The sequence below is a fragment of the Leptospira idonii genome, from assembly GCF_004770995.1.
GTDB classification, from domain to species: Bacteria; Spirochaetota; Leptospiria; order Leptospirales; family Leptospiraceae; genus Leptospira_A; species Leptospira_A idonii.
Genome location: NZ_RQHW01000026.1, coordinates 1 through 49476 on the forward strand (window position 1 = coordinate 1; position 49476 = coordinate 49476).

At 41.1% G+C, this 49476-nt stretch carries 48 protein-coding genes and 1 pseudogene; 23 read left to right on the forward strand and 26 right to left on the reverse strand.

Features of this window, described 5'->3' with window-relative positions; genetic code table 11:
* Positions 1-427: 427 nt before the first annotated feature.
* The 6 genes from ccrA to EHS15_RS19215 form a co-directional block, all read right to left on the reverse strand.
* Entirely contained in the window at positions 428-1675 is a 1248-nt protein-coding gene (gene ccrA / locus EHS15_RS06765) for a crotonyl-CoA carboxylase/reductase (RefSeq protein WP_135759802.1), read from the reverse strand.
* A gap of 70 nt (positions 1676-1745) precedes the next feature.
* Positions 1746-2708, reverse strand: a complete 963-nt coding sequence (locus EHS15_RS06770) for an LIC11086 family outer membrane transporter (RefSeq protein ID WP_246051923.1) — start codon at positions 2706-2708, stop codon at positions 1746-1748.
* Positions 2705-3637: a hypothetical protein gene (locus EHS15_RS06775; RefSeq protein ID WP_135759803.1), complete on the reverse strand. Its 933-nt coding sequence runs from the start codon at positions 3635-3637 to the stop codon at positions 2705-2707. Before EHS15_RS06775 ends, EHS15_RS06770 begins: the two co-directional genes overlap by 4 nt.
* Positions 3637-4878, reverse strand: coding sequence for an MbnH family di-heme enzyme (locus EHS15_RS06780; protein WP_425460631.1), 1242 nt, complete (start codon positions 4876-4878; stop codon positions 3637-3639). Before EHS15_RS06780 ends, EHS15_RS06775 begins: the two co-directional genes overlap by 1 nt.
* A gap of 51 nt (positions 4879-4929) precedes the next feature.
* Positions 4930-5832, reverse strand: coding sequence for an MbnP family copper-binding protein (locus tag EHS15_RS06785; protein ID WP_135759805.1), 903 nt, complete (start codon positions 5830-5832; stop codon positions 4930-4932).
* A 75-nt stretch (positions 5833-5907) separates the two neighbouring features.
* Positions 5908-6378 carry an LIC_11090 family protein gene (locus EHS15_RS19215; RefSeq protein ID WP_210416311.1) on the reverse strand — a complete coding sequence of 157 codons (471 nt, stop codon included), beginning with the start codon at positions 6376-6378 and terminating at the stop codon, positions 5908-5910.
* 136 nt (positions 6379-6514) lie between these two features.
* On the opposite strand from EHS15_RS19215, the gene EHS15_RS06795 reads away from it, so the two are divergent.
* The 4 genes from EHS15_RS06795 to EHS15_RS06810 all read left to right on the forward strand — a co-directional run bounded on the left by EHS15_RS06795 (position 6515) and on the right by EHS15_RS06810 (position 10502).
* Positions 6515-6841, forward strand: coding sequence for an LB_289 family protein (locus tag EHS15_RS06795; protein WP_135759806.1), 327 nt, complete (start codon positions 6515-6517; stop codon positions 6839-6841).
* Positions 6842-6921: 80 nt separating this feature from the next.
* A complete protein-coding gene (locus tag EHS15_RS06800; RefSeq protein WP_135759807.1) occupies positions 6922-8982 on the forward strand; it encodes a 7TM diverse intracellular signaling domain-containing protein in 2061 nt (686 codons plus the stop codon).
* A gap of 87 nt (positions 8983-9069) precedes the next feature.
* The gene (locus tag EHS15_RS19485; protein ID WP_210416313.1) at positions 9070-9153 is read left to right on the forward strand and encodes an ApaLI family restriction endonuclease; all 84 of its coding nucleotides are present in this window, start codon (positions 9070-9072) and stop codon (positions 9151-9153) included.
* 149 nt (positions 9154-9302) lie between these two features.
* The gene (locus EHS15_RS06810) at positions 9303-10502 is read left to right on the forward strand and encodes a DNA-methyltransferase (protein WP_135759808.1); all 1200 of its coding nucleotides are present in this window, start codon (positions 9303-9305) and stop codon (positions 10500-10502) included.
* A 145-nt stretch (positions 10503-10647) separates the two neighbouring features.
* On the opposite strand, the gene EHS15_RS06815 is transcribed toward EHS15_RS06810, so the two are convergent.
* Positions 10648-11523: an alpha/beta fold hydrolase gene (locus tag EHS15_RS06815; RefSeq protein ID WP_135759809.1), complete on the reverse strand. Its 876-nt coding sequence runs from the start codon at positions 11521-11523 to the stop codon at positions 10648-10650.
* A 97-nt stretch (positions 11524-11620) separates the two neighbouring features.
* Positions 11621-13297, reverse strand: coding sequence for a Na/Pi cotransporter family protein (locus tag EHS15_RS06820; RefSeq protein ID WP_135759810.1), 1677 nt, complete (start codon positions 13295-13297; stop codon positions 11621-11623).
* A gap of 100 nt (positions 13298-13397) precedes the next feature.
* Here EHS15_RS06820 and EHS15_RS06825 point away from each other — a divergent pair, with 100 nt between their 5' ends.
* Both EHS15_RS06825 and EHS15_RS06830 read left to right on the forward strand, forming a co-directional pair.
* Positions 13398-13883 carry an FKBP-type peptidyl-prolyl cis-trans isomerase gene (locus tag EHS15_RS06825; RefSeq protein WP_210416312.1) on the forward strand — a complete coding sequence of 162 codons (486 nt, stop codon included), beginning with the start codon at positions 13398-13400 and terminating at the stop codon, positions 13881-13883.
* 268 nt (positions 13884-14151) lie between these two features.
* Complete coding sequence (locus EHS15_RS06830; protein WP_135759812.1) at positions 14152-14415, forward strand: RNA recognition motif domain-containing protein; 264 nt, start codon at positions 14152-14154, stop codon at positions 14413-14415.
* Between the two features lie 102 nt (positions 14416-14517).
* Here the strand turns inward: EHS15_RS06830 and EHS15_RS06835 are convergent, their stop codons facing one another.
* Positions 14518-14955 (reverse strand): AAA family ATPase, encoded by a 438-nt coding sequence (locus EHS15_RS06835; protein WP_135759813.1) that lies wholly within the window; start codon positions 14953-14955, stop codon positions 14518-14520.
* A gap of 127 nt (positions 14956-15082) precedes the next feature.
* On the opposite strand from EHS15_RS06835, the gene EHS15_RS06840 reads away from it, so the two are divergent.
* On the forward strand, positions 15083-15454 hold the full coding sequence (locus tag EHS15_RS06840) for a hypothetical protein (RefSeq protein WP_135759814.1): 372 nt from the start codon (positions 15083-15085) through the stop codon (positions 15452-15454).
* Positions 15455-15532: 78 nt separating this feature from the next.
* On the opposite strand, the gene EHS15_RS06845 is transcribed toward EHS15_RS06840, so the two are convergent.
* Complete coding sequence (locus EHS15_RS06845; RefSeq protein ID WP_135759815.1) at positions 15533-16009, reverse strand: hypothetical protein; 477 nt, start codon at positions 16007-16009, stop codon at positions 15533-15535.
* A 183-nt stretch (positions 16010-16192) separates the two neighbouring features.
* Here EHS15_RS06845 and fumC point away from each other — a divergent pair, with 183 nt between their 5' ends.
* A complete protein-coding gene (gene fumC / locus EHS15_RS06850; protein ID WP_135759816.1) occupies positions 16193-17584 on the forward strand; it encodes a class II fumarate hydratase in 1392 nt (463 codons plus the stop codon).
* Positions 17585-17752: 168 nt separating this feature from the next.
* On the opposite strand, the gene EHS15_RS06855 is transcribed toward fumC, so the two are convergent.
* Entirely contained in the window at positions 17753-18349 is a 597-nt protein-coding gene (locus tag EHS15_RS06855) for a DUF4136 domain-containing protein (RefSeq protein ID WP_135759817.1), read from the reverse strand.
* Positions 18350-18730: 381 nt separating this feature from the next.
* Between EHS15_RS06855 and EHS15_RS06860 the strand changes: the two genes are divergently transcribed.
* Together EHS15_RS06860 and EHS15_RS06865 are read left to right on the forward strand one after the other, a co-directional pair.
* A complete protein-coding gene (locus EHS15_RS06860) occupies positions 18731-19879 on the forward strand; it encodes a thioredoxin family protein (RefSeq protein ID WP_135759818.1) in 1149 nt (382 codons plus the stop codon).
* 131 nt (positions 19880-20010) lie between these two features.
* Positions 20011-20931, forward strand: coding sequence for an SH3 domain-containing protein (locus EHS15_RS06865; RefSeq protein ID WP_167884177.1), 921 nt, complete (start codon positions 20011-20013; stop codon positions 20929-20931).
* Positions 20932-20952: 21 nt separating this feature from the next.
* On the opposite strand, the gene EHS15_RS06870 is transcribed toward EHS15_RS06865, so the two are convergent.
* The 9 genes and pseudogenes from EHS15_RS06870 to loa22 all read right to left on the reverse strand — a co-directional run bounded on the left by EHS15_RS06870 (position 20953) and on the right by loa22 (position 27093).
* Entirely contained in the window at positions 20953-21576 is a 624-nt protein-coding gene (locus EHS15_RS06870; protein ID WP_135759820.1) for a methyltransferase domain-containing protein, read from the reverse strand.
* A gap of 55 nt (positions 21577-21631) precedes the next feature.
* A complete protein-coding gene (locus EHS15_RS06875; RefSeq protein ID WP_135759821.1) occupies positions 21632-22228 on the reverse strand; it encodes a TetR/AcrR family transcriptional regulator in 597 nt (198 codons plus the stop codon).
* A 3-nt stretch (positions 22229-22231) separates the two neighbouring features.
* Positions 22232-23230 (reverse strand): aldo/keto reductase, encoded by a 999-nt coding sequence (locus EHS15_RS06880; protein ID WP_135759822.1) that lies wholly within the window; start codon positions 23228-23230, stop codon positions 22232-22234.
* A gap of 180 nt (positions 23231-23410) precedes the next feature.
* Positions 23411-23950 (reverse strand): dihydrofolate reductase family protein, encoded by a 540-nt coding sequence (locus EHS15_RS06885; protein WP_135759823.1) that lies wholly within the window; start codon positions 23948-23950, stop codon positions 23411-23413.
* Between the two features lie 48 nt (positions 23951-23998).
* Entirely contained in the window at positions 23999-24709 is a 711-nt protein-coding gene (locus EHS15_RS06890; RefSeq protein ID WP_135759824.1) for a YwaF family protein, read from the reverse strand.
* A 12-nt stretch (positions 24710-24721) separates the two neighbouring features.
* The gene (locus tag EHS15_RS06895) at positions 24722-25657 is read right to left on the reverse strand and encodes a Fic family protein (protein WP_135759825.1); all 936 of its coding nucleotides are present in this window, start codon (positions 25655-25657) and stop codon (positions 24722-24724) included.
* A gap of 165 nt (positions 25658-25822) precedes the next feature.
* Positions 25823-26146, reverse strand: coding sequence for a HigA family addiction module antitoxin (locus EHS15_RS06900; RefSeq protein ID WP_135759826.1), 324 nt, complete (start codon positions 26144-26146; stop codon positions 25823-25825).
* 15 nt (positions 26147-26161) lie between these two features.
* Positions 26162-26321, reverse strand: a pseudogene (locus EHS15_RS19330) (type II toxin-antitoxin system RelE/ParE family toxin); the annotation flags it as partial.
* A gap of 202 nt (positions 26322-26523) precedes the next feature.
* On the reverse strand, positions 26524-27093 hold the full coding sequence (gene loa22 / locus EHS15_RS06905; protein WP_135759827.1) for an OmpA family outer membrane lipoprotein Loa22: 570 nt from the start codon (positions 27091-27093) through the stop codon (positions 26524-26526).
* A 59-nt stretch (positions 27094-27152) separates the two neighbouring features.
* On the opposite strand from loa22, the gene EHS15_RS06910 reads away from it, so the two are divergent.
* The 4 genes from EHS15_RS06910 to EHS15_RS06925 are packed head-to-tail and all read left to right on the forward strand — an operon-like array spanning position 27153 to position 30939.
* Positions 27153-28091, forward strand: a complete 939-nt coding sequence (locus tag EHS15_RS06910; protein WP_135759828.1) for an RluA family pseudouridine synthase — start codon at positions 27153-27155, stop codon at positions 28089-28091.
* A 7-nt stretch (positions 28092-28098) separates the two neighbouring features.
* Entirely contained in the window at positions 28099-29580 is a 1482-nt protein-coding gene (locus tag EHS15_RS06915) for a hypothetical protein (RefSeq protein ID WP_135759829.1), read from the forward strand.
* Positions 29581-29629: 49 nt separating this feature from the next.
* Positions 29630-30376 (forward strand): TerC family protein, encoded by a 747-nt coding sequence (locus EHS15_RS06920; protein ID WP_135759830.1) that lies wholly within the window; start codon positions 29630-29632, stop codon positions 30374-30376.
* Positions 30376-30939, forward strand: a complete 564-nt coding sequence (locus tag EHS15_RS06925; protein ID WP_135759831.1) for a DUF1569 domain-containing protein — start codon at positions 30376-30378, stop codon at positions 30937-30939. The genes EHS15_RS06920 and EHS15_RS06925 overlap by 1 nt, the downstream gene beginning before the upstream one ends.
* A gap of 6 nt (positions 30940-30945) precedes the next feature.
* On the opposite strand, the gene EHS15_RS06930 is transcribed toward EHS15_RS06925, so the two are convergent.
* Entirely contained in the window at positions 30946-33210 is a 2265-nt protein-coding gene (locus tag EHS15_RS06930) for a hybrid sensor histidine kinase/response regulator (RefSeq protein ID WP_167884178.1), read from the reverse strand.
* A 156-nt stretch (positions 33211-33366) separates the two neighbouring features.
* On the opposite strand from EHS15_RS06930, the gene EHS15_RS06935 reads away from it, so the two are divergent.
* From EHS15_RS06935 to EHS15_RS06950, 4 genes are read left to right on the forward strand one after another with little or no spacing between them, the layout of a single operon-like run.
* Positions 33367-33963, forward strand: coding sequence for a response regulator (locus tag EHS15_RS06935; RefSeq protein ID WP_135759833.1), 597 nt, complete (start codon positions 33367-33369; stop codon positions 33961-33963).
* Positions 33964-34008: 45 nt separating this feature from the next.
* On the forward strand, positions 34009-34521 hold the full coding sequence (locus tag EHS15_RS06940) for a SixA phosphatase family protein (RefSeq protein WP_135759834.1): 513 nt from the start codon (positions 34009-34011) through the stop codon (positions 34519-34521).
* Positions 34518-35036 (forward strand): hypoxanthine phosphoribosyltransferase, encoded by a 519-nt coding sequence (gene hpt, locus EHS15_RS06945; RefSeq protein ID WP_135759835.1) that lies wholly within the window; start codon positions 34518-34520, stop codon positions 35034-35036. Before EHS15_RS06940 ends, hpt begins: the two co-directional genes overlap by 4 nt.
* 11 nt (positions 35037-35047) lie before the next feature.
* The gene (locus EHS15_RS06950; protein ID WP_135759836.1) at positions 35048-36508 is read left to right on the forward strand and encodes an adenylate/guanylate cyclase domain-containing protein; all 1461 of its coding nucleotides are present in this window, start codon (positions 35048-35050) and stop codon (positions 36506-36508) included.
* Here EHS15_RS06950 and EHS15_RS06955 read toward each other — a convergent pair.
* Positions 36495-37439 carry a phosphate ABC transporter substrate-binding protein gene (locus EHS15_RS06955; RefSeq protein ID WP_246051925.1) on the reverse strand — a complete coding sequence of 315 codons (945 nt, stop codon included), beginning with the start codon at positions 37437-37439 and terminating at the stop codon, positions 36495-36497. The genes EHS15_RS06950 and EHS15_RS06955 overlap by 14 nt on opposite strands.
* Positions 37440-37516: 77 nt before the next feature.
* Between EHS15_RS06955 and EHS15_RS06960 the strand changes: the two genes are divergently transcribed.
* Positions 37517-38773, forward strand: coding sequence for an OmpA family protein (locus EHS15_RS06960; protein ID WP_246051924.1), 1257 nt, complete (start codon positions 37517-37519; stop codon positions 38771-38773).
* Between the two features lie 5 nt (positions 38774-38778).
* Here EHS15_RS06960 and EHS15_RS06965 read toward each other — a convergent pair whose 3' ends face one another.
* From EHS15_RS06965 to EHS15_RS06975, 3 genes are all read right to left on the reverse strand, one after another.
* Positions 38779-40047 (reverse strand): lysophospholipid acyltransferase family protein, encoded by a 1269-nt coding sequence (locus tag EHS15_RS06965; RefSeq protein ID WP_135759838.1) that lies wholly within the window; start codon positions 40045-40047, stop codon positions 38779-38781.
* Between the two features lie 49 nt (positions 40048-40096).
* The gene (locus EHS15_RS06970; protein WP_342775506.1) at positions 40097-42343 is read right to left on the reverse strand and encodes a sulfatase family protein; all 2247 of its coding nucleotides are present in this window, start codon (positions 42341-42343) and stop codon (positions 40097-40099) included.
* Between the two features lie 127 nt (positions 42344-42470).
* Entirely contained in the window at positions 42471-45629 is a 3159-nt protein-coding gene (locus tag EHS15_RS06975) for a hypothetical protein (protein ID WP_135759840.1), read from the reverse strand.
* 133 nt (positions 45630-45762) lie between these two features.
* Here EHS15_RS06975 and EHS15_RS06980 point away from each other — a divergent pair, with 133 nt between their 5' ends.
* The 4 genes from EHS15_RS06980 to EHS15_RS06995 all read left to right on the forward strand — a co-directional run bounded on the left by EHS15_RS06980 (position 45763) and on the right by EHS15_RS06995 (position 48258).
* A complete protein-coding gene (locus EHS15_RS06980) occupies positions 45763-46629 on the forward strand; it encodes an alpha/beta hydrolase (RefSeq protein ID WP_135759841.1) in 867 nt (288 codons plus the stop codon).
* Between the two features lie 14 nt (positions 46630-46643).
* Positions 46644-47081: an FAS1-like dehydratase domain-containing protein gene (locus EHS15_RS06985; RefSeq protein ID WP_135759842.1), complete on the forward strand. Its 438-nt coding sequence runs from the start codon at positions 46644-46646 to the stop codon at positions 47079-47081.
* Between the two features lie 18 nt (positions 47082-47099).
* Complete coding sequence (locus tag EHS15_RS06990) at positions 47100-47519, forward strand: MaoC/PaaZ C-terminal domain-containing protein (protein ID WP_135759843.1); 420 nt, start codon at positions 47100-47102, stop codon at positions 47517-47519.
* 139 nt (positions 47520-47658) lie between these two features.
* A complete protein-coding gene (locus tag EHS15_RS06995; protein ID WP_135759844.1) occupies positions 47659-48258 on the forward strand; it encodes a DUF4269 domain-containing protein in 600 nt (199 codons plus the stop codon).
* 98 nt (positions 48259-48356) lie between these two features.
* Here the strand turns inward: EHS15_RS06995 and EHS15_RS07000 are convergent, their stop codons facing one another.
* A complete protein-coding gene (locus EHS15_RS07000) occupies positions 48357-49199 on the reverse strand; it encodes a bifunctional helix-turn-helix domain-containing protein/methylated-DNA--[protein]-cysteine S-methyltransferase (RefSeq protein ID WP_135759845.1) in 843 nt (280 codons plus the stop codon).
* Positions 49200-49476 lie beyond the last annotated feature (277 nt).

Below are 49476 nucleotides of genomic sequence, written 5' to 3' on the forward strand. Positions count from 1 at the left end.
ATTCTACTTTGGACTTTACAAGTCCTATGGAATTTCGTAAGATATATGATCAAAGGATTGCTTGATTTTTCTGTCCGTTTTTTGGTAGGAACTCCACTAGTTCCCCACCCTCAGATCGGGCGGGGAAAGTATACTCTCACAACCACCTAACAAAAATTGAGTTTTATTTACAAGGATTGATTTTGGTCCAGAACGCGCCAGGGATCGCAGCGAAAATTGGTAAGTGATTTTTTCTTAAACAACGAAAATTATTTCTAGCGGTGACGGAGGCAGGGATGCCGGAGTTCGGGAGTCGGAACAGGAAGTTCCGCGACCGAGAGCGGGGAATAATTTTCGTTTGATTGGAGCGGAGAGCCCGGCTCCCGCCTTACTTCGATTCATTGAAAAACCGAATGAAGACGGCGGGAGGGCGCCCAGCTAATTGGAATTAGTTTGCGCCTAATCCTGTTGTTTTTGCTCCTACGAGGATAGACATGTTTCCTGCAGGGTGTTTGTTTTCACGCATCAATTGATGGCATTCTGCCGTTCCATTGAAGTCGAAAGTTCGTGCCAAAACAGGATCCACTTTCTTTTGGATCACTAGATTGTTCAGATCGCGGCAATTATCGTCGTTCGCGAAGTGAGAACCTTGCAGACGTTTTTGTCTCATCCACAAATAACGAAGATCGGATGTCGCATTGAAACCTGTAGTTCCCGCACAAATCACTACCATACCGCCCGTCTCACAAACGAATGTGGAAGTTGGCAAAGTGGTTTCACCCGGATGTTCGAAAACGATTTGAGGATTGTTTCCTTTTCCTGCAATATCCCAGATTGCTTTTCCGAATTCACGAGCATCTTTCGTCCATTGGGCGAATACTTCTTGTTTGTTGATGTCGCTTGTGATAGCTCCCCAGTGTTTGAAATTGTTTCTGTTGATCACTCCGGCAGCGCCTAAGTTTTTACAGAAGTCGATTTTATCGTCGGAAGATACTACTGCGATAGGAACTCCTCCTGCCGCTTTAACGATTTGGATGGCCATAGCACCTAGTCCGCCTGCACCTCCCCAAATCAACACCACATCGCCCGGTTTTACATCATTCGGTTTCCAGTGGTGTAACATACGATATGCGGTTGCAGCAACAAGCATGTATGCCGCAGAGGCTTCCCATGTTAAGTGTTTTGGACGAGGAAGGCATTGGTGGTCTTGCACTTTACAGAACTGTGCGAAAGATCCCCAGTTGGATTCGTAACCCCAAATGATTTGGCTGGGTGCGAACATAGGATCTTTTCCTGCAACGACCCAAGGGTCTTTCGGATCCCACATAGCGCAGTGAACGACTACTTCGTCCCCTACTTTTACGTTTTTTACTTCGGCACCGACCTTATAAACGATTCCGGAAGCATCGGAACCGCCGATATGGAATTTTTCAGGTTCCCCTTTTTTGTTTCTGGCTGCGATCACATCTACCGGATAACCGAGTGCGGCCCATACGTTATTATAATTCACTCCGGCCGCCATTACGGCAACCAATACTTCGTTAGGTGCAATTTCAGGAACATCAATAACTTCAGCTTGAAAGGACTTGGTCGGCTCTCCGTAACGCTCAGGTCGGATTACCTGTGCGTGCATTTTTTTCGGAACGACTCCGAGTGGAGGAAGTTCTCCAACTGGTACGATTTCAACATTGCTCATTTGATTACCTTTTCGTGGATTCTCTTATTTTGAATGATTCCATTGCAGGGTAGAAATGGCGCTCATCCTGTCAATCGCTTCCCCACTCCATGGAAAAGGCGAAAGTCCACGCAGAATGATACAATCGGTAGTCCCGATCCCTTTGCAGAGGGTATCTGTACGCCACGCTCAGATTGTATTTCTCCGAAAAATTCCAGGAAAAACCGCCGGATCCCTCGGTAAAATGAGAAGGGTTCGCCTTATCTTTGCTTTGTGAGTAATCGACTCCGTTGTAGGGATTTCGATACAACATTCCTGCAAATAAGGAGACTTCAGGGATCAGATAATAAGTGACATAGCCGGAAAGAACGGTCGTATTTTTAAACTCGTATGTAGGAGAAGGCGCCTGCCCGGATGCCAGTCGAAACCAATAAGGAATTCCATCGTTGTCCTGAAGATTGTTCGGCTGCGGTCGGGACAAAGGGCGGATTCCTCCCAGCTTGGTGACGAAGGCCCATTTTTCGTAAAGATAACCTAACTTTAAATAACCGGCGCCTGCATAATAATCCCCTCCCGTAAATTTATCCGTATCCGGACCGGAAGGAAATCCCACAGAACCTTCGATCACAAGAAAGTAAGGTTTGCTTAGGTCGAAGAAAGGTTGGTATTTAAATCCTAAATATGTTTTGCCGATCCTGGCCGCATCGCTTCTTTCTCTTTGCTGGTAATAGTTCCAAGGAACGGATGCATTTAGTGCAAATCGTCCGTCGAAAAAATTCATCTCGGCAAAGAGTGTGGTGGTGTAGAGATTGCTGTTTTCTCTTGTCGACTTATAATAATCCTGAGTTATCACCAAATAATTGGACGGTTTTTCCCTTTTTCCGGTAAACGGATCCACAAACCTTGCTGTCGCATTCGGACTGTCAGACGAACCAGTATGATGGGCTGAAAGAAAATCAAGACCGGAGACGAAAAAATAAATGAAGACGATTAGAAAAATCGAAGTCGTTTTTTGAAGAAATGGAATGGATAAAAAATTCATTTTTGATTTCATCGTTCCACTCCAGGAATGCATCCAGGAAAACTTAAGACCAAGTCTTCCGTATTCAAGTTTTTGATCAAAGGAGTGTATAGGTTCGTATTGGAAACGCTAGTGACTACGATGGTGGAGGCGGTGCTCAAAGAAGCCAATCTCTGCAAAAAGCTTATGGTGCTTCCGCTTTCTATATAGTCTCGGAATAGATTCGAATATTGAAGCCCGATGGATACTGGTTTTGTTCTTCCCTCCGTCTTCAATTTACATTTAGGACGCAAAGAAAGATTTCCTTGTCCTGTTAGGATCTGCACTGTCCAAGTATTCGCTCCTTGTGTGATCGTCGCAGAAAGATACATCTCTTCCCAAGAGATTCCTGCTAGAGAAACAACTCCTCCAGGAGCATCAGGTATTTGTTTGGTGGAAGTAAACGAGTAAGCGGCACCCGTTTCATTGACGGAATTGTTTTGCAAAAAATTGACATTCTTCCCCGGATTGAGAAAGGAATAGGACTTTCCATACAAATCATCACTTGGCAAATCCAAAGGAACCGTATAAGGGGTATGAGTTTTGCCTGTGAAAGTTTGAGATGAATCGACTGCATCTGTCGAACGCTCGGAAAGAATCCCGAACAATCTATCAGGAGGATTGATTCGATAGATCCCTGTCTCCCATTGAACATAGGATTCCGCCTTCAAAGAAATCCCGTATGTATTTCCTCCGGTCGTATAACTAAAGGAAGTTAAATCATCATCCGCTTGATCGTCATATCCCTGCAAATTTGTGTTAAACGAATACTTCATTCCATTTCTCAAACTCAATAGGTTTTGCAGAAGTATAAGTTTCTCTGAATTGCTGTCCCCCACGGACCCGAAGGTGCAGTGGGAAACCAAAAGAAGGAATAATAGTAGGATGCTTACTTGAAATCGTTTTTGAATCTTTCGTATCATCAGAATGGACTCGAAAAGGACGGATTGGAAAGAAATTCTGAATCCGTAAGCGAAAGTAAAAACTCAACTAGATCCGTTTTTTCCTGAGCGGTGAGAGTAAAAGGGCGAATGAGTGTGGTGTCTATACTGGGATGTTTCGGGTCAGAATTTCCCAGACAGCCAGCACCTACGCCACCGCAGCTATATTGTTCTACCACTTTTGTCAATGCATTGCGAGCGCATGTTAAATTGGTAGCTCCTGCAGCGATTCCAGAAGCATGATTTGGGTTTGCGTTATTATCACACATAATACTTCCATCATGCATATAAGGAAAAGTAACTCCTACGTTTCTAAGGCTCGGAGCCCTGAATTTTCCTTGATCCGATTCTACCAAAGTGATTTCTCTTAATCCTTGTTTTTCGATGGAAAGAGCATCGTAATAAACTTTGGTATGAGTTCCATTATTGTGATAGAACACTTCCTGAGTTGTATTCTGACTATGGAAGCTAGTATCCGTAAAATTGAATCCTCCATGACAATGGAAACATTCAGCTACTTCCCCGTTGAAAACACGAAGCCCTCTGATTTGGGAAGCGGTCAATGCAGAAGTATTGCCTCGAAAATTATAATGATCAAAAGGGGATCCACCGGAAATCATAGTTCTTTGAAAACTAGCCAAAGCAAAACGAACGTTTTGTTCGGTCACTGAATCCGCTCCTCCTCCGAAGGCGGCACTGAAAAGAGGAATGTATCTGGAATCTGCCTTAAGTCTGCTTAAATATTCATCATTGGATAAACCCAACTCGATGGGAGTCGTTCCGAACATAGGAGTCCTAGATTGGCTCTCCAAAGTTCTCTGTTGCGGGTTGCTCCAGGTAAGTCTAGGATGATAGGCAGCATTTGCCAATCCCTGCGCATTTCTAGGATGGGCTTCACCGGTAATTCCGATTCCAAACTGACGTCCGTCCGAAAAAGCTAACGACTGTTTATGGCAACCTCCGCAAGACAAACTTCTATCTTGGGAAAGGTTCGAATCGAAAAAAAGAAACCTTCCTAAGTCCACCTTTTCTTGAGACATAGGATTTTCGGCAGGTACCACAGGAATGGGAAATCCGGGAGGAAGATTCCATTGGTATCCCCTTGGGATCAAAGCAAGGAGCAACAGTAAATCTTCGTTTTTAGATCCAGAATCTTTTTTAAGAAGATTGCATCCAAAGGTAAGACTAATAAGTAAGAGCCAGGAATTTAATTTCATATTTATCCTACAGTTCTTAGAGGGAGGCTGACCTTAACCTCCCTCTAAGTTTAAATTTTACGGCTTAATATAGAAAGTACTTTGGCTTCCCAAAGAAGTACCGTCTGTTTCTTTTACGCCCACATTATTGAGCAATGGTTTACAAGCAGCATTTGCATTTCCCGCCATACAAGTAAGTGCAGCCCCCCCGGAAGACGGGTTCGTGTTCGTAGTGTTCACTAGAGCTTTCGCATCAAAATAAACCGGATTCGAAGTTGGATTCCATGCCACACTTCCCGATGTTTTCACGGTAATCGTAGGAACGTTGATGATGGAACAAGTCGAACTGGATCCCGTTCCGGAGCAAGTACCGCTTCCTAAGTGGAAAGTTCCGTTCGTCGCCGCTCCGTCTCTAGTCACCCACTCAAACTTCATAAATTTGTAACCGGATACCCAAGACCAATACATCGCACTACTGTTCAACGGTGCATCCGCAGTCGTATTCAGCATATGGTTTAATTCCACAGGCACTCCTACTTTAAATTCCACACCCACATAACTTCCTAGAGGTGCAGATCCCTTTAAGGATTTATTCGTTTCTGTCGTTCCGGAAGAACAATCACCTGTTCCGTCTTCGAAATCGAGAAGAGCCACTTTGGAAGTCTGCCATTTGTTATCCGAAGTTAACGTAAAATCGACGGTGCTTCCGTCCGCTTTCACAAGTTTCACATCATGGACATAAAACCTGGCATCCTTCAGATAAAAATTCGTACTTGTAGAGACCTGCTGACTCGTAACGAGTTTATTGCATCCGAAACTTGTATCCGTTCCTACGGACAATTGAAAAGGAATTTCGGAAATACCTCCGGATAATGCGACCAACGCCAATAGTCCTAGATTTTGGTCTTCGTTATTGTCCTTTTCTTTGCACGAAACAATTGTTAGGATCAATAAAACGATCCCAATCGATAATTTTTTCATATAATATAACACCACTTATAGTTAAATTCATAAGAGTAGATTCACTACTCATTGTAAGATTTTGATTTGAGAAACTTAAATGGTGGAAAAGCGGGGCGGTTTGATGAGTTTCCCATTCCATCCGTCCGCCAAAGAACCTGCGGCAAATGGGGAAACTTTTTCCCAATCGGAAATGTCTAAAGAGAGATGGGAATTAAAACAAGAAATCCAAACTTGATGATGAATGGAGAGTCTGGCCAAAGAGTCTTTTTTCTTTTTGCAAGAACAGGTATGTTGCTCCCCTGCCTTGGCAGTATGACAATTCGCTGAAATTTCTTCTTCATAAGAAGAATTGGAGGCGGATTTCGTCGGAATTCGTTTCTGTTTCGCAGAAAAAAGAGAATCGTCTTTGTGAGAGGAATGCACTTCCTTACGGGAACCGTGGTTACACTTGCAGATCTTAGATTGATTTTCTAGGCAAACTCCTAAAAGGCCGCTCCCCAGAAACAGAGACTGAGACAAAAGAATCAGAAGCAAAAACGCTGATAATCCTTTAGAAAGCCTCATTTCCTTTCATCAAATGGGTTAGGCTTCAAAAAATCGAGACAATTTTTTAGGCTTTTTTCTGTCCAGAGGGCTTAGTCTGCCAAATCATGGCAGATAGAACCAAAAAGTGAACTAGTTCACAAAGAGGTCATAGACAATGAAACGTACAGAACTAGAACGCAGAGAAAGAGATCTGCGAAAAATGGAAAAAAAGAAAATCGTTGCGGGTGAAAAAGACAGCATGAGTGTAGGTGACTACATTGATGGCCTATTTGGGCTATTTCGCTACGATTCGGAAGAGATTTTTAACGCTTCTGACGATGAGAATGTTCTCGAAATATTGGAGAACATGAAAGCAGAACATCCTGAAAAACAATGGGATGTGATCATTCGCAAAGCGGTAAACAAAACCAAGGTTGCCCAAAAAGAAAAAGCTTACGATTCTCTTCGCATTCTTGCGGGAATTCAACCAGTAGCTACATAATCGGAAAATAATATCCGATTCGTATTCGCAAACGGATTTACAAAGGAAAGCTTCTTATATAGATTTGGAGCTTTCCAGCTATGGTTCGCACAAATTCAAATCTAAAAAATTTCTGCAAACGCTATAGATTCAAAACCTCCGCCTCACTCCTATTTTTCGCCCTCTTCCTTTTCCCTAATTTCTTATTTTCCAAAGAAGCGAATGAATTCTGCCCGGGAGCAGGAACCATCGAGGTCAGCGAACTTGTAGGAAAGTTCGAACTCTCCAGGGATTTAAGATATTTCAGCACAAACAACGAAACCCTTTCCATAGAATCGATACTGCATACGGGACCTTCTCTAAAATTGATCGATCCCCAAGGCAAAATTCCCAACTTCGGAAACTCTCCTCTAGATTATTGGTTTTGTTTTCATCTTCGCAATTCGTCCGAATTCGTCACGAACACCATCGTCTTCGTCAAATATCCTTTGTTAGATGAATTAAATTTCTACGATGTGTATTCGGACGGATCTTACGCCAAAAGAATACAAGGTAGATTGTTTCCTTTCTCTTCCAGAGAAATCAAATACAGAGGGTTCGGGCATTTGCTGAGTTTGTCTCCCGGAGAAACGAGAACTCTTTTCCTGAGAGTAGAAACTCAAAGTTCCATGTCCGTTCCTTTGTACGTCGCCAAAGAGAAAGATTTTTACGAATTTGCAATGGAAGATTTTATCCTCCAAGGGATTTACTTCGGAATCGTAGGAGTGATGACCCTGTACAATTTGTTCGTTTTCTTTTTGGTAAAGGACAAAGCGTACATCTTCTACGTAATCTATCTTATCTTTTCCGCCATTTTATTTCAGCTTTCTCTCAACGGCCACATTCCGATTTTCTTTCTTCCCAATTCTCCCGAAATCGTTTGGAATGCACACAACCTTCTTTATTTTATATTCCTATTCACGACTTTCCCGATGAGCATCACCTTTATGAACTTAAAAGAAAGTTCACGAACGGGATATAAGGCATTGAAAACGATGATGTTCATTCCGTTAGTTTGTATACTGCTTCTTCCTCTTCTCCCTTATCGATTGATGAACCAGGTAGGAGATTATTTCTCCATGATTCTGGCTTTAGGGGCTTCGGTTGTTTCCTATTATGTGGCGTTTATAAAAAGATTTAGACCGGCTCGTTTTTTCTTTTATGCATTTTTGGTCGTGATCATAGGCGGGATTGCAAGCCTTCTGAAGTATATGGGAGTCCTTCCCGTGAATTCTTTTACGGAGAATGCGTTTCAAATCTCCATGGCGATAGAAGTGATTCTTATGGCTTTCGGTTTGGGAGACCGCATATCAATTGTTAGAAAAGAAAAAGAGAAAATACAATTAAAAGCGGAAATCGATAAACAGAAAATCATGGCGTTCCAAAAGGAACTCATTCTGGCGCAAAAACTGCAAGAGTCCACTCTTCCCCAAGTCATTCCCGAATCGGAAGGACTTAGAACCAAAGCCGGTTATATTCCCGCCTCTCTCGTAGGAGGGGATTTTTACGATATCACCAAAGCGGGAATGGTGCATATCAGCTGTTTGATTGCAGACGTAACGGGACACGGTGTTCCTGCGGCCATCGAAGCCGCCATGTTGAAAATCGCTTATACGCAATCGATTCATTATGCAAGCAGCCCGGGCCGCATGCTCGAAAGAATCAATCAATCGTTAGTTGGAAATTATAAAAACCAATTCCTTACCGCGGCCGCAGTCTTCATAGACCTCAATCAAAAGACACTGAAGGTGGCGAATGCGGGACACCCTGCTCTCTATTGGCTGAAAAGAAAAGAAAGAGAAATCCAAGCAATTCGCCCGAAAGGAAAACTCATCGGTTTTTCCAAAGAATTGGTGTATCCGGAAGAGGAGTATCCTCTCGCCATAGGAGACAAAATTTTACTCTTTACGGACGGGCTTTGGGAAGCTTGGGAAAGAAACGAAGCAGGTGACAAAGCTTATACGGACGGCTCGGGAGAGAAAGAACTTCTCAAATGGCTGGATCGCCGCTGGGGAGATTCCATCGACGAACTTTTCGCAAGTATGGAAGACTACATCCGTAAAAGAAACAAAACCACCTCTCCGGAAGACGATATTACTTTTATCTTATTCGAGATGGTTTGAAAACGAATGAACTTAAATAACAATTCATTTCCCATTTAATTCAAAAAAACAAGTTAGTTGTTATTCGAAAATCAAAAGTAATACAAAATCAAAAGTGATAAAAATCATGGTTACAAACCGATTAGAGTGATGTTTTATTATCCACAAAGAGACCAAGCCAAAAGAATTTAAGAGACTTTAAAAACACTTTATTCTGGAATAGGAGGGGAGGGAGTATTATGGTGGAGATGATGCCTGGAGGTACTTGCAAAAAAATACAGGCGTAAATTTAAAAGAATTCTTAATCGAAATTGCTGAAAAAGGATACGATGAAAATGGCTATGAATGAAATAATCCATGGAGATTGCCATGAAATACTCAAAACAATAAAATCTGATACTATAGATTTAGTTTATTTTGATCCTCCCTTTTTTACCCAAAAAAAGCACATTCTATCAACAAGAGATAATAGTAAAAAATTCGAATTTGATGATAAGTTCGAATCTATATCAGAATATTTGAATTTAATAAAAAAAACATTAATCGAATCCAAGCGAGTATTAAAAAACACTGGTAGCGTTTTTCTTCATTGCGACAAAACCGCATCGCATAACATAAGAGTTGTTTTAGATGATATATTTGGCGTAGATAACTTTCAAAGTGAAATAGTATGGGCATATAAACGCTGGTCAAATTCCAAGAAAGGTTTACTAAACTCGCACCAAGTTATCTTTTTCTATTCTAAATCTAGAAATTTTAAATTTAATACTATTTTTACGAGCTACTCAGCTACAACTAATCTCGATCAAATATTACAAGAACGGGAGCGGAACGAAAATGGTAAATCTGCCTATAAACGCGACGTTGAAGGGAATATTGTTCTCGGAAAAGAAAAGAAAGGTGTTCCTCTTTCTGATGTATGGGAAATACCCTATCTAAATCCAAAAGCAAAAGAAAGAAGTGGTTACCCTACTCAAAAACCAATTTTGTTACTTAATCAAATTTTGAACATTTCGACAGATGAAGGTGATATAGTTTTAGACCCATTTTGCGGTAGTGGAACAACTTGCGTTTCCGCAAAATTATTAAATAGAAAGTATATAGGCATTGATCGATCTATCGACGCAATTGATCTTACGAAAAAACGTCTAGAAGAAATGATCGTTACAGAATCAAATTTACTTAATAAAGGATTAGAAGAATACTCGGAAAAAACAGAAAAAGAATTAGCAATCTTATCTGACATTAACGCTTTCCCTGTTCAACGAAATACTGGTATTGACGGATTCCTCAAAGAACATCTCAACGGAAGCCCAGTTCCAGTTAAAATTCAAAAAGAGAATGAAACAATTGATGATGCGATAGAAAAGCTAGAAAAAGCTTCGAAAGGAAAAAAATACTCTCTAAAAATTCTAATTCAGACAAAAAATAACGATGTTTCTCGATTATTTTCCTTTCCAACTGATGTAAAAATAATCAAATTATTATCTACTCAAATTGAAGATCTACTTATTTCCAATAACGCTAAGATAGCAAGCTGAACTTAGGAACTATGAAACACCCTTTTACCGCTCTGAATACTCTAGTTAAACTAAGCTCTTCTTCATAGTTGTTCCCCATTTCCGTGCGGTACTAATTTAATAAACTCTTTACAAATTCCTTGGGAATTGACACTTAACAACGATTTTATTTTAAAACCGACCCGATCCCTTGGCTCCAATCCAACAATTCTTTGTCGAAAGATTGGGACTCTTCAAAATGAGGAGCATGGCTACTCTTCTCAAAAATTCGAACCGTCAAATTCGCAAACAAATCCCTTACTGCATTCCAGGTATAAGGAGGAGGAACCAGAAAGTCGTATCTTCCCAAAGCAAGAAATACAGGTTTGTGGAATTCTGCAAGTCCTTGGGTGATGTCGATATCTCGGAACACTTCTCCCCAAACATAATCGAACATCGTCATATTCACTTCGACTCCTTCCCAGAGAGAAGAAGCATCGAATTTATAATCGTACCAGCTTTTTGCACCGGTAAGCAGACAATAGGTGATAAACGCTTTTTCGGGAGCTTCTTCTATTTTTTTGCCCAGCAAAGCCATGTTCCCGGCTAAAAATTCCTTTCTTCCCTGATCTACCGAGTCTGCTAAATATTTTTCCGACTCTGCATGATTCGCATAAGAGTAAGAAGGTGCAAGACACATCATCACAACTCCCAAAACTCTTGCAGGGTATTTTTTCGCATACTCCAAGGCTAAAAATCCGTGCCCGGAATGGCCGATGATAAGGAACTGTTCCAATCCGAATTCCTTACGTGCGAGTTCTATATCTTCCAGAAGAAGGTTCAATTCGTACGTGGATTTGTCCCGATTGGAATTGGAAGGAGCAAAACCTCTATGATCTAGAAAATAGATTTTCAAATGTTCCCGCAGTTCTTTAGAGAATGTACGGTCATAGTACAAAGAACTTCCCACTACGATCGCAGGAATTCCTTTGCCTTCGATTTTATATTGTAATTGAAAACCGTCCGAAAGGAGGATGCCTTGATTTGAATTCGGATCTGACATAGATTTGATTCTTACTTTGAATTTATGCCAAGATTTAAAACAAAAAAGCCGCGTAAAGCGGCTTTCCGAATCGCACAACAAACGTATGTTTTAGAAACTATACGTCTGCGTAAATGGAAGTATTTAGAAATCGGGAGATGTTGTCCAAGTTTCTGGCAACGTCTCTGTACAACAGAGCCGGTAGAAAATTAGATTTCTTTTGGTATTTTTTCTTTCTCACCTTAGATTCGTTTTTCTTCAAAGCACGAATCATTTGGTAACGATATTCGCGGCTTTGGTTTCTGATCTGAGGATTTCCCAAAATATCGAAAGATTCACTATGTTCCAAATTGGACAAAAGAAGATCGTAATGATGTTTCAATAGTTCAATCTGTTCTTTGATTGCAGTTTGGAACGATTTGTCCAATACTACCTTTTGGCGGTGCGCCTTTCTTACTTTTCTGGCGATGGATGCAAAGTTATCACCCATCTCTTCGATGGACTTCACTCTTTCCATAATTCCCAAAACGTCTTTCGCAAAATTACCTGTCACGCCTGTTTCTTGAATTTGATTGAGATAGGTCAAAACTTGCGTTCTGACTTGATCCAGTTCTTCTTCTTTTTTCAAAACCTGCACCACTTTCGCAGCATCATAAGGGTGGAGGAGAAGTTGTTCTGTCAGGCGGAAAAAATCGTAGGTTTCTCTGATGATTTTTTTAGTGAACTCGACCAATTCCACCATGGCAAGTTCGGTGGTTTTGACGGCTCCCGCCTGAAGCAGTTGGATGGAATCTCCGTCTTTTGCCGTTTTGGATGCGAACCCGTCCACGATCCAGCTCACAAACTTGGACAGAGTGTTCACAAACCAAATGAGGATCAGAGTATTGATCACATTAAACATTGTGTGAAAGAAAGAGATATGAAAGCGAGTGGATTCTTTGTCTGTCAAAGGATCTCCGGGAATCAAATCGTCTACAATGCCTGTGAAGAATTTGAAGAAGACTAAAGCCCAAACCACGCCGAATATATTGAATGCGGTATGCGCCAAAGCCGCCTTTTTTGCGTTTCTATTTCCGGGAAGAGCCGCCAGGTTCGCAGTGATTGTGGTACCTATGTTCTCACCTAAAATCATTCCGTAAGCGGCATCGATCGGAATGTATCCGGAGAAGGCCAATGTGATTGTGATTGTGGTGGAGGCGGAAGAAGATTGAACCATGATCGTAAGTAAAGTTCCAATCAATACGAACAGAAGTATGGTGTTGAAACCCATATTCGTGTATTGTTCCAGAAACTGGAATGTCTCCGGACTTTTCGCAGCATCCGGAACCGCATTTTTTAAATAGTCTAAACCTAAGAACAAAAACCCGAATCCGATCAGGAAACTGCCCCAGCCGGATCTGCTTTCTTTTTTGGAAAAGTGAAGCACCATTCCGATAGCGATGGCAGGCAGTGCAAAAGATGCGATGTTGACCTTAAAACCTAATAAGGAAACGATCCAAGCGGTAACCGTTGTACCGATGTTAGCTCCCATAATGACGCCGACCGCTTCCGTAAGCTGCATCAGCCCGGCATTTACAAAACCTACGACTAGGACGGTTGTGGCGGAGGAGGATTGGATCGTGGCGGTGATAAAAGTTCCGCTCAAAACCGAAGAAAGTCTGTTTTTTGTCATGGAAGACAAAAAGGAACGCAATCTTTCTCCGGCGACACGCTGTAAGGATTCACTAAGAAGCTTCATCCCATAGATGAAAATTCCCAGACCACCAAGGACTTGAATGAGAAGAGACCAATTCATAGATATTTTTTTTACCGAGTATCAAATTCTTCCATTATCGTTTTGTACCAATCTTTTATTCGGTTGCAGTTTTTTTTTCGATTGGTAGTTTGTAATCAAGATGTCAAATTCAATCACTAAAGGAAAGGTTGTCGGATTTTCCTACCACCTAAAAAACTCCCAGGGCGCGACTCTGGACCAATCAGACGAACCGTTATTATACCTACACGGATGGCAGAATATTATCCCTGGTTTAGAAAAAGAGCTGGAAGGCCTTGTTGAAAACAATTCTAAACAAGTGGTTGTTTCTCCGGAAGATGGTTATGGGACATATGATGAATCTCTTGTGTTCCAAGTTCCTAAAGCGGAGCTACCACCGGAAGCGGAACTGGAAATCGGAATGGAATTCCAAACGGACACTGCGGACGGACGAATGGTTCTCTACTTACAAGAAGTTCGTGAAGCGGATGTCATTTTGAATGGCAATCACCCGTTAGCTGGAGAGACTCTTCATTTCGACGTGACCATCAAATCGATTCGCGAAGCCACTAAAGAAGAAATTCAACATGGGCATGTGCATGGACCGGGCGGACATCATCATCACTGATCCGTGTTCAAAAAAAATTCTTTGCAACCCTCTCTGAATCTTTCTTTCCTATTGCAATTTCCAATGCGGGAATTTAAACTGGTAGAAGATTCAGAGTATTGTTGATTTTTTACCGCCGAAGTAGTCCTTTCTAGCTTGCACGCCGATAGCTTTGTCTTACGTTCCTTGCATTCCTCTGGAGTTCCTACCAATCCCATTTACCATTGGGCCATCCGTCGTTATCAAATCGGAATTTCCGAGTCCAAAAACAAAATTTGGAGACACTAATATGTCAGTAAACATCTATGTTGGTAACCTTTCTTACGATATGACCGAAGGAAAACTCGGCGAACTTTTCGGAGCACATGGTGCTGTAACTTCCGCTAAAATCATCACGGACCAATACTCCGGAAGATCTAAAGGTTTCGGATTCATCGAAATGAAAGATGCACAAGAAGCAGACAATGCGATCAAAGATCTAAACGGAAAGAACGTTCTTAACCGTGAGATGAAAGTAAACATCGCAAAACCAAAAACAAACAACTGGAGATAATCTCTCCTACCTTCTTGTTGCAGAGTGTCCTTTGTGGTACCTGCAACAAGGAATTGCCTTCTACTCTCTCCACTGCTACCTCAATTTCTCTTCTCCCTTCCTTTATTTCTCTCTCAATCTTTCCGGCAAAAGTTCCACTTGATAACCCAAAGCCATCTTCTTCATCTGATCATCCGTAATTCCGTGAATGTTTTCTCCTTCATGCCGATTTTCTAAAGTCATTGTGAAAACTGTGTAATCGTACTCGGAAGCGAGCAGGAAGTAAGGTTTCATTTCCCATTCCATCGTAAACGTATTGTCTACGAAAATCTTAGGTACCACATTTTCCATGGCAGATCGTGTGTCCGATTCACAAGCCCGATAAGCCAAATGATTTTCCTGATAACGAAATTCATAGATCCCTGTAATCGGATCCGTAAAATAACGATCTACGGAAAAGACGGGATATTTTCCATCTTCGGAAAGTATCTTCGCCAAACTGCTTTTCCCGCTTCCCGGTAGGCCTCTTAAAAGAATCAAAGTTTTCAAATCGTTTCCCATCGCTTCTTCCTATATTAGGAGTCGTTCTCAAATAGAATCATTTTTTTTGATCCTAGTTTCGGGAAAACAATCGATAAATAAATCCCCGGAAAAAGGATGAAGTCATATAGAAAAGGAAAGGTTCTTTATGTCTTATCAAATCTACAAACTCATGCACATGTTAGGAATATTCTTATTATTCCTATCTTTGGGAGGAGTGGCTCTCTTTACCATCAACGGAGGAACAAAATCTACGAATAAATGGAAATCCATCGCCGCAATCACACACGGTCTGGCATTGGTTCTGCTTCTTGTTGCCGGTTTCGGAATGATGGCTCGATTGGGAATTCCTCACGGTTCTTGGCCGGGTTGGGTATATGCAAAGATCGTCGTTTGGCTTACGTTTGGTGGTTTGCTGGCAGTAGTATATAGAAAACCTGCAATTGCAAAAGTTCTATGGGTGGGCTTTCCTTTACTAGGAGTTTGTGCCGCTTATTTGGCGATTTATAAACCGTTTTAATTCGTTCTTTTAATGCTTTGATAAAGACATGCGATCGAAAAGAATCGCATGTCTTTTACGCTCAGATCGAAATGGAAATTATCCGATCGATCGTTTTAGCTTTTGTTTCAGGGATTTATTGGAAGCTTCCAATTTAGAAATTGTTTTTTCATTGGAAGAAATTTGAGAAAGGATCGCTTGGATTTTTCCGGCAAAACCAACTCCTGCATTCACTCGCCCTTTTTTACCGGCAGCTTTTTTAGCCGTTTTTCGAGGACTTCTCTTCTTACCTTTCTTAGCGGAAACTTTCCTTTTTTTCACAGCCGATTTTCTCTTCTTCTTAGCCGGTTTGGATTTCTTCGCCTTAGGAGCGGTTCCATCCTGCTTTTGCCAGTTGATCAAAGTTAGTACGGATACTCCGTATTGAGCAGCTGCTGCGGATTGACCGCCTCTTCCGTTCTTTTCGTTGTAATCTTCGATGAATTTTAAGATCTCTTTTTTTTGAGACGCATCATAACGAACTCCGCCAGACCCTTTTCCCGATTTCTTTTCTGGTTGTGTTTCTTTGTTTCCCAATGGCTTTTCCTTTGTTTCTTACTGTCTCTTTCTATCTATATCGTGCAAAAAGACCAAAGACTATATTAGATTTCCTAAATGATCGAACAAGTTAAAAAACCTTTCTTCTTTTTCCGTTTTTCCTTTCCATAATCATTTATTCTATAAAATAGGAACCGTAAATAAACTTAAATCAGAGGATTTATGAGCACTAGAAAAGAATCAGACTCTATGGGCGAAATAGAAGTTGAATCCAGTAAATACTGGGGAGCCCAAACGGAAAGGTCGCTTCACCATTTCAAAATCGGAGGAGATCGTTTTCCCAGAGAAATGATTCGAGCCTTCGGAATTCTAAAAAAATCCGCAGCCATCGTAAATCACGAGTTAGGCATTCTTGCTGCAGATAAAAAAGACCTCATCCTCAAAGCGGCGGACGAAGTCATCGCAGGGAAATTAGACGATCATTTTCCTTTGGTGGTTTGGCAAACAGGTTCCGGCACTCAAACGAACATGAACGTGAACGAAGTCATTTCCAACCGCGCTATCGAAATGGCAGGAGGAGTGATGGGTTCCAAAAAACCGATCCATCCGAACGACGACGTAAACAAAGCACAAAGCTCCAACGATACTTTTCCTACAGCAATGCATATCGCTGCAGGAGAACAATTGGTACACAAACTCATTCCTGCACTTAAAACTCTTCGTGCCACCTTACAAAAAAAATCGGAAGCCTTCCAAAATGTGATCAAAATCGGAAGAACCCACTTACAGGATGCAACTCCTCTCACACTCGGACAAGAATTTTCAGGTTACGTACAACAATTGACCTACGGAATCGAAAGAGTAGAAAGAACACTTCCTTCCGTTTACAGACTCGCATTAGGTGGAACTGCAGTAGGAACAGGACTCAACACCCATCCTGAATTTGCCGTAAAAGGTGCAGCAGCCATTGCCAAAGAAACAGGACTTCCTTTCGTCACTGCGGAAAATAAATTCGAAGCGCTTGCCGCCCACGATTCTCTTGTGGAAGTCAGCGGAGTTTTGAAAACGATCGCAGCTTCTCTTATGAAAATAGCAAACGACATTCGATGGCTCGCTTCCGGCCCTCGCTGCGGGATCGGTGAAATCACCATTCCTGAAAACGAACCAGGATCTTCGATTATGCCTGGTAAGGTGAACCCTACTCAATCCGAAGCGATGACGATGGTAGCGGCTCAAGTGATCGGAAACGATGTGGCAGTGAACGTGGGAGGATCTTCCGGAAACTTCGAATTGAACGTTTTCAAACCGGTGATCATCTTCAACGTTTTGAATTCGATTCGACTTCTTGCGGATGCAGCGATTTCCTTCGAAGAACATTGTGCCAGAGGAATCGAACCGAACCAAGAGAACATTCAATACAACTTGAACAACTCACTGATGTTAGTGACTGCTCTCAATCCTCATATCGGTTACGACAACGCAGCGAAAATCGCAAAAACGGCACACAAAAACAATTCCACTCTCAAAGAAACAGGAATTCAATTGGGGCTTCTCACTGCAGAACAATTCGACCAGTGGGTGCGTCCGGAAGATATGATTTCTCCGAAGCTGTAACAAGAATTTAACGAAAACCCGTTCGTATGATTTCCATCAGAACGGACGGGTGAAATGTATAACTGTGGGCGCCTCGCACCGGTTTTAAAACAGCAGTTTTTCTTTAAACCGCGATCAGGCTCTCACTCGACGGGGGCGCTCGTTCGATCCTTGGCGCAACACCTTATCTCAGTTACAAGTCCAATCCACTTCAGGAAATTGTTTTCGAATCTCGGAAGTTTCATCGTCCCCTCGAAAGAAAGAACGTTTTCGATTCAGAAAAGATTTCGGATACTGATCTAAAACGGAAACAATCAACTCGGGAACAGTAACGATGATCTCGGAACATGAATTTTCTTCGTTCGATTCTCCATGCCAAAGGATGTTCTCTTTCGTATCCAAAAAACGAACGGAAAACATTTTGTTGTATATCTCCGTAGAATACACATTCGCACTCGAATATCCATATCCGAAATAATACGGATAACCTCCATAAGGTCCTGAAGTTTGAGTGACCACTCTCTTCCATTCCCCCGCCCCCTTCACGGAATAACGAAAAGAAATATAAAAGTCGGGAGAGGATGTATTTTCCTTAAACCCCATTTTTTGTAATCGATAACGAATCACTTTCGAGATGAAATCCGCTTTGATATCGTTCGGATCTACTTGAAACGCAAAACTTCCTTTCTCAGGAGCTTGGTTGTTTTTGGTATCCGTTCTAGTGGCAATCGTAGTGCAATTCTTCAGAAATAAAATGAGGATCAGAAAGAAGATGAACCGGTTCATATATCCTATCCATGTATTCTCTAAATCATTTGACTTCAGCCGAACTCTTTTTGACAGGAAGAGGCGTCTTTTCTATAGGAGGAAAAGATTTCGTTTTTTATAACAGGTAGAACAAAAGATTCTTCTCCTGTTTCGAATTTGATATCGGTCAACTCTACAAAACGATTGTAGAAACTGCCATGGATCGATGTCTCTGAAACGAAAGCGCAAAATACCATTGTTTATATAGAAAGCACGACCTTTCAATCTTGAGTGGCAAATCCTTATATTCGCATCTCATTTACATATTTCATTCATCAGACTCTTTTATTTTTTTAAAAAATCGTATATTTCCCATTGACAAAAATATTTTTTTGCGTAAATTCTCGCCCGAGGTATTTTATGAAGGTCATCCACGACAAATACAAAGCGTTTGCTCTTTTTTCCATCTTTCTATCCACTTCCTTATTGGCTCAAACAGAGAGTTCTTTTCAAGTTCAGCCTGCCAGCCTAGAAATCAAATCGGGAGGAAACGCAGATATCAGTGTAGATGTTTTCGTACCGGAAGATAAACACTTATATGTGAAAAAAGTTTCCGCACTCAGCTTCAATATTCCCACAGAATTTTCCACGAAAACCAAAGGTTTCAGCGTCATCATAAAAGAAGCACCTTCTTCCGAGAAAAAAGGAGAAGATTACATTCTCCCCGGAAAAGGTTCTACAAAAGCGGGAACTTATGTACTCACCGTTTTTGAAACAGGAGGAAGAAACGCATCCAAATTGGCAACTAACGTAGCTTTGGAAATCAAAACCCAATGGTGCATCACTGCATCCGAAAAATGTCTGGAACCGAAAACGATCAAAAAGAACATCAGCATCACTGTTTCCGGAGACAAACAAGCTTCCCCTGGAGTTAAGTCCAGAAGTGTGGGAGGTGGAGTGCAATGGATCAGCTCCCTCAACACTGCTAAGTCGAATGCGGCAAATTCCAAACAAAACATTTTCGCCATCGTTACTGCTCCTGAATGGTGCGGTTACTGCCAACATTTAGAAACGGAAGTGTTCGCAAAAGACTCTGTCATCAAAACGTTAAATTCAAAGTTCATCCCCTTACAAGTATTAGATACGAGCGGCGACTTGAATAAATTCAAATTCGAAGGGTATCCTACCATGTTCATCATGGATTCCAAAGGAAAGTTCATTCTGTCCGATTTTGCAGGAAGCGACGAAAAAAGTTTTCTTGCTGCAATCAAAAAATACGAATCTTCCGCAACTACGGATAATAATTCCCCTTTGCCGTCCACAATCAACATAGAAGCGTCTTCTTTTAGTTATGTGATTAAACAAAAAGTAAGCTTCCAAAGAAACGCAGACGGATCCTGGACACAATCATCTGGAAGCGAGGCGAGCAAACTTACAGAGATTCGAAGAGATGAAAACTTCATCATAGTTAGAAACGATAAAGATTCTCAAACCTATGCACTTCCCGCCAAAGGAAAAAAAGCATACATTTTAAAAAACAGTCAATGGGAACTTTTAGATACGGAATAATTTAAATTCAGATGAACAAAAGAGACGGGATATATAAAAATCCCGTCTCTAAAACAAACCCCAATAGAACAATTTTAAGAAAACACTTGTTAATATTCATGACAAGATCAATCCTTATCGTAAGGTCGAAAGTGAAATATCCAATTCTAATCATTCTGCTTATTCTTTTTACATTTTGCAAAGAACAAGCCTCGAATAAAAAAACTGAAAACAATACTGAATATCTTTTAGTTTCAGCGAAACCTTATATCAACATTAGAAAACAACCTAACCAAAATTCCGAAAAAATAGGGAAAATTGAATATGGTAAGATCGTCTCCGTTATCGAAAAATCTACTATTTCAGAAACAATTGATTCTAAAACCGGATTCTGGGTTAAAGTCAATCATAACGGTACTACCGGATGGGTTTTCGATGCATTTCTGGCAAAATCAATCAACTACTTTGATCTCTTCAAAGCCATTGTCAAAACTGTACCTTCTCCAAACAAAGATTATACTCTTGTAATAAAATCAAAAGAAGAAGGAAATGAAAAATGCGACGAAAATTTTAATGTACATTCTTGCATTTTTGCAGTCTTTAAAGGAGCAAAACAAGTCTCGGAACCAATCGATGAAATTTATCCAAATGTTTGGGAAACAAATACCTCAATTTTAGCTTCATCCAACTACAACGATGGCGATTATCAAGAAATTGAATTTTTTAGATTAAGAGCTGAAAATAATTTTAAAAAAGAAAGTCTACTTGCATATACGACTTTTTTACACAGTAACGAACCTACTCATATCGCCCCTCAGCACTATATCGATGGTTTTGATAAACTTGAAATCGTTTGTAAAGATGAAGATTGTATCTATTTTCTGACCCCTATTGATTCCAAAATGATATTAATTGAAAAGATTGTTTCTGATAAAAGAATAAAAATACATGAAATTGAAGACAAAATAAATTATAATTTAATCGCAGACCCGGATCGAATTTTATTTAAAGATAGTTCGAAGCTCTATACGATACGTTTTCATGACAATGCTCCCATAGAATTACTTAAATAAAACAAAAGACATTCTGTTAGATCAGATACGAAGTTTCTCCCAAACTTCCAACTCATCCGAACTGCTTCCGATTTTTCGAATCCTTTTGAAATCGGAAGGCATCCTTCCTCCGAATCCGTAATAAGTAATGATTTTAGTTCCCGGCTTCAATTCCTTGAATTTTTCCTTCAATCGAATCAGATTCTGAACGTACAACATAGAAGACTTCGGCAAACTCTCATCAATCGAATGTCTACCGGTCATTTGCTCATACAAAGGATTAAAACAATATACATGAGAATATAAGGAAATATCAAAATTTAAAAAATCTCTTTGTAAAAATTTCAAGTGACCGATATCTAATTTCTTTTTCCAAAAATCCGCAAATTGAAACAGCTCTTTTCGAATTTCCACTCCCGTCACAGGGAATGAATTCCACAAAGACAATAGGATGGCGAGTTTACCCGGACCCGATCCTAGATCGACAAAGGAAGTTACCTTTTCCGTTTTTAGATACTCTGAAATAGATTTAATGACGGACACGGAAGTCCATTGGTAAGGAGAAAGAAGGCGAAGAGGTTCCGGTAGAATGAGATCGAAATCATCATCGGTAATGTTTTTAACATTGGTTATTTTCTCTTTCCAAAGAGAAACATCGTCTTTCATTCGATCCGGTCCAACCTTAAAGAAATGTCATGAAGCGATTCCCGAATCCATCACATCAAGATCCTCCTGCACCGCTCCAAAGAGTTTCCAACACTTGTTTCAGTAATTTTTCCCTTTTCTCAGTTAGATGCTGATACACTAACTTAGGATGGTGGAATCCAACCGTTGATTCGAAAAAAACTTTTTCCAAAGAAGAAGCAGATTCTCCTTGGATCGATTTCTCATCCAAAGCTTTCCGCAGAATCCCTTCCAATTGTCTGTGCATTTCGTTCACATGTTTGATTACGAAAGTTTTTTTTGCTTCTGCGGCGTTATCGAACGCTTTGTATAATTCCGGATCTGTTTGCACTTTTTCCTTTTTCAATTGATGAAAAAGAAGAAACCATTCCCAAAGAAGATCTTTCGCACTCTTCTTCTTTTCAGTGACCTTTAAAAGCGCCTCATCCATTCGAAGCAGCCAACGTTCCGAAACGGAATCGAGAAGTGCCGACTTATCCGGAAAATGTTTGTACAAGGCGACATGGCTCACATCCAAATCCTTAGCAATGTCCACCAATCTGAATTTATCAAAACCGTGCCGACGAATTCTTTCTTCGGCGGCATCGGTCGCTTTTTCCCGAATCTCTTCCGGGCTGAGTCCCGTTCTAGGCATACTTCAATGAACTACATGAGCCATTCCCTGTGAAGGATATCTTTCTCCCGAAATCGCATTTTCGTGAAAAATGGAAGCAAGCTCTGTCAACTCTTCCGCACTCAAACGAATCTCCGCAGCCTTTAGATTCTCCGCTAATCGGGATCTTTTGGAAGTGCCGATCAAAGTCAAAATATCATCTCCCTGACCTGCGACCCAAGCAAGAGCTATCTGAGAAGGAGTTGCCCCTTTTCGATCCGCAAATCTTTTCAATACGGAAACAACTTCGTTATTCTTTGTTAGATTGTCGGAAGAGAAACGAGGGGAAAAAGAACGAAAATCTCCTGCCGCCAAACTTCCATTTATTGTTCCTGACAAAAGACCTCTCGACAAAGCACCGTAAGCAACAAGTGCGATTCCCAGTTCTCTCAGAGTAGGAAGAATTTTTGTTTCCGCAATTCTTGTAGCTAGGGAGTATTCGATCTCTAAAGCGGAAACAGGATGCACTTTATGAGCCCTTCGAATCAAATCGGAAGAAGTTTCGGAAAGTCCCAGAAAACGCACTTTACCGTCCTGGATCAATTCGGAGATAGCACCTACGGTCTCTTCGATGGGAACATTCGGATCCGGGCGGGAAGGCTGATACAAATCGATGTAGTCCGTGCCTAATCTTTGTAAGGAGTAAGTCACAAAGTTTTTTACCGCCTGAGGACGAAGATCATAACCTAAAAATTCTCCCTTATGCGTACGAATGGCACCGAATTTCACGCTGATAAAAAACTGATCCCTCTTTCCTTTGATCGCTTCTCTCAATAGAAGTTCGTTATGCCCCATCCCGTAAAAATCTCCAGTATTGAAAAAGTTGATCCCTGCTTCCAAAGCGGCATGAATCGTGGCCACACTTTCCTCATCGTCTCTGGTCTCTTTCGATCCGTAAAAATCGGACATACCCATGCAACCCAATCCGTATCGAGAGACAAGAGGACCTCCTTTCCCCAAACTGATTTTATCTAACTGACCCATATGGAACCTCCAAAAGTTACATATTATTTATTTTGTAATTTGTAACTATTTAGACAAATCTTTTCTCGTTTTGGAGGGCGCCTCGCATCTTTTTTTTAGAAAAAATCATTTCCTGGCCACGACCAGGTACTTCGCTGGAATCAAATGCTTAACGGCGAAACATGTTTTGCCCTGTTTCGCTTACACTTCGTAGATCAATTGCACAACCCCGGATCTGAAAACATTGGTTTTGGCCAGTTTCAATCCCAACGGCTGTTTTAAATCTTCGAATAAAGGTTTTCCGCTTCCTAAAGCGATCGGGTGTACTGAAATTCTATAGGTGTCGATCAGACCCAAATGGATAAAGGTTTTGATTAAGCTGGCTCCACCATAAAGCCAAATATCTTTTCCCTCTTGTTTTTTAATCTCTGTTATATGGTTTTGTATGTCGGAAGTTATGAAGGTTGCATTTTCGTCCTGCCTGTCTTGACCGGAGAAAACATATTTTTTCTTGGAATGGACTCCTTTCCATAACGACTGTTCTGCCGGGCTGGCGTTTGCATCCGGTTGAAAATTTCCCCATGCATCATAACTGACTCTTCCGTAGAATATCGTGTCAATGGTAGATAAAAAACCGTCGAAGTTCATATCGTCGTCCATGATGCACCAATCGATTTCTCCGTTCGGGCCTTCAATGAATCCGTCTAAGGTTGCTGCTAGATCTAAGATGATTTTTTTCATTTTCTTGTTATCACATAAAGTCTGATTGTGAGTCAAGATTTACGGAAGTTATTTGAGCGAAAACTTTGCATCCTCCTTTCTGTTTTGAAAATAAAAAGGTAAGTACAATAAAGTGAATACGAAGACGCCCAAAACCTGCAATACCAAAAGATAATAAGGCCATGGACCGAAGTGATCCATCAAAGAAGCGGCATTCGGTTTGTTCATGGTATATCCGTAGTTCCCACCTAATATAGAATTGACTAGGAATGCGATGATGAAATAAATTTGCGCATAGATGACTGCTCTGGCAACGGCCCATTTTCTAGGATAAAGCTGCAATCCGAATACGATGTACAAAGATCCTAAAACCAATCCTGAATGAGCGATGAAGAAGATGAAAAAATAAATATGAGGATAGGAGACTTGTAAATCGGGAGTGATGACTCCGTTGATGGAACCGGCCATTACCCAAAAATAGGAAAGTTCTGCAAACAGCCTGCTCCCGGTAAAAAGTGCCAAAGCGGTAACAATCATAGACCAATTGCAGAATTCCATAGGCAGATCGTATCTGATTTCCCAGTAACCTGAATCTATCCTGTAAATTACATAAGCGATATAGTTCAAAAGCAAAGCGGCCCCGATCCAATATCCTATCTTTTTCTGAATCGGTTTTCCTTTGTTTTTTCTTCCTATGTAAGTAAACAGCAGTATAGAAGAAAATGTTAAGATGAGAATCCCTATATGCATAGGGGACCAATGTTGGAACCTTTGGCTCACGATTTAATTCTCCTATTTATTTTTTTTGAGATTCACTTCGTCCAGGTAAGTTTCAATCGCCTGAATGGTAGTCATCCAATTTCTTTCAAATTTGACGGAGGAAAGTTTACCGGTCCGAGCAAGTAGAGAAAGATACTCTAAAGAATAGTCACAGTGTTTCGTAGCTTCTTTTAAAGTAATGTAGCCCTGTTTGTTTTGCGATGAATCCGGTTTGAGTGAATTCAAATAAATGATTAAAGATCTTTCAATGGACTTACCTACAAAATCAAGAAAACCGGAAGTTTTCCCATTATCCGCTTCCCTGAGAACTCTATAATATTTTTTTCTATCAAGATGAAGAATGACTGCTGGCGGGTATCCTTCTTGCATTAAAATTAAATTCATAAATAAACGAGCAGTTCTGCCATTTCCATCAATAAATGGATGAATAAAAACAAGCTTATAATGAAACCAAGCAGCAAGTTCCGGAATAGATAATTTTTTATAATTATGAAAATACCATTGAATTAATTCTTCAATTAAGTTATAAACTTTAGCAGAACTCGGAGGGATATGTGAAGCTCCCGTGATACGAACATTAGTTCTTCTAAAAACGCCAGCTTCCTCATCATCGATGTTCTTTAAAATGATACCATGAATTTCACGAATTAAGTTTAAAGAAAGGGAAGTCTTTTTTTTGATCACTTTTTCGATAGAATCGATTCCTTCTTTGTGATTGATGACTTCGAAATGTTCTCTAAGGCTCTTATTTCCAATAGTGATCCCTTGTCTTAAAACTAGATCTGTTTCCTGTAAACTAAGAGTATTTCCTTCAATGGCATTTGAATTGTAGGTCCATTCTAAATAAAATTGTTCCCTAAGTTTATCTACAATTGCCTTAGGAAGTGGTCTCAATCGATCGAGTTCCCTTTTTTTACCCTCAATACTTTTCAGTAGTTTGACATTCATATCGGATACCTGTATATTGACCCGATCCGATATAACTGTCAAATCATTAACTCAAGAGTATTTTGAATTAAACTCAATGCAATGAATCAGATTCTCAATCCTCCGTATTGAATTCGCAAAAGGGATTGAAATGAAATCTTTGGTTCATCTTTTCTGTTTTTATATTTAAGCTACGGATTTAGTTTTCTTTTGTTTATGCTCTTTCTTTTTGATTTCTTTAATTTTTGCCTTCAACTTATGTTCTTCCAACCTAATGTCAAAATCGTTTTGAAGCCCGATCCAAAAGAGAGGATTTAACTCAAAGAATTTTCCCAATTTAATAGAAATCGCAGCAGTAATGCTTCTTTTCCCATTAATGATTTCAGATATATTTGATTCAGGAATTCCAGTTTCTTTTGCTAGGCGATATGCGGAAATTTCTAAAGGAGTGAGAAATTCTTCTGCAAGAATCTCACCGGGATGAACATTGATAAAAACATCTTTCTTCATAAACTTACTCCTTATTTAATGATAATCGATAATCTCGACATCTAAAGCGTTTCCCTCTAAAAATCGAAAACAAATTCGCCACTGGTCATTGATCGCAATATTGACCTTTTCTATCACCTGCAAGAGAATGAAGTTTATTTGATGGAGGCACTTTTAATTCTTTCAGATCTTTAACACCCATTCGCAAAAGGGATTGCAGCGAAAATCCTGCGGGAGCAAAGCTCCCGCAGATTGGAGCGGAAAGCCCGGCTCTATGAACCGTTAGGTGAATAGAGTTTGCCCGAATTTTAAAACCGAAAGAAATATTTTTGGAAAGAGAAGAAAAGCCCGCCCGTCGCAACAGAATTGTTACGCGGACAGTGCTTAGGAGGGAAATCTTATTTAGAGATAACTTGGAAAGTCACTCGGCGGTTGATTCCGTCGTTCTCTGCAAAACCGGAAATCGGTGCAGAAGAACCTGCTGCTTTTGTGCTGATTCTGGAAGCAGGAATACCTTGTTTTACCAACGCATCTTTCACTGCATCGGCACGGATTTGTGAGTAATATCCGTTTCCTTTTTTACCGCCTTCCGCTTCTTCCGGTCCGGATGCATCCGCGTGACCGATGATTTGGAGAAGGTAATCTTCAGGAAGTTTTCCTAGAGCTTCTTTGATATAAGCAATGTTATCTTTTGCCCAAGTTCCGAAGTCTTCTTTCAGAACGTCCGCTTGTTTGTAGCTGAACCCTCTTCTTCTCACTCCGTCCGGATAACGATAATCTTTTAATGCCGTGTTGATTTCATCCAAAAGAACCAAATTCATGTCGCGAGAAGAGACAGTGTTTGTAGAATTGGATGCAGTGGATGTATTTTCTGGCTGCGCTTCTTGCTTAGGTTCTGCAGAAGAACAATTGGAATAAGCGAGCGAAATACCAGCGATGAGGATAAGAGTAAAAATTCCTTTTTTCATCAGTTGACCTACCTTTCAGAGTCCATAGTTTAGTTCTTTTCATTAGATAACAACCGAAAATGCAAATATTTGTAACCGTTTCAGAAGAATACGACCAATCCCGTATCGATGTCTTTCTCAAAGAGAATGCAGGAGAAGATTTATCCCGTTCTACAGTCCAAAAATGGATCGACTCCGGGTTTGTCAGCAATGCCTCTACACAAGAAACCATCAGTAAAAACGGACATAGAGTTTCCAAAGACGAAAGATATTCCGTTCAAATCGTCTCCAAAGCAGCTTCTCGCTTAGAACCAATTCCTATGGATATCCCTATTCTTTACGAAGAAGAGGAATTTATGATCATCCATAAAAAACCCGGGATCGCCTGCCACAGCGGTCCGGGGGACGACCAACCTTCTCTGGTCAACGGACTGCTCCATCAATTCAAATCACTTTCTTCCGTAGGAGGAGAAAGAAGACCCGGCATCGTACACAGGTTAGATAAACCCACGGAAGGAGTTTTGGTCATCGCAAAATCAGACAGGGCGCATGCTTCCTTGTCCAAACTTTTCCAAGACAGATTAGTGGACAAAACTTACTATGCTTGGGTTCTGCAAGCTCCCGTAGAAGCGGAAGGAAAAATCCGTCTTCCTATTGGACGCCATCCCGTAGATCGAATCAAAATGTGTGTCCGTGAAGACGGAAGAGATGCGATCACGAATTATAAAACGGAAAAAATCATCCAAACCCAAACAGGAAGAAAATATTCCTTTCTGACGGTAGGGATCGAAACAGGACGGACTCATCAAATCAGAGTCCACTTACAAAAATTAGGTTGTCCTGTCGTAGGAGACAGCCTATACTCTCGTTCGGCGAAAGATTATGCGCAATTCGGTCTGCTTTTATTCGCAGGAAGAATCGTATTCCCTCATCCTTTTGTTCCCGGAAAACAAATCGATGTCTCTTTGGATCTTCCGGAACGTTTTAGAATTTTTGAAAAGAAGTGTGTGAGTTATTAGGAGTGGGATGAGATTCTTATTCCGCCTACTGATTCATTTTCTAATTTTTTATCTACTCTATCCCTCCTGGGAAAAGATAGAATCGTATCATTTCGGAGTCGTTACCAACAGCGACGCTTTGTATCCCTATCTGTTTGCGAAAGAATTTTGGACCTCTCCCGAAATTCTTTCCGGATGGACCTTTCCTCCTTCCAATTGTTTTTTTCCGGATGTTCTTTTTTTCATCGCAGGTTATTACTTTACTTCGGATGTTTTGGTTTTACATGCCTCTTTCGCTTTTTTCGTTTTTGTCACTACTTCTTATTTTCTAAATATTTTCGGGCTCAGTAAATTTCTTTCCTTAACGGGATCGATCGCCTTTTTGAAATTAGGTGAAATGTTCCCCGATTCCTGGGGGCAGTTTTATCTTCCCACATTCCATGCTACTGAATTCTTTCTTGTCTTTTGTTTTTTGGTTCTTCTGAAAAAGGACAAAATGAACCGATTTTGGTTCGTAGCTCTTTTCGGTTCCCTTCTGGGGCTTTCTCTTTTTTCAGAACTTTGGTTTTTGGTTCATTCCGGTTTGATCCTTCTTGCATTCTTTCTGTTTTCGGGAAAACACACCTTCGCTAAAATCGCAGCATCGCTCCTCTTCGGATTTTTAATTTACAAACTCATCTTTGTTTCCTTTCAAAAATACGGATTTTTAGTGTATCTTCCTCGGCAATTTCCCGCAAAAGATTTGATTTTGAAAGGAATCAACGAACTTCGATTAGATCCTTTTTCTAAAATCAATCTTCTCTTCTCGCAAAAAACGGATCTGCCTCTTTATAAATATTTTTTTCCGGCATATCTGATTTTATCTTTTCTATTTCTGGTTTCGTTTTTCAGGAATCTGCATCTCTCCCGAAAGGAAGAAAAAAAATCCAATCGCCCGGAACTATTGTATTTCTGCATCGTTCCTTTGTTGAGTTTAGTTTTTCTAATCCTTGTTAGTATCGAATTCAATGCGAGATACATATATGCGCTTCCACTTGCTTGTTTCGTTTTGTTCTTTTCCCTTTTAAAACGGCTCAAACCCGTCTATTGGGCTTTCTCTTGGATTCTATTGATAGGAATTCTGCTCCCTTCCCATCGTTACTTTCCGGATCCGGTAACGCAAAACTTCATTCAAACGGGAAAAGAAATGAGAAAAGAAAGATTAGAATGCATCTCGCTTGCCTGGGAAAAATGGGGAAAACTTCCGGGTGCTTCCTACTACTGGCCTGTCAAATTCAGTTATGCGTTTTCGAAAGAACCGATCCGACTCGTTCCCTTTACTCCGGACGGAATTTATTATCCTTGGGTGCACAATCGAAACTGGGAGAAAGATTTAACTTCCTTGGAACCGAAATTTTTTTCCTGGGCGGTGGCGGACAAAAAAGATAAAGTTTGGAACTTAAAAATCAAAGATACCCTTCCCTGTTCTCATTGGGATGCAGTTGGGTTTTTCCCCTCTTCCGATTTTTGAGTGGATTTTGTAATCCGATTTCCGATATTTGCGGTCAAAGGATACCACCATGGTTGCACTCATCACCGATCCCTCCGTTTGGGCCGCTCTTTTCACTTTGACAGGTTTGGAAATTGTTCTGGGAATCGATAATATCATCTTCATTTCCATCCTATCTTCCCGACTTCCCAAAACCAAACAAAAGAATGCGAGACAAATCGGACTCATACTAGCAATGGTTACCCGAATCCTGCTTTTGTTTTCCCTTTCTTTGATTATGAAACTGACTTTTCCTTTGTTTTCCGTTCTAGGTCATGAAGTCAGCGGAAGAGATTTAATCCTTATATTAGGCGGTCTTTTCCTCATCGCAAAATCCACTACTGAGATTCATCATAAACTGGAAGGAGAATCGGACACACTGGAAAACCCAGGTAAAAAAGTTTCCTTCACAAAAGTCATCATTCAGATTATGATTTTGGACATAGTGTTCTCTTTGGATTCCGTCATCACTGCGGTAGGAATGACGGACCAATTGGGAATCATGATCGCTGCGGTCGTGATCTCTGTCGGTTTTATGCTTCTTGCCAGCGGAAAGATCTCGGACTTCGTAGATCGCCACCCTACCATCAAAATATTGGCACTCAGCTTTTTGATTCTGATCGGACTTGCTCTACTCGGAGAAGGTTGGGACTTTCATATTCCTAAAGGATACATCTATTTCGCTATGGCCTTTTCCGTGATTGTGGAATTCTTGAATATGAAACTGAGAGACAACTCGGAAAAACCTGTAGTTTTAAAAGGAAAATTTGAAGACTGATGAAACGATCCGACTTTTTAACCAAACTGGGAGCAAGTTTTGCTCTCTTATTTCCCGTTGTTGCAAAGGCACAACCTATGTTCTCCTCGAATGAAGAATTGAACGAAAAATTAAAATCTTTGCAAAACCTAAAAGATGTTTCCGAGTTCCTAACTGCCTGCGAATCGGGAAAGGTAACATTGAAGATCCAAGGAGAATGGTCTCTCGGAAAAGTATTCACTCACTGTGCGCAAAGCATTGAATATTCGTTAAACGGTTTTCCCGATATGAAGTCTGCGGTGTTTCGAGGCACTGTGGGTTCCGTAGCATTTTCCGTTTTTTCTCTCAGAGGAAAAATGAGCCACGGATTGGAAGATCCCATTCCTGGAGCTTACGACATTTCCAATTCCATAGAAGGGAAAGCGGGAATCCAAACCTTACAAAAATACATCGATTTGTTTCAAAAAACGGAATCGAAAGATTTAAAACCTCATTTCGCCTATGGTCAGTTAGATAAAGAAGAATTCGACACGGCTCACACTCTTCATATCAAAAACCATTTCGAAAGAATCTCCCTGGCGTAAGTTGGATCACTTCAAAACGGATTCGATCAATTCCACGAGCTGTTCTTTACGGAACAGCTTGGAAACATACATCTCCGCATAACCCGCGATCCCCTCTTCCTCCAGAAATTTTTTCCCTCCTGAAAAAGGAGCCGCAGAACTAACCAAAATAACAGGGATTTTACTGCTTCCTTTTCTGCCTTCCCATTCGTGTAAAAAAGAAACTCCGTCCATAATCGGCATCTCCTTGTCCGTAACGATGATAGCGGGAAGAATGCGGCTCAAATGATCCAAAGCCTCTTCTCCGTTTCTCGCTTCGATCACGATCCATTTATTACGACGCAGTTCCTCCGCCAATTCGGCACGGAAACTGTCCGAATCATCCACAAGCAGAATGGATTTGGTGCTGTTGGACAACATCACTTCGAATCTGGAACCGGCACCTAACTCACTTTTAACTCTAAGTTTGCTGAAATGGGCTTCCAAAATATTCTGACAAAGTTTCAAACCGAGTCCGGTTCCCAGCTCTCCGTGAGTTCCCGGATGGCTTTTGGAAGCGGCATCACCTAACACTTTTGAAATTTGTTCCTCGTCCATTCCGATTCCGTAGTCCCTGACTTCTACGGAGATCCAATCTCCTTTGACGGTTTGTACCACATCGATCTTGGATTTGGGATGGGAATATTTGATGGAATTGGTCAGAAGATTTTTAAAGACTTCTTCGAGAAGAGCTCTGTCTGCAATTAAGGAAACATCGTGACTAAGCTTAAAATTGATTTGAATGTCTTTCACTGCGGCGATGGGCTCTATGGCGTGAAATACATCGCTCAAAAGATTTTGAATGGAAAACTGTGTCTGCTGCAGACGAATCCCTTCGGAATCGAACCGGCTCACATCTAACAACTGCTTTAGCATTCTAAGAGAGTTTTGAATTCCTTCCTTACATAAATGCAAAAACCTTTTTTTCTCCATATCCGGCATGGATTCGAAATTGAAACGAACCACATCCAAAATCTGGTTCACTCCGTTCAAAGGAGATCTTAGATCGTGGGAGATCAAAGAAACGAAGTTCGCCTTCCAACGATTCGCCTTTTCCAATTCGGAAGTTCTTTCCTTCACCTTCTCTTCCAAATCTTCCTTACTGCGAATGAGTTCTCTGGAAATATCTTCCTCTCTTCTGAAGATATGAATGATGGAGCGAGTGAGGATGATGGTTTGAGGGATCAGAAAAGGAACAAGCGAATAAGCACCTGCGGGTCGTAAGCCGGGGATATAATTCGCAAAATAAAGCAGATCGAAAGTAGCGCCGCCGCAGGCGGCCAAAAAACTGAAGAGATATAAAACGCTGTTCTTTTGTTTTGTCGCGACCGCATACAAAGAAAAACAAACACCGATAAACATAAAGAAGACGGAAACCATCTCCAAATAATGGGAAATACCGACAGTATAAGCGATGGGAAAGAATATTGTTATGATGGCCGCAATACTTGCATAACCGATGAGGATGTTCAAAATCCAATGCAGTTTTCTGGAGAGAAAAAGATGATAAAGAACACTTCCTCCTGTGTACAAATTGATCGGAAGCCAAAACTTGGAGAAACGAATGAGAGGAACGCACCATTCGTCCGAGAAAGCATTGAATAAAATTCTGGATTCGGTCAGAGTAAAGAGCATCATCACGATTCCCAAATAAAGAAGACCCAAATAGAAGGATGCGATCTCCGCTTTACGAAGCCAATAGATCCCGAAATGATACACTGCCAAAATCACAAGCAGTATGATGATGAACCAATCCGAAACCAAAGTATTGGAAGCATCTTGATACATCCCTGAAATGCTTCCTACACGAATCAGTTCCTTCATCCCTGCAATGCGATGCGTATAATTGGAGATATGAATTTGAATCTGGATGATTTGATTTTTTCTTTTTAAAGGAAAAATATGAGTATGATAGGAAGGTTTGTGCAAAGAAGGATCTTCTGCCACTTTTCCGTTTTCATGGATCAGTTCTCCATCAATGTACAAACGATAGGCGGTATGAAGCACGGGAACGGCCAGAGCCAAATCTTCTTTCGTATCGGGAAGTTTGAGATCCAGCCGGTAAGTTGCCCATCCGAAGCTGGGAAGGTTCTCTCCGTCTAAAACGATTTTGGTCCAATGATTGGAAGACGTAGCAAATACCACGGAAGAAGGATCTTCCTCTTTCGGGTCCAGGAATTGTTTCCAAAAGAATCTCCAATCTCCCCTCAATTCCAGGCGGTCCTTGGATATGTTCCAATTTTCAGCATCCAAAAATCCCTTTTGAGCCAGGGGTTGCGTTTCTGTATACCCGCAGGAAACGACAAATAGTACGGAAAATAGTAGAAAGAAGCGATCAGTGTTAAAAATAGCTTTCCATCGGCTATATCGTCTTATACGTTGATTCATAAATCTCATTTAGAAGCGCACGTGGAACCAATCAAAATTACAATTCTTGAAGACCATTCCGTTGTAACAGAAGGAATCATAGCTGTTCTGAAATCCAATCCTTTCTTCCCAATTGCGGGAGAATTTCGAACAGCAAACGAGCTATTTTTGTTTTTACAAGCGAACGCTGCAGATTTATTGATTTTAGACATCGATTTACCGGATAGAAGCGGTCTGGATGTCCTCAAGGAAGTAAAAGAAAAATACCCGAAAATGAAGGTAATTATCTTTTCTCTTCATGGAAGCAGAGTGTATGTAGAAGAAGCAATTAAGTCCAAAGTGGACGGATATATGCTGAAATCCGATCCTATTTCCCATCTGCCTTCCGTCATTCAGACAGTGATGAGAGGAGAAAAATACATTTCGGACGGAGTCAGCAAAGAGACCCTTCCCTTTTCCCCATTCCAAGTAGAAATTTTAAACCTTCTCGTACAGGGACTTTCTCAAAACGAGGTGGCCGATAAAATTCAAAAATCCAGAAAAACGGTAGAGTACCATTTGAATCAAATGAGAACCAAGTTTTCCTGCAAAAACAATAACGAACTCATTTCCAAATACGAAAAAGAAATACAAAAATAGCTTTCTAGTCACATCTTATCTGCCCTATAAAGATAAGATTGATCTATGAAACACATCTATCTGCTCAGGCATGCCAAATCGGAATGGGACGAACCGTACCAAACGGATGAGGAAAGAGGTTTGGCCGAAAGGGGAAAAAAGCAAACGAAGGCGCTTCGTTCGTTTCTGCACGACTATGAAATCGATGTAGATCTGGCATTCGTCTCTCCTGCGGAGAGAACGAAAAGAACCTACCAGGCTCTGAGAAAAGAAATCCTGCGACTGCCCAAACCCGATTTTAAAGAAGCAATCTATGAAGCGGAAGAAGATGATCTTCTATTTTTACTTCACGGAGTTCCCGATTCCGTACGTTCCGTAATGATCGTAGGTCATAATCCTGGTTTGGAAAGTTTTGCGAATGCGGCATTGTATGGAGCACCCGATCCTTCTCGTTTTCATAAATTCCCTACCGCCAGTTTTTTAGGTCTAACATGCGACAAAGATTCCTGGAAAGAATTAACTTGGGGAAGTTGTTTGTTGAATGTTTTTTGGATTCCAGGCAGGCTTGGTAAAGAATGAAAGCTTTGTATTCGGAAGAAAGAATTCACGCAAGAGTCGACGAGTTGGGCAGAGAGATTTCCAGAGACTTTTTAGGAAAGGATCTGGTTCTCATAGGAGTTCTCAACGGGGGATTTATTTTTACCGCAGACTTATGCAGAAGCATAGCGATCCCTCATGAAGTCGATTTTATAGGGGCCTCCTCCTACGGAGATTCCACTTCTTCCGATAGCAATATAGTATATACAAAAACTCTAAAACGATCCATCAAAGGAAAACACGTTCTCATCGTAGAAGATATCGTCGATACGGGAAGAACTCTCGAATTTTTAGTGAAGGATCTTCAAAAACAAGAACCTAAGGAATTGAGAATCGCCGCTTTATTTTGGAAAAAAGAAAAAGCGAATCCGAATCTTACGGTTCATTATCCAGGCTTTGACATTCAGGATGATTTTTTAGTAGGATACGGATTGGATTATGCAGGGATGTATAGAAATCTTCCTTTCGTAGGCTCTTTGGAAGAGGCAGATCGTTAAGAGACTCATACATGAAGAATGCAATCCTCCGTCAAAAATTCTCCACTCTTTCCACCTTTCCCATATTAAATCCGAAAGTTTTGCAAAAAGCGGAAAGGCTCATCGCAGATTCAGACGAATGGAAACTGTTTCGAATCAATCCCATCCAATTTGCGAAAGAGAACGGAATCGATGAAAAAGAAAGTTTGGATTTTTTCGTACACGGAGCCAAAGTAGGACTATTTAATTTCGCATACAATATGTTATGCCCTCTTTGCGGAGGAATCGTTCACACACATCACAAACTGGATGAAATTCAAAGAAAAGATTTTCATTGTGTGGCTTGTAACCTAATCATTCCTACTGCATTGGACGACCAAGTGGAAGTCGCTTTCGAACTCCATCCTTCCCTCTTGGAAACTACGATCGATCCGTTCCTTTCCATAGAAAATTATTATCGTTTCTATTTCTCGGATAACTACGATAAATCGGAAGAACTTAAGTCTTGGGTCACAAATATGATCAAACACTTTCAAGTTTTGGAACCGGACGCATTTTTCGAATTCGATAGGGAACTTACCATGGAAGGGGATATGGGAAAAATCCTGCAGATCGTTTCCATCGATAGAAACACCGCTTGTTTTTTTCATGCAGATCCGAGCGTAGGAACTTCCGATAAAAACCAAGTGGTGGATCTTTTGGAATCGGGGTTCCAACCGAAAAACAAGTCTTTGGTGCCGGGAAAATATCATTTTTCCGTTCACAATAGAACCCGCTGGAAAGTAGGAATTCAAATCATGACTCCTAATCCGGAACGTTTGACGGAAATCGTAAAAGAACATCCTACAAAGATACTGCCTTTTCTTTCCGCAAAGATGTTACTCAACAATCAGTCGTTTCGGGAATTGTTCCGCATTCATAAACTTTCTCCCGATCTGAATTTGAATGTGAAATCCCTCACCATCATGTTCACGGACCTAAGAGGATCAACGGAGATGTACGACAAAGCGGGAGATATCTTCGCTTATAGACTCGTTCAAGAACATTTCCATATTCTGACGGAAACCGTAAGAGATTACAAAGGAGCCATCGTAAAAACGATGGGAGATGCGATTATGGCAACCTTCTCCACTCCCATCGAAGGGTTTTTGGCTTCTTTGGATATGTTGGAAAAGATAAGAAAGATGAACGAATCTTGGAAGTCGGAAGGATACGAAATCGGACTCAAAGTAGGATTGAACGAAGGTTCGGCGCTGGCAGTGGTCAACGACGAAAGATTGGATTATTTCGGACAGTCCGTAAACATTGCCGCCAGAGTTCAAGGTTTGGCCAACTCGGGAGAAATTTGGATTTCAGAATCGGTTTGGGATTCTCCCGGAACGAAAGAGAAGGCGGAAGATTCCGGTTATTCCATCGAAAAACATTCCGCACGGCTGAAGGGAGTGGGAACCCCCGCAACCGTATTCAAATTATATAAGACTAATGTTGGTTAGGCTCTGAGGAAACTTCCACTTCAGGAAGACTTGCTCTCAAATAACCTGCTTTTAAAACAGCGGACTGACCTTTTTCACTGGTAAGGAAACTGATGAAAGCGTCGATTTTATCCCCTTGATCCGTTTTATAAATAGCGAACAATTCTCTCGCCAAACGATACTTTCGATCGTAAACGTTTCTTACGGAAGGGCTTACAGAAGGATCTTTCGCAGTTCTTGCATAATCCAAAGATTTGATTTTTTCTCCGTGATCCACAAGGGCACTTCCCATTCCCATATAACCGATCGCAGACGGGTTTGTTTCGATAAAAGCGGCCATCTCAGCATTGTCTTTCACGATCTTTGCAGTGGAAACGAAATCGGCTGATTTATTTTTTTCGAATTCGTCGATTCCCAAATCTTTTCTTTTGAGGATGTGATTTTCGAAATAATCCTGCGTACCGGATTTATCGTTTCTAATTACGATTTGAATCGGGGAGTCGCTGCCGCCTAACTCTTTCCAGTTTTTGATTTTGCCAGAAAATATTTCGGACACTTGTATTAGATGCAGTTGTTTGACTGGGTTTGCAGGATTCACTACAAGCGCTACTCCATCGTAAGCCACTCTGATTTTTTCCAAGTTTCCCGTTTTTCTCAAATCATCGAATTCGTTTTGGTTCAAGTCTCTGGAAGATACTGCGATGTCTATGTCACCTTTACGCAAACGATCGATTCCCGACTCGGAACCTCCTCCTTCTACGGATACTTTGATATCGGAGGTGTTTTTTTCGTATTCGGAACCGATGTATCTCATCATTGCGTTCATCGTTTCGGAACCGGCGATCTTTAAGTTTTGTTTCTCTTTACAGGCAGAGAAAATCATTGTAATCAAAATGTAACAGAGTATGATGAGGTTTTTCATGATTAGAATGGGGATGAAGGAAAATCGCATCTTCGTCAATCTGAAAAAGAATCCTTTTTTTATTTAGTCCCGTTTACTTTTTTGAATTTCCCCCGATGTACTTAAATGTGAAACAAAACTACTCCCTGCTTCTATCCGCACTTTTGAGTTTCCCCTTGTTGGCAGCTCCGCAAGAATCGGTTCTGCTTCAATGGAAATGGAATGGGAATCAGGTTTTGGAACTCAATGAATACCATGATGTTTTGTTTCGAGTGGGTGCGAGATCCGTTGTTCGGGAAGATAAAAACCGAGTCGTCTTAAAAACCACCAAATGTGATTCCCAACTTTGCAACGTAGACGCCTTTTTCGATACTTACATTCGTTTCGGAAAAACGGAAGGACCTTTCCGCAAAGATAAAGAATTTCAATCCAACTTCATCATCTACCGAAACGGTAAATACGAAGTATCCGACGAATATGTGATGCCCAATTTAAGAAGTTTTCCTTCTTTCCCGGAAACCAATGTGAACTCAGGAGATTCTTGGAAAATCCCTGCCGAGGAATCTTTCGATTTTCCGGGAGACAGAATCAAAGTCGCAGTGGAGCCAGAATATTTCTATCATGGAAAATCTAACTGGACTTATGCGAATTATAAAGGATTTTCGGATAAGATCACATATACGTATCCCATCTATTACGATTCCATTTCCAAACGAAAGGGAGCTGCGAACGTACCTAATAAAATATTCGGATTCGCCAGGGGCACAGTTTTCTTCAATGCGGAAAAAGGAATTCCGGAATACAAAGAAGTCAAACTTTCTTATACTTTCATTTTGCCGGATGGAACCGTCCAAGAAGCGAACTTTCATATCCACGGAGTTTATTCCTCTCGCAAAAGTCTAAATGCATCCGAGAAAGAACAATTTAAAGAGAACATCTTACAAGACTTAATCGTAGGATACGATCCCATCACGGGAGGAAAACTTTCCGACGAAGGCGAGAAAGATCCTGCCATTTCCGTTCGTTCTACGGAGGACGGAGTCACCTTCTCTTTGGATTCCATTCTTTTCGATTTCAACGATTCCAAATTGAAACCGGAAGCGGAAGAAACGGTAAAAAGAATCGCCTCGATCCTGAAAAAATATCCTGAGAGAGAAATTAGAGTTTCGGGACACACGGACAATATAGGGAAAAAGGATTACAATCTCAAACTTTCGGAAGACAGAGCCAAATCCGTATTACATTCGCTAGTGGAACAGAACGGTTTGGATGAAAAACGGATTTCTTTCAGAGGATACGGAGACGAAAAACCAGTCGCTCCCAACGACTCGGAAGCGAACAGAGCGAAAAACAGAAGAGTGGAAATTACGATCGTTCTCGATTAGTTCAACTAACCGATATTAATATCCAGACCTACGGAATAAGGAGGAACGATCGGTTCCGAAATTCCTTTTCCTTTTTCCACAAGGGATTCCATCTGTCTGCGGATCTCTACCATAAGAGAACTGATTCCTTCCTTTTTGTTCGATTGATAAGTTCGAAAAAAAGGTGTGATGGAAAAAGCGGGAGTGATGAGGACATGGGCTTTTCTAGCACGGAACTCAGTCTTTCCAAACACATGTTTTTCGAAGCTGTAGATCCACTCGATGAGTCTCTCTGCCGAAGGCCATTGAATCAAGTTTTTAGGTTTTGTGATTAGAAAGGTGTATGCAGTGTCGACCAATTGTCTGGCACGTTTGATGTTCTGAGGGCTCAAATCTTTAGGAGTGGAAGGGAGAGGCATTCCCGCTTCCAAACTGTCCAAAGAAGTGAATAGGTCTCTGATCTTTTGGATGGCATGATCCGTATCGTGGAATTTAACGTTTAAGATGGCACCTGCCTGATTGAGTGCAGTATGTCTGGCACGACCTAATCTGTAATCGAAATCCTTTCCTTCGATATCGATCTTAGGAACGCCTAACTCATATTCGGTTTCTTCCAATAAAACTCTTCCTACAGTCAGGAAACGTCTGAGTAAGGTTCTTCCACCGGGATAAATTTTTAATTTCTTTTCGATCCTTTGCAGAGAAGATTCGATCTCGCTCAAGATGCTGTCTCTGTTTCCTGAAATTTTATATTTCACAAAACTAGGTTGGATGAACAGATCCGCAGTAGGATCTTTCTTCAATGCCTCTTCCAATCCTGCAAAGGCAAGATTGGCAAGCCCCGGCATAAAAGGAACCAGGTTGTCGTTTTCTCCGGACAACATTCCTTCGGGATACATCACCAATTTTCCATCGGATTCGGAAAGAATGTTCTTCGCCATTTTCACGGCTTCTCTATCCCCTCCTCCGCTTAATACGGAAAAGGCGCCTACTCTTTTGATGATTTCTCCGACCAACCCGTATCCCCAGTTGAAGATATTGCGGGAAGCCATATAACTGAATCGTGTGCCGATTTGGTTGGCCACATAATAAGCTATAGCCGGTTCCGCATCGGAAGGATGATTGGAAAGATAAACGACTCTTTTGTTTCGTAAGTCTCTGAGTTGTCTTTCTTCCTCTCTGCTGATCTCCACTCCGTCCAAATTGAACAATAATTTAGAAAATATAGGAAACCCGAGATCGAGGGTCCATGCGACAGGAAATTCAAAAGAGGGAGGAATAAAGGATGATTTCATACTTTGTCTAGATAGAATCGACAAAGATGTTTTGCTTTTCTAGCATTTTTTATTCGTGGATGTATCCCCAGGTTTCTAAAATCTTCTTCACTTCCTGTCCCATCTCTTTCTGTGCTTGGGATTCGGTCGTTCCGCTAAAATATCCGTCGTTGTAAATCCAAGGAAGATCGGAGTTCTCCCAACCATTCGGTTTTCTTTCGGAAACCAGAAGGTCTTTCCAATTTCCATAACCGATCCCTTTGGATTCGAGACCCCATTTCCCCACCCGAAACAATGCAGGAACGCCGTTTCGAAATAGAAAGAAATTTCCATCCATCTCTGGATTCACAGTATGAACCTGAAATTCCTGGGAACTAGAACCCGTTTTCGTCCGGAACTGAATCGTCTTTGCGGAAGAGGATTGAATTTGGGTTTGTTCCGAAGCCTGCCAATCGTAAACGGAACCTTGGATTTGGAAACTTCCTGAATCCACACAATCTAACGCAGGACAGGGGGGAAGATAGATATGAATTCTGTTTCTTTTCAGAAAATTGCCTTCTGCGAAATCTTGTCTGGCTTTTGCCAACAGGGAAGAGTTCGGTTCCAAGGATAAATTGTTTCTCTCTTCAGGATCCTTTTTTAAATCGTAAAGTTCTTCCGCCATTGTATGAGGTTCTCCGTCGATTGTTCGACGAACAGTCGTAAAACCGGGATACCTTCTCACATATTTATATTCTTCCGTGCGGACGGATTCAGACATTCTTCCTTCCGTATAGATCATTTTCTCTTCGGGGCACTTTTTTTTCCCCAAAATACATACGGAATAATCGACTCCTTTGTATTGATCAGAGGAATGTGAGATTCCCGCCAAACCTAGAACAGTGGGAACAAGAGAAAGTAAAGAAGATTGATGAGGAATTTTTCTAGTTCGAACCGATTCATCGGTGGATTTGGGAAGTTTGATGAAATAAGGAACATTGATTTCCTCATCATAATGGGTCTCCCCATGCCCAAAGCGGGTTCTCATGATAAAGTGATAACTGTAATCGTGGTGAGGGCTAAAAAGTTCCCCATGATCCCCGGTTAGGATGATCATCGTATTGTCATAAATTTTCAGTTCTTTGAGTTTGGAGATGAGCCTTCCCACTTCTCTATCCGTATAATGCATTTCCCCGATATAACGTTGCACAGGTGATTCGTATTTATAAAACACTTCGGAAGGAATGATTTTTTTCACTGCGGCCATATCTTCCGGAGGAGGAGAATAAGAAGCATGAGGAGTGTTCAAATTAAAATGAAGGAAAAAAGGTCTGTCGGAATATTCTTCCAAGAAAGACAAAGCATGGTTTGTCAGTTCGGGAGTATCTAAAATATCCATCCCCACTTGATAGGAATTATGAAATCCTAAGTCGATTCCGACGGTAGTATAATCCAGAAAAAAAACATTGTTCATGATCGATTTGGTGTAATACCCTTTCTCGCGAAAAGAGTTCACCAAATTGTCCCTTTTTTTTCCGTAATAAACCTTACGCTGGTAAGGTTTAGTGGTGAACCAGGAATTGCCCAGTCCCAAGTTAGAAGAATATTCCGAATGAAAAAAAGACATCATGGAAGGTTTGGTCCAATTCCCGTTGGAGAAAGGGTTTTCAAAAAAAACGGATTCCTTAGCCAGCAAATCCATATTAGGTGTAATAGGATAAGGATAACCGTAAGATCCGAAAAAATCTTTTCTGGCGGAATCCAAAACGATCAAAATTACGTTCGGTCCGGGAGATGCTTTTTTTCCATACAACAAAGGTTCCGCCAAATAAAGATGGGACTTAGAGCTTTTCCAAACGAAACGGATCGTTTCCTTTACATCGAAATCCGTTTTCCATTGTTTCCAGTTTTCCCGATTCTTTGCCCCCAATGTTTCGGAAATCTTTTCTTTTCCATCCACTTCCAAAATAAGGATTCCTTCTGCTTCGGAAAAAGAATCGGAAAGGATTCCGGTCATAGACTGAAACGAATAAGTTCCAGGTTCAATTTTAAACAAATAACTAGAATTTGGCGGAAAATAAATCGCATCCAAGGAATGATTGATGAATAGATTTTTATCCGTATTGAAAGTGATTTGTGTATTTTTCCATTTCTCTGAAATCGGCAGAGAAGAATGTCGTCCGGGATTTTTTTTCCAATGCGAGAAAAGAGGATCTTTTTCGGAGAAAGATCCTTCTACAGTAACTTTCGGATCGTTCAGAATGCGTGAGAGATCATAAACGATTACATTCGTTTTTTTCGCTTCGGAACAGAAAAAAGACAATCCCGATAAAAACAAAGTGAATAGGATTCGGACGGTTCTCTTTGATTCGCATTTCCGCATGTAAGTACAATGCTTAGAAATCCGCTTTAGGAGGAAATTGGAAATTAAATTCTCGAGGCGCTAAAGAGAAGAAACGGAAATTCTATAAACAAGTTCCGTCGTATTCCAAAGCTCCCCCGCTCACTGTGGCATTGCCTCCAGGACGCGGGTTCCCGCTGTAATCTATATTGAATCCTCCGATCACATTGCTCATCTGAGTGATTGCGCAAGGAGAAGTAGCGGTGAAGTTCCAATTTTTGGTAGTTCCGAAATTAGAAACAAAGTTAGGATTAGATGTTAGATTCAGACTGGAAACTCCCGAAATGGGATTGGCAGTACAAGCAGCAACTCCAGGGAACCCTCCCGGACAGAGAGTATCAAATGCGGAAGCACTGTTCGTATGATTGAATAGAATAGGACAATTGAACATCGTATTTCCACGAACAGCAGTTAATGCAGAACCTGAATCGTAATTGATGCAGAAACGAGTTCCTACGGAATTTTCCACCATCAATACATTATTTTGGACATCGGTTGCATTCGTAACGGTTGTGACCAAGTTTAAAGCGATCGATTTGCTGTTGGAAGGAACGGCTGATGTCGCAGTTCCGGAGGAAATCGTATTATGATACACCTGTGTGACCGCATTATTATTGGATAATGTGAGTCCTTCCGAGTTTCCGTTCGCAGTGGCGGAAATACTCCTTCCTCCGTCGATGAAATTGTTATTGATGACGAAACTTCCGCCGGAGAGAAAATAAACCCCATACACATAAGAATTGCTAGTTCCCGTATTATTACTGAATCCTCCGGAAACCCTATTTCGTTTGATAGCGGTTCCGCTAGTGGCATTGCTAAAGTGCATTCCGTACGTAGCGGAATAACTTGCTCCGCTTCCAACAGCATTCCCTCCGGTTATGCTGTTGGCTTCGATATCATAAAATCCTGCGAGTGCTGAAATTCCATAACTGATGGCGGAACCTCCTGAATTACTAGCCGTTCCCCCCGAAATGGTATTATAATGAATCGAAGCTCCGTTCATTAAGAACAGTCCGTACGAATTCAACACTCCGCTTCCGGCCAATATGATATTCCCCTCTTTGGAAGCTAAGTCTCCGATTTTGAGTCCCATACTGGCGTTCATATGGATGCCTTTAGCGGTGTTTGCAGTCCCACCTTGGATCACATTTCCTTTTAGAACTCCTCCGATGGATTGGCTTAGATAAAATCCAGTACTTACGGAGCCTGCCATTATAGGAGAAACGGTTCCGCCGGTGATCACATTCCCTCTCAACAAACTAAAATCAGGCGATACCGTTATCGCCGCCGTATAAATGCCATACGTATTGCAAGATGTAGTCGAACAAAATCCGCCTATGATTTGGTTCGCTTGGATGATGGGAACGGAGGAACCTGCCATATTATTATCGTAATAGATTCCGCCAGTGTTGCAGCTGGCAGCAATGCATTCCCCCCCTTGAATCAAATTCAAAACCAAAGCCCCTGCTGCGGGATCTGCCAAGGAAACTCCTCCGAAATTTAAGACGACCATACCGGCAGCATGTCTTCCCGTTCCGCCGACAACCCAGTTATTCGAAAAGATAGGATCTCCTCCGTTGATTCGAACCCCGGTAGGATCACTTGAGGCAAGATTCGCTCCTACGATTTTGAATCCGTCTATCGTGGTTTTGTTGGACACTGTCGAAGGAATATCAACCGACATACAAGGAGTAGTCGTTAAATCGGAAGCAGCGCATCCTACAGGAGATGAGTTGATGATTTGAGTCTGCTTTAAAGATGTGTTTCTAGTCGCAAAGCTTGTGCTTGCCGTATAACCGCCAAACAAGGAAATTCCGTCCATGATTTCCACAGAAGATTTGGACAAAGGAACATTAACGGCTTCATACGTGCCGTCTTCCACATAAACCACACAATCTTTTGTGGTAAAACAAGGGGATACGCTCAAATCATCGATTGCTTTATGAAGGGAACTAAATGGATCGCCGGGAGTGTATCCTGTATTCATCATATCATTTCCTGAAGCGGAAGAAACGTATCGAAACGCGGAAGGAACCGTATAACGAACCGTATGTTGTCCTGCCGCTAGAGTAAATGCGGAAGCACTGACGCAAGTCAAAGAAGCTAACTTCGCTCCTGTGGTCCATTGACTGGGTGAAGGAGAAACAACTAAAGTATCGTTCGGAATGTTCGTCGTTGCCAATGTGAACGTCAGAGGATTTCCGTCCACTCGGGCCAGATCGGGAGAAGAAGTGGAGCAACTTCCGATCGTGACCGCTTCAGAAAACTGAAGTCGAATGTCTTGGTTTGGCTGAAGAGGAGAAAAGTTAGGAGGAGTCTGCGCTAAAAGACTGAAACAATTCACATTCACGGAAACATCGGAGCTGGCGATGATTCCTGCGGTACTTCCCGTTAGAACACAAGTATGGCCGCTGGGTTGAGCCGTGATCCCAATGGAATAGCTACCACTGCTAGGAATATCCGTAGAAAAATAATGTGTCCCATTTGTGGTAATGGAAAGGGCGTCCGCTCCATTATTCGTTAAACTTAATGTTCCAGAGGCGACTCCATTTACTACTACAGAGATGGCATGAGCGGTTGTGGTACAATTGACAGCTAAGCTGTTCACATTGGCCGCAGTAAATGTTCCTGTTCCTCCGGTTACGATGCAATTTTGAGTAGGATGAGCGGGTTGTGTGGTAACTCCCACAGAATACGCAGTCCCTTCTTCATAAGTGGCTGCGAAAGCAAATGTTCCTAAGGCGCCGATCGACTGAGAGTCGGATCCATTGCTTAAAACCAGCCCGAATCCGGCAAGTCCCGTAATGGTACCACCTAGAGTATATTTAGCAGATTCGCAATTGACCGTGATTGTTCGGATGTCTCCTCCTACCACGATTCCTTCTTGGCCTGCAATTTCACAAGTTTGCGGAGAAGGCTGAGTTTTGATTCGGACGATGTATTTGGATCCTGCAGCCAATTGGGCTTTGAAAGAGACTTCTTTGTCTGTGGTACCTACCGCAATTTCTTCGCTGGAATTCAAAGAAATCACAAGACCGCTTTTTTTCAAACCGGTTATGTTGACATATATTGTGGATGGAGTCGATCCCATTCCGAAACGAAGAAAGCTGATCGTTTCCAGATCGCTTCGTTGCAAAGAAGGGATGCACTGGTTCGTCAAAATCAGACCGGCAAAAAGTAATTTCCTGCCCTTGGCGACAACCGACATAATTCTAGTGTCCATGAATCCCTTACTTACAAATAACAACCTGGAGATATTTTATTGGCGGTCAGCATTAAATTTCCGAACCAAGTCGGTTTTTTTTGTAAGGAAAAGTTCTTTCTTTTTCCCTTTCCTGCCCTGATTTTAGCAAAGTATGAGCATATGGGAAAAAGCATACTCCAGAGAGGAGTCCACATTTCAAAATAAAGACGGTGGAAAAATTTACTACCAAGTCTATCGCCCTAAATCGGGTGCAAAGAAGGTAATGGTAGTCCACCACGGATTCGGAGAACACAGTGGACGGTATACGAATCTTCTGGATGCAATTGCTGACAAAGGTTATGTGGTCTATCTGATCGATGCGAGAGGACACGGACGTTCCGACGGAAGAAGAGGAGTTATAACCGACTTCGCCGATTTTTTTGCCGACCTAAAACAATTGATCGATATCGCAAAACAAAAAGAAGGTGTTCAAAAAATCACCCTTCTAGGTCACTCTATGGGAGCTGCTGTCGTCTTTTTATATACAGGTAAAGACAACAACCAAAATGACTTGAATGCTTTGATTACAAGTGCACTTCCCATTAAAGTACAAACCGACCTTGTAATGGACATCAAAAAAGCAGCAGGCGGTTTTTTAGCAAAACTACTCCCTACTCTGACCATTCCTGCAGGTCTCGACGTAAATATGATCTCCCACGATAAGTCCGTAGTGGAAGCGTATGTGAACGACCCTCTGGTGCATGGAAATATATCCGCATACTTGGGGGACTTCCTTCTCAATTGTTACGACGACGCTTTGGAAACTGCCGCAAAAATCAAAGTGCCTATTTATATGTTCCACGGAAAAGAAGATCAAATCGCAATTTCCACAGGAAGCATCGACGCCTTCGAAAGGTTAGGCTCGAGCGACAAAACATTGAAATTATTTGACGGATTGTACCACGAATCCATGAACGAAACTCCTAGAGAGCGTGAAATCGTCTTTAAAGAGTTAGTTGCTTGGATTGACAAACATTAAGGAGAAAATAGCCAATGGCAATTAGCAAAGATATAGTTGGAAAAAAACTAGATACCTTTGAATTTACTGTAGAACGAGGCAAAATCAAAGAATTTTGCCTTGCGATCAACGAGAAAAACCCTATTTACTTTGATTTGGAAGAAGCGAAAAAAGCGGGATACAAAGACATCCCTGCTCCGCCCACTTTCCCAACAGTGATCCAATTTTGGGGATACCCGAAAATTTGGAACGATATGGCGGAATTAGGAATCGATTTATCCAAAATCCTTCACTTAAAAGAAGAATACACATATCATAAAGTTCTTTATCCGGGAAAAGTTTCCGCTCAATCCGAAATCTCGGACGTAAAAGTGGGAAGAGCAGAAATCGTAACTTTCAAAACAACGATGTACGATGAAAACAAAGACCCGATTCTTTCCGCAGAGATGGCCATTTTCATTCGTAAGGATTAATCAAGGAGGATCAGAACCATGGCAAAAATTAAATTTGATAGCGTAGAAGTAGGACAAACTCTTCCTCCGATTGAAGTTCCCGTAATAGAACATGCGAATCTAGTTCGTTATGCGGGTGCATCCGGCGACTTTAACCCGATTCACAACGATCCAGATTTCGCAAGAAAAGCGGGTCTTGAAGGAACCATTTCTCACGGTATGTATGTAATGGCTCAAATCGGAAGACTTTGTACTTCCTGGGCGGAGCAACAAGACATCGCTTATTTCGGAGTTACTTTTAAAGCAATGACGAAGTTAGGTGAAAAACTGACATGTGTTGGAACGATCAAAAAAAAGTTCGAAAAAGACGGTAAAAAACAAGTCACTGTGAGCGTAGAAGCCAAAAACGAAGCAGGAGAAGTGAAAGCAGGCGGAGACCTAATCGTCAACGCAGTTTAATTCCTTCCTATCCCGATGGCACCCGCCATCGGGAAATCCCCTTTTTACCCGCCTTTTCAAGTTCCGTTCCCGTTCTTCTTAGAAATAAATTTCTTTCCTTTGCTTGTATTTTTTCCTTCCGTATATTTTCATTCTAACTATGCAGCTGAGTCCGAATCTCCCCAAAGAATTAGAATACTTCTTAACCCCGGACTATCTGGAAAACGGGAACGGGAAACAAAGATCCTTATATTCGGATCTATCAAATCATAAAATCATCCCTAAGCTGACAGGATTTTATCCTCTGATTGCGGGAACCATCCCTATAGGAATCGATACGGAAGAAAGCGATGTAGATATACTTGCCTATTATAATAATCCGAACCATCTGATTAAGATAACATACGCTAAATTTCGTCATTATAAGGATTTTGCGACGGAAACGATCACTATTGACGGAGAACCTTCTCTAAAAATCAATTTCAGTACCGATCAATTCGCATATGAAATCTTTGCACAAAAGATCAAACCGGAAAAACAGAAAGGTTTTTTACACATGATTGCTGAGAAAAGAATTTTGGATTTGGCGGGAGAAAATTTCCGCAATCAGATCATCGCAAAGAAAAAACAAAAAATAAAAACGGAACCCGCCTTCGGCGAACTCCTCGGATGGAAAGGAGATCCTTATCAAATTCTTGCTGACTTAGCATTTTCATCCGAGGAAGAGTTGAAAAAGGTTTTAGAAGGCAAACCTAACTAGAAAGAAATATTTAAGTTAAATCAAATCGATCAAAGTAAAAGTTAATTAACCAACTTTCTTAAATTCTTCATTCACTTTCTCAGAGAGAAGAAATTTTATCACCCGATCGTCCTTGCTTGTTCCCATCCGATCATTGCCGTTTTACGAATGTTTCCCCAATGGTATCCGCCGAAACCTCCCGTAGATTGAATCACTCTATGGCAAGGAATTAAGAATGCGACAGGATTGTCTCCTATTGCAGTTCCCACCGCTCTCGAAGCAGAAGGTTTGTTGATGTTCTTCGCAATTTCACCGTAAGTGGCCAATTTTCCCATAGGTATCTTCAATAGAGTTTCCCAAACTTTGATTTGAAACTCTGTGCCCTTTAAATGAAGTTTGATGGGAGCGATTTCTTTCCAATCCTGAGTGAATATATAAAGAGCATTTTGTTGGATGAGATCGGTCATTTGTTTGTAGTTTGCTTTCGGGAATGATTTTTTTAATTCCTCCAGAGCGAAGGTTTCTTCGTCTGCGAAAGAGATATGGCAAATTCCTTTGTCCGTGGAAGCCACTAAGATATTTCCGAAAGGACTTTCCGCATAACTATAATGAATGGAAAGATTCTCTCCTCCGTTTTTATATTCTCCGGGAGTCATTCCTTCTATGTTCATAAATAAATCGTGAAGTCTGCTTGTACCGGACAGACCTGTATCGAAAGCCGCATCGAAAAGAGTGGCTTGGTTTTCCTTTAACATTTTTTTCGCATGTTCTAATGTGATGTATTGAAGAAATTTTTTAGGACTCACTCCTGCCCAATCCGTAAATATCTTTTGAAAATGAAAAGGACTCAGGTGAACTTTTTCCGCCACCTTTTCTAAGCTAGGTTGAGATTTGAAATTCTCGGAAATGTATTGAATCGCTTCCGCAATTCGATGGAAATTTAATTTGTCTTGGTCCTTCATAAATTCAATGATACTTGGATTTCCATTCTTCAAAACCCGAATCTTGCGAAGTTTTCGGGAAAAATAAAAACATTCTGCCAATCTACAAACACCCAAGGGCAAAAAGGTGAAAACATTTTAAAAAAATTTCTGAAAACGGGAAAGGATCTTTTCAAACTCGTATCGCCATGATAAATGGACGCCATTGGGTGGCGGGTGGATGGAGTTCCTACCAAAAAACGGACATTAAAAAGCTCCTTTTTAGGAGACAAAAATGTCGAAGAAAATCAAATATTAT

Coding starts and splice junctions, on each gene's coding strand:
- ccrA (WP_135759802.1), bottom strand. CDS start 1,675: ATGAGCAATGTTGAAATCGTACCAGTTGGAGAACTTCCTCCACTCGGA.
- EHS15_RS06770 (WP_246051923.1), bottom strand. CDS start 2,708: ATGAAATCAAAAATGAATTTTTTATCCATTCCATTTCTTCAAAAAACG.
- EHS15_RS06775 (WP_135759803.1), bottom strand. CDS start 3,637: ATGATACGAAAGATTCAAAAACGATTTCAAGTAAGCATCCTACTATTA.
- EHS15_RS06785 (WP_135759805.1), bottom strand. CDS start 5,832: ATGAAAAAATTATCGATTGGGATCGTTTTATTGATCCTAACAATTGTT.
- EHS15_RS19215 (WP_210416311.1), bottom strand. CDS start 6,378: ATGAGGCTTTCTAAAGGATTATCAGCGTTTTTGCTTCTGATTCTTTTG.
- EHS15_RS06795 (WP_135759806.1), top strand. CDS start 6,515: ATGAAACGTACAGAACTAGAACGCAGAGAAAGAGATCTGCGAAAAATG.
- EHS15_RS06800 (WP_135759807.1), top strand. CDS start 6,922: ATGGTTCGCACAAATTCAAATCTAAAAAATTTCTGCAAACGCTATAGA.
- EHS15_RS06810 (WP_135759808.1), top strand. CDS start 9,303: ATGAATGAAATAATCCATGGAGATTGCCATGAAATACTCAAAACAATA.
- EHS15_RS06815 (WP_135759809.1), bottom strand. CDS start 11,523: ATGTCAGATCCGAATTCAAATCAAGGCATCCTCCTTTCGGACGGTTTT.
- EHS15_RS06820 (WP_135759810.1), bottom strand. CDS start 13,297: ATGAATTGGTCTCTTCTCATTCAAGTCCTTGGTGGTCTGGGAATTTTC.
- EHS15_RS06825 (WP_210416312.1), top strand. CDS start 13,398: ATGTCAAATTCAATCACTAAAGGAAAGGTTGTCGGATTTTCCTACCAC.
- EHS15_RS06830 (WP_135759812.1), top strand. CDS start 14,152: ATGTCAGTAAACATCTATGTTGGTAACCTTTCTTACGATATGACCGAA.
- EHS15_RS06835 (WP_135759813.1), bottom strand. CDS start 14,955: ATGGGAAACGATTTGAAAACTTTGATTCTTTTAAGAGGCCTACCGGGA.
- EHS15_RS06840 (WP_135759814.1), top strand. CDS start 15,083: ATGTCTTATCAAATCTACAAACTCATGCACATGTTAGGAATATTCTTA.
- fumC (WP_135759816.1), top strand. CDS start 16,193: ATGAGCACTAGAAAAGAATCAGACTCTATGGGCGAAATAGAAGTTGAA.
- EHS15_RS06855 (WP_135759817.1), bottom strand. CDS start 18,349: ATGAACCGGTTCATCTTCTTTCTGATCCTCATTTTATTTCTGAAGAAT.
- EHS15_RS06860 (WP_135759818.1), top strand. CDS start 18,731: ATGAAGGTCATCCACGACAAATACAAAGCGTTTGCTCTTTTTTCCATC.
- EHS15_RS06870 (WP_135759820.1), bottom strand. CDS start 21,576: ATGAAAGACGATGTTTCTCTTTGGAAAGAGAAAATAACCAATGTTAAA.
- EHS15_RS06875 (WP_135759821.1), bottom strand. CDS start 22,228: ATGCCTAGAACGGGACTCAGCCCGGAAGAGATTCGGGAAAAAGCGACC.
- EHS15_RS06880 (WP_135759822.1), bottom strand. CDS start 23,230: ATGGGTCAGTTAGATAAAATCAGTTTGGGGAAAGGAGGTCCTCTTGTC.
- EHS15_RS06885 (WP_135759823.1), bottom strand. CDS start 23,950: ATGAAAAAAATCATCTTAGATCTAGCAGCAACCTTAGACGGATTCATT.
- EHS15_RS06895 (WP_135759825.1), bottom strand. CDS start 25,657: ATGAATGTCAAACTACTGAAAAGTATTGAGGGTAAAAAAAGGGAACTC.
- EHS15_RS06900 (WP_135759826.1), bottom strand. CDS start 26,146: ATGAAGAAAGATGTTTTTATCAATGTTCATCCCGGTGAGATTCTTGCA.
- loa22 (WP_135759827.1), bottom strand. CDS start 27,093: ATGAAAAAAGGAATTTTTACTCTTATCCTCATCGCTGGTATTTCGCTC.
- EHS15_RS06910 (WP_135759828.1), top strand. CDS start 27,153: ATGCAAATATTTGTAACCGTTTCAGAAGAATACGACCAATCCCGTATC.
- EHS15_RS06915 (WP_135759829.1), top strand. CDS start 28,099: ATGAGATTCTTATTCCGCCTACTGATTCATTTTCTAATTTTTTATCTA.
- EHS15_RS06920 (WP_135759830.1), top strand. CDS start 29,630: ATGGTTGCACTCATCACCGATCCCTCCGTTTGGGCCGCTCTTTTCACT.
- EHS15_RS06925 (WP_135759831.1), top strand. CDS start 30,376: ATGAAACGATCCGACTTTTTAACCAAACTGGGAGCAAGTTTTGCTCTC.
- EHS15_RS06940 (WP_135759834.1), top strand. CDS start 34,009: ATGAAACACATCTATCTGCTCAGGCATGCCAAATCGGAATGGGACGAA.
- hpt (WP_135759835.1), top strand. CDS start 34,518: ATGAAAGCTTTGTATTCGGAAGAAAGAATTCACGCAAGAGTCGACGAG.
- EHS15_RS06950 (WP_135759836.1), top strand. CDS start 35,048: ATGAAGAATGCAATCCTCCGTCAAAAATTCTCCACTCTTTCCACCTTT.
- EHS15_RS06955 (WP_246051925.1), bottom strand. CDS start 37,439: ATGCGATTTTCCTTCATCCCCATTCTAATCATGAAAAACCTCATCATA.
- EHS15_RS06965 (WP_135759838.1), bottom strand. CDS start 40,047: ATGAAATCATCCTTTATTCCTCCCTCTTTTGAATTTCCTGTCGCATGG.
- EHS15_RS06975 (WP_135759840.1), bottom strand. CDS start 45,629: ATGGACACTAGAATTATGTCGGTTGTCGCCAAGGGCAGGAAATTACTT.
- EHS15_RS06980 (WP_135759841.1), top strand. CDS start 45,763: ATGAGCATATGGGAAAAAGCATACTCCAGAGAGGAGTCCACATTTCAA.
- EHS15_RS06985 (WP_135759842.1), top strand. CDS start 46,644: ATGGCAATTAGCAAAGATATAGTTGGAAAAAAACTAGATACCTTTGAA.
- EHS15_RS06990 (WP_135759843.1), top strand. CDS start 47,100: ATGGCAAAAATTAAATTTGATAGCGTAGAAGTAGGACAAACTCTTCCT.
- EHS15_RS06995 (WP_135759844.1), top strand. CDS start 47,659: ATGCAGCTGAGTCCGAATCTCCCCAAAGAATTAGAATACTTCTTAACC.
- EHS15_RS07000 (WP_135759845.1), bottom strand. CDS start 49,199: ATGAAGGACCAAGACAAATTAAATTTCCATCGAATTGCGGAAGCGATT.